At 52.0% G+C, this 57,671-nt stretch carries 42 protein-coding genes, 2 tRNA genes, 3 rRNA genes and 2 pseudogenes (1 of these 49 running past the window's edge); 18 read left to right on the top strand and 31 right to left on the bottom strand.

All coding sequences use genetic code 11. The features are described 5' to 3' along the window. Together ACVBEF_RS00005 and ACVBEF_RS00010 are read right to left on the bottom strand one after the other, a co-directional pair. Positions 1-906, bottom strand: a 906-nt coding sequence (locus ACVBEF_RS00005) for a TAXI family TRAP transporter solute-binding subunit (RefSeq protein WP_447121895.1), incomplete at its 3' end; no start/stop codon positions are given. 7 nt (positions 907-913) lie between these two features. Continuing rightward, positions 914-2,065 (bottom strand): acyltransferase family protein, encoded by a 1,152-nt coding sequence (locus tag ACVBEF_RS00010; RefSeq protein WP_447121896.1) that lies wholly within the window; start codon positions 2,063-2,065, stop codon positions 914-916. 421 nt (positions 2,066-2,486) lie between these two features. Here ACVBEF_RS00010 and ACVBEF_RS00015 point away from each other — a divergent pair, with 421 nt between their 5' ends. The 7 genes from ACVBEF_RS00015 (at position 2,487) to ACVBEF_RS00045 (ending at position 10,436) form a co-directional block, all read left to right on the top strand. Next, positions 2,487-2,870, top strand: a complete 384-nt coding sequence (locus tag ACVBEF_RS00015; protein ID WP_447121897.1) for a hypothetical protein — start codon at positions 2,487-2,489, stop codon at positions 2,868-2,870. A 493-nt stretch (positions 2,871-3,363) separates the two neighbouring features. Further along, positions 3,364-4,437 (top strand): ABC transporter substrate-binding protein, encoded by a 1,074-nt coding sequence (locus ACVBEF_RS00020; RefSeq protein ID WP_447121898.1) that lies wholly within the window; start codon positions 3,364-3,366, stop codon positions 4,435-4,437. A gap of 6 nt (positions 4,438-4,443) precedes the next feature. Next, positions 4,444-5,277, top strand: a complete 834-nt coding sequence (locus ACVBEF_RS00025) for an ATP-binding cassette domain-containing protein (RefSeq protein WP_447121899.1) — start codon at positions 4,444-4,446, stop codon at positions 5,275-5,277. Continuing rightward, on the top strand, positions 5,274-6,533 hold the full coding sequence (locus ACVBEF_RS00030; RefSeq protein ID WP_447121900.1) for a sugar ABC transporter permease: 1,260 nt from the start codon (positions 5,274-5,276) through the stop codon (positions 6,531-6,533). Before ACVBEF_RS00025 ends, ACVBEF_RS00030 begins: the two co-directional genes overlap by 4 nt. A gap of 195 nt (positions 6,534-6,728) precedes the next feature. Continuing rightward, a complete protein-coding gene (locus ACVBEF_RS00035) occupies positions 6,729-7,610 on the top strand; it encodes an AraC family transcriptional regulator (RefSeq protein WP_447121901.1) in 882 nt (293 codons plus the stop codon). 161 nt (positions 7,611-7,771) lie between these two features. After that, positions 7,772-8,860, top strand: coding sequence for a zinc-binding dehydrogenase (locus ACVBEF_RS00040; RefSeq protein WP_447121902.1), 1,089 nt, complete (start codon positions 7,772-7,774; stop codon positions 8,858-8,860). 19 nt (positions 8,861-8,879) lie between these two features. Beyond that, positions 8,880-10,436: an FGGY-family carbohydrate kinase gene (locus tag ACVBEF_RS00045; RefSeq protein WP_447122082.1), complete on the top strand. Its 1,557-nt coding sequence runs from the start codon at positions 8,880-8,882 to the stop codon at positions 10,434-10,436. Here the strand turns inward: ACVBEF_RS00045 and ACVBEF_RS00050 are convergent. Together ACVBEF_RS00050 and ACVBEF_RS00055 are read right to left on the bottom strand one after the other, a co-directional pair. Then, positions 10,433-10,897, bottom strand: a complete 465-nt coding sequence (locus ACVBEF_RS00050; RefSeq protein ID WP_447121903.1) for a type II toxin-antitoxin system YhaV family toxin — start codon at positions 10,895-10,897, stop codon at positions 10,433-10,435. The genes ACVBEF_RS00045 and ACVBEF_RS00050 overlap by 4 nt on opposite strands. 12 nt (positions 10,898-10,909) lie before the next feature. Beyond that, entirely contained in the window at positions 10,910-11,269 is a 360-nt protein-coding gene (locus ACVBEF_RS00055) for a type II toxin-antitoxin system PrlF family antitoxin (RefSeq protein ID WP_447121904.1), read from the bottom strand. Positions 11,270-11,453: 184 nt separating this feature from the next. Between ACVBEF_RS00055 and ACVBEF_RS00060 the strand changes: the two genes are divergently transcribed. Continuing rightward, entirely contained in the window at positions 11,454-11,669 is a 216-nt protein-coding gene (locus ACVBEF_RS00060) for a DUF3820 family protein (protein ID WP_447121905.1), read from the top strand. Here ACVBEF_RS00060 and ACVBEF_RS00065 read toward each other — a convergent pair. The 8 genes from ACVBEF_RS00065 to ACVBEF_RS00100 all read right to left on the bottom strand — a co-directional run bounded on the left by ACVBEF_RS00065 (position 11,666) and on the right by ACVBEF_RS00100 (position 19,290). Next, positions 11,666-12,136 carry an acyl-CoA thioesterase gene (locus ACVBEF_RS00065; protein WP_447121906.1) on the bottom strand — a complete coding sequence of 157 codons (471 nt, stop codon included), beginning with the start codon at positions 12,134-12,136 and terminating at the stop codon, positions 11,666-11,668. The two genes, ACVBEF_RS00060 and ACVBEF_RS00065, sit on opposite strands and share 4 nt — an antisense overlap. A 173-nt stretch (positions 12,137-12,309) precedes the next feature. Next, positions 12,310-13,374 carry a lipocalin-like domain-containing protein gene (locus tag ACVBEF_RS00070; protein WP_447121907.1) on the bottom strand — a complete coding sequence of 355 codons (1,065 nt, stop codon included), beginning with the start codon at positions 13,372-13,374 and terminating at the stop codon, positions 12,310-12,312. After that, entirely contained in the window at positions 13,374-15,935 is a 2,562-nt protein-coding gene (locus ACVBEF_RS00075) for an ABC transporter permease (RefSeq protein WP_447121908.1), read from the bottom strand. The genes ACVBEF_RS00070 and ACVBEF_RS00075 overlap by 1 nt, the downstream gene beginning before the upstream one ends. Beyond that, positions 15,932-16,612: an ABC transporter ATP-binding protein gene (locus ACVBEF_RS00080; RefSeq protein ID WP_447121909.1), complete on the bottom strand. Its 681-nt coding sequence runs from the start codon at positions 16,610-16,612 to the stop codon at positions 15,932-15,934. Before ACVBEF_RS00080 ends, ACVBEF_RS00075 begins: the two co-directional genes overlap by 4 nt. Positions 16,613-16,780: 168 nt before the next feature. Further along, entirely contained in the window at positions 16,781-17,428 is a 648-nt protein-coding gene (alkB, locus tag ACVBEF_RS00085; RefSeq protein WP_447121910.1) for a DNA oxidative demethylase AlkB, read from the bottom strand. Positions 17,429-17,439: 11 nt separating this feature from the next. Then, complete coding sequence (locus tag ACVBEF_RS00090) at positions 17,440-17,868, bottom strand: TOBE domain-containing protein (protein ID WP_447121911.1); 429 nt, start codon at positions 17,866-17,868, stop codon at positions 17,440-17,442. Between the two features lie 41 nt (positions 17,869-17,909). Then, positions 17,910-18,365, bottom strand: coding sequence for a DUF4118 domain-containing protein (locus tag ACVBEF_RS00095; RefSeq protein ID WP_447121912.1), 456 nt, complete (start codon positions 18,363-18,365; stop codon positions 17,910-17,912). A gap of 73 nt (positions 18,366-18,438) precedes the next feature. Next, positions 18,439-19,290 carry an alpha/beta hydrolase gene (locus tag ACVBEF_RS00100; RefSeq protein ID WP_447121913.1) on the bottom strand — a complete coding sequence of 284 codons (852 nt, stop codon included), beginning with the start codon at positions 19,288-19,290 and terminating at the stop codon, positions 18,439-18,441. 391 nt (positions 19,291-19,681) lie between these two features. Here ACVBEF_RS00100 and ACVBEF_RS00105 point away from each other — a divergent pair, with 391 nt between their 5' ends. The 4 genes and pseudogenes from ACVBEF_RS00105 (at position 19,682) to ACVBEF_RS00120 (ending at position 27,274) form a co-directional block, all read left to right on the top strand. Beyond that, positions 19,682-22,627 carry an autotransporter domain-containing protein gene (locus ACVBEF_RS00105; RefSeq protein ID WP_447121914.1) on the top strand — a complete coding sequence of 982 codons (2,946 nt, stop codon included), beginning with the start codon at positions 19,682-19,684 and terminating at the stop codon, positions 22,625-22,627. Between the two features lie 511 nt (positions 22,628-23,138). Further along, the gene (locus ACVBEF_RS00110; RefSeq protein WP_447121915.1) at positions 23,139-25,973 is read left to right on the top strand and encodes an autotransporter domain-containing protein; all 2,835 of its coding nucleotides are present in this window, start codon (positions 23,139-23,141) and stop codon (positions 25,971-25,973) included. Between the two features lie 365 nt (positions 25,974-26,338). Next, positions 26,339-27,139 (top strand): annotated as a pseudogene (locus ACVBEF_RS00115) (IS982 family transposase); the annotation flags it as partial. An 18-nt stretch (positions 27,140-27,157) separates the two neighbouring features. Then, the gene (locus ACVBEF_RS00120; RefSeq protein WP_447122083.1) at positions 27,158-27,274 is read left to right on the top strand and encodes an IS66 family transposase; all 117 of its coding nucleotides are present in this window, start codon (positions 27,158-27,160) and stop codon (positions 27,272-27,274) included. A 319-nt stretch (positions 27,275-27,593) separates the two neighbouring features. On the opposite strand, the gene rrf is transcribed toward ACVBEF_RS00120, so the two are convergent. From rrf to ACVBEF_RS00145, 5 genes are all read right to left on the bottom strand, one after another. Next, positions 27,594-27,706, bottom strand: a 5S ribosomal RNA gene (gene rrf / locus ACVBEF_RS00125). A 175-nt stretch (positions 27,707-27,881) separates the two neighbouring features. After that, positions 27,882-30,757: ribosomal RNA gene (locus ACVBEF_RS00130) — 23S ribosomal RNA — on the bottom strand. A 354-nt stretch (positions 30,758-31,111) separates the two neighbouring features. Then, a tRNA-Ala gene (locus tag ACVBEF_RS00135) sits at positions 31,112-31,187 on the bottom strand. Positions 31,188-31,218: 31 nt separating this feature from the next. Next, positions 31,219-31,295, bottom strand: a tRNA-Ile gene (locus ACVBEF_RS00140). A 90-nt stretch (positions 31,296-31,385) separates the two neighbouring features. Continuing rightward, positions 31,386-32,918 (bottom strand): 16S ribosomal RNA (locus tag ACVBEF_RS00145). Together the 16S, 23S and 5S rRNA genes with 2 tRNA genes alongside form the textbook arrangement of a ribosomal RNA operon. A 748-nt stretch (positions 32,919-33,666) precedes the next feature. Here ACVBEF_RS00145 and ACVBEF_RS00150 point away from each other — a divergent pair. Beyond that, positions 33,667-34,794: an extracellular catalytic domain type 1 short-chain-length polyhydroxyalkanoate depolymerase gene (locus tag ACVBEF_RS00150; protein ID WP_447121916.1), complete on the top strand. Its 1,128-nt coding sequence runs from the start codon at positions 33,667-33,669 to the stop codon at positions 34,792-34,794. A 70-nt stretch (positions 34,795-34,864) separates the two neighbouring features. On the opposite strand, the gene ACVBEF_RS00155 is transcribed toward ACVBEF_RS00150, so the two are convergent. Further along, complete coding sequence (locus ACVBEF_RS00155; RefSeq protein ID WP_447121917.1) at positions 34,865-35,611, bottom strand: hypothetical protein; 747 nt, start codon at positions 35,609-35,611, stop codon at positions 34,865-34,867. 173 nt (positions 35,612-35,784) lie between these two features. On the opposite strand from ACVBEF_RS00155, the gene ACVBEF_RS00160 reads away from it, so the two are divergent. Next, positions 35,785-36,577, top strand: a protein-coding gene (locus ACVBEF_RS00160) for an IS5 family transposase (protein ID WP_447121918.1) whose coding sequence is annotated in 2 segments (ribosomal slippage) — positions 35,785-36,054 and positions 36,056-36,577 — 792 coding nt in all. Because the reading frame shifts where the segments join, the coding sequence is not laid out codon by codon here. Positions 36,578-37,141: 564 nt separating this feature from the next. Beyond that, on the top strand, positions 37,142-41,191 hold the full coding sequence (locus tag ACVBEF_RS00165; protein ID WP_447121919.1) for a Pls/PosA family non-ribosomal peptide synthetase: 4,050 nt from the start codon (positions 37,142-37,144) through the stop codon (positions 41,189-41,191). Positions 41,192-41,193: 2 nt separating this feature from the next. On the opposite strand, the gene arfB is transcribed toward ACVBEF_RS00165, so the two are convergent. After that, positions 41,194-41,628, bottom strand: coding sequence for an alternative ribosome rescue aminoacyl-tRNA hydrolase ArfB (gene arfB / locus ACVBEF_RS00170; RefSeq protein ID WP_447121920.1), 435 nt, complete (start codon positions 41,626-41,628; stop codon positions 41,194-41,196). A gap of 80 nt (positions 41,629-41,708) precedes the next feature. On the opposite strand from arfB, the gene ACVBEF_RS00175 reads away from it, so the two are divergent. Beyond that, a complete protein-coding gene (locus ACVBEF_RS00175) occupies positions 41,709-42,296 on the top strand; it encodes a YceI family protein (RefSeq protein WP_447121921.1) in 588 nt (195 codons plus the stop codon). A gap of 13 nt (positions 42,297-42,309) precedes the next feature. Here ACVBEF_RS00175 and ACVBEF_RS00180 read toward each other — a convergent pair whose 3' ends face one another. Continuing rightward, positions 42,310-43,371 (bottom strand): SLC13 family permease, encoded by a 1,062-nt coding sequence (locus ACVBEF_RS00180; RefSeq protein WP_447122084.1) that lies wholly within the window; start codon positions 43,369-43,371, stop codon positions 42,310-42,312. Between the two features lie 193 nt (positions 43,372-43,564). Then, on the bottom strand, positions 43,565-44,020 hold the full coding sequence (locus tag ACVBEF_RS00185) for a hypothetical protein (protein ID WP_447121922.1): 456 nt from the start codon (positions 44,018-44,020) through the stop codon (positions 43,565-43,567). Between the two features lie 237 nt (positions 44,021-44,257). Here ACVBEF_RS00185 and ACVBEF_RS00190 point away from each other — a divergent pair, with 237 nt between their 5' ends. Then, a complete protein-coding gene (locus ACVBEF_RS00190) occupies positions 44,258-45,013 on the top strand; it encodes a helix-turn-helix domain-containing protein (RefSeq protein WP_447121923.1) in 756 nt (251 codons plus the stop codon). Positions 45,014-45,439: 426 nt separating this feature from the next. On the opposite strand, the gene ACVBEF_RS00195 is transcribed toward ACVBEF_RS00190, so the two are convergent. Beyond that, a complete protein-coding gene (locus tag ACVBEF_RS00195; protein WP_447122085.1) occupies positions 45,440-46,387 on the bottom strand; it encodes a CHAD domain-containing protein in 948 nt (315 codons plus the stop codon). A gap of 27 nt (positions 46,388-46,414) precedes the next feature. After that, positions 46,415-46,970, bottom strand: a pseudogene (locus ACVBEF_RS00200) (CYTH domain-containing protein); the annotation flags it as partial. A gap of 312 nt (positions 46,971-47,282) precedes the next feature. Between ACVBEF_RS00200 and ACVBEF_RS00205 the strand changes: the two are divergent. Continuing rightward, positions 47,283-48,308: a hypothetical protein gene (locus ACVBEF_RS00205; RefSeq protein WP_447121924.1), complete on the top strand. Its 1,026-nt coding sequence runs from the start codon at positions 47,283-47,285 to the stop codon at positions 48,306-48,308. A gap of 64 nt (positions 48,309-48,372) precedes the next feature. Here ACVBEF_RS00205 and ACVBEF_RS00210 read toward each other — a convergent pair whose 3' ends face one another. From ACVBEF_RS00210 to ACVBEF_RS00245, 8 genes are all read right to left on the bottom strand, one after another. Beyond that, positions 48,373-48,657 (bottom strand): hypothetical protein, encoded by a 285-nt coding sequence (locus ACVBEF_RS00210; RefSeq protein ID WP_447121925.1) that lies wholly within the window; start codon positions 48,655-48,657, stop codon positions 48,373-48,375. Positions 48,658-48,987: 330 nt separating this feature from the next. Continuing rightward, complete coding sequence (locus ACVBEF_RS00215; protein WP_447122086.1) at positions 48,988-49,194, bottom strand: type II toxin-antitoxin system PemK/MazF family toxin; 207 nt, start codon at positions 49,192-49,194, stop codon at positions 48,988-48,990. 115 nt (positions 49,195-49,309) lie between these two features. Beyond that, the gene (locus tag ACVBEF_RS00220; RefSeq protein ID WP_447121926.1) at positions 49,310-49,567 is read right to left on the bottom strand and encodes an AbrB/MazE/SpoVT family DNA-binding domain-containing protein; all 258 of its coding nucleotides are present in this window, start codon (positions 49,565-49,567) and stop codon (positions 49,310-49,312) included. A gap of 128 nt (positions 49,568-49,695) precedes the next feature. Then, complete coding sequence (locus tag ACVBEF_RS00225) at positions 49,696-55,026, bottom strand: DUF4011 domain-containing protein (protein WP_447121927.1); 5,331 nt, start codon at positions 55,024-55,026, stop codon at positions 49,696-49,698. 205 nt (positions 55,027-55,231) lie between these two features. Further along, positions 55,232-55,693, bottom strand: a complete 462-nt coding sequence (locus tag ACVBEF_RS00230; protein ID WP_447121928.1) for a hypothetical protein — start codon at positions 55,691-55,693, stop codon at positions 55,232-55,234. Positions 55,694-55,696: 3 nt separating this feature from the next. Beyond that, complete coding sequence (locus ACVBEF_RS00235) at positions 55,697-55,912, bottom strand: hypothetical protein (RefSeq protein ID WP_447121929.1); 216 nt, start codon at positions 55,910-55,912, stop codon at positions 55,697-55,699. Between the two features lie 16 nt (positions 55,913-55,928). After that, positions 55,929-57,050: a methyltransferase gene (locus ACVBEF_RS00240; RefSeq protein ID WP_447121930.1), complete on the bottom strand. Its 1,122-nt coding sequence runs from the start codon at positions 57,048-57,050 to the stop codon at positions 55,929-55,931. A gap of 180 nt (positions 57,051-57,230) precedes the next feature. Then, a protein-coding gene (locus ACVBEF_RS00245) for an rRNA pseudouridine synthase (RefSeq protein ID WP_447121931.1) crosses the window boundary here: on the bottom strand, positions 57,231-57,671 show its 3' portion. It continues 297 nt past the right edge of the window; only the last 441 of its 738 coding nucleotides appear in the window; its start codon lies off the right edge, out of view — the gene reads right to left on this strand; its stop codon occupies positions 57,231-57,233.

Raw genomic sequence — 57,671 nt, forward strand, 5'->3', positions numbered from 1 at the left:
GCAGTCGGTGATAGCTTCTCTAAGCGCCCGGTTCATCGAGCACGAATCGATGGCGATCAGCTCGGCGGTGGGCGCAATTAAACGGATATCGTGATCGGGAATATTTCTGCCGAAATCGAATACCCCTTTCGGAATCTTCAATTCATTGAGATAGCTAAACCGCCGCGCATAACCGCTGGCCTGTGCAAAGTCGAGCAGACGGATACCGGGCGCACGCAACAGCTTGCCCATCGTCGGCGGCGCAGCCGAGTCGCCCATCAGAAATGCGGCATCGATCTTGCCGTCGGTGAGCGCACTAGCCGCCTCGTCGCCGCCCAGGTCGAGCAGCTCGGTCTTGCCGCCGGGTTCAATCCCATTGGCTTTCAAGAGCGTCAGCGCCAGCACCCGCGAGCCGCTGCCCTGCGGTCCGATGGCAACCCGTTTGCCACGTAACTCAGACAAGCGATCGAGGATTTTTTTACTCCGATAAAACACCGAAACCGGCACGTAGGCAATGCTGCCCAGCGACATCAAATGATCGCTCGAAAGATCCGCTGAAAGACCGGATGCCACGCCGCCTTGCACAAACCCGAGATCAACCCCGGAGGTCGGATCATTGAGTTTTTTCAGATTATCGAGCGATCCTTCAGAGCGCACGATGATGAGCTTGACGCCGTTACGGGCTAATATTTTTTGGTATTTTTCGGCGACGTTCCAGAAGTTGCTATGTTCAGGCCCGGTCGCAATCGTGATCGTTTTTGGCGGTGCCGGATTGATCAGCCAAATCGCCAGCCAGACCGCGACCCCCGCCAGTAAGACAATCGGACCAAAACTGATCGCCAGATCGCGCCACGAAATGGCGACAAATTTTGCCTTGATATGTTGAGCCGACTGCTGTGGTTTTAGGACGATATCTTGAATAGCCATGCGCTTCCTAGGCCCGATCAGCGGCAGACAATGATCGGCTAAATGTGCTCCACGAAAAACGACTCAGCGGCAATTGCACCCAGTGATAAAACGCCGCCCCGGCCAGCATACTTGCGCCCCACGCCAGCACCATCCCGATGGCTTGCAGCAACGGCGTATGCGCGACAAAGCGGGTAAACACCGCGTTGACAATCAAACATACAGGGAAATGAATCAAAAATATTCCGTAAGAAATATTGCCTAAATAACGGCACCATAACCATTCGCGCCCCACGCCGCGCCGACTCACCCACACCAAAACACAGGCAACCGCTAACGCCACCGCGATCCGGCTACGGAAATCCAGTATTAATGCACCCAGTGTCGGTACCAATATCGCCGCCAGCAACAACAGAGCAACACCCCGATGACGTCTGGCATCGCTGGCCCACCACGCGATAATGCCCAGCCCGTAACTGCCAAAGAAATATAAGCCCCAGGCGTCCCACGTCGCATCGCGATTAAAGTACAACAGCGATACACAAACGCCACAGATCACCAGCACAGGTACCAGCCCGGCAACAATCAACGGCGCGCCGCCAAAGCGCCCGGCAATCAGTTTGCCCGACAGCCATAACAACAACGTCAACAAGGCATACAACTGAAAATCAATCGCCACATACCAGGCCCCGGCTGAGATCGATTCATACCCCAGCACGGTATGCAGCAATAACGCATGCGCTGCCATTTGCATGAAGCCCGGCATGGCAGAGATGGAGTAATGCGTCATCCAGGACGCCGCCAACGCCGAAGCCCCGACGGCCAAACCGGTCGCCACCATAAACGGCGGCACCAGCCGGACATAGCGCCGCCAGACTAAGCCGAGCGGATCGACGACACCGGGCATGGCGCGTGGCGACAACGACTTGGCCGCCAAAAAGCCGCTGATGACTAAAAATACCTGTACGGCGATGCGCGCGTAGGTATCAAGCCAGCCGATGAATGTGGGAGCAAATAGTCGGACGTGATCCGACATCGGGCCGTAGAAAGCCAAGTGATGCAGGACGATGCATTGCGCAGCGACAATTCTTAAGAAATCGATAAATCCGCTTTGAAAATGGCGGTTGCGACCATCCACAGAGGGAGTGGACGACCCGTGCAGCGGCGGTGAAACGTTCATGATTACTTCATTATTCATACGGATAGGGCGCTCATGATACTGGTTCGGCTGGCCCTGTCCAACGGAAAAGAGTAACTGTTACTGTTGTGTTGTATGCAAGGGTATGTCGCAAGTTGCATAGCTGAAACTTCGGTCACATCGCTGTCCTCAAAAAGAGCAATTTAGCGGTTGACCGTCGCACTTCTGCGGAGGTATTGTGTCGGCTGTTCTCACCATGGGAACGCAAGCTTGAACGCTTGGTTGTACGCTGTAAACCTGGGCCGTGTCATACGGCCTGGGCCCTAAGTTCGTCCTTTCTCAGGGCGGCATTGGCGAGGAAGCCTAGCGCTTGCTGGTTTATGGTTTGCAGCACCAGTCGTTCAACCTTGTCATTTGCCGCCCACCCCCGTCACCCGACGGGACCAGACTAAAGGATCGAACCGTGCCAAACACCAACGCCTCCCAAACCTCTCCCCACGCAGCACAGCAAACCCTCAGCGACGCTATCGACTGCGAACAGCAATTGTTCATCATGGAGCACGACGCCCGCAGCGCCAATCTCTCCAAAGCCATCGCCATCATTTTCAACCTGATCGAGGCCAATGACGCCTATCGCTCCCCGTCCCATCCCTCATTCGGCGATGCCAGCAAGCTCCCCATGAACATCGATGACGATACGGCATTGAAAGCCTTCATGCTCGATGCGATCAAACTTTCCGGCGAATATGCATTGCAACAAATCGAATGGCTGGAAGAACATCAGCGCACGCTACGCAAGGCCAGAAAAGCCGCCGTGGAAGATGCAGCCCGCGCTTGTTCTAAATAATCAATCGCGCTTACTGCAATGCTTTTTCCTGATGCGCTACGTCAAATTTGACTAGTTTTTTCGCCCTCATGACGAAAAAGACAAAAAAGTATCAGTCATTCATCATTTTAAAGGTAGTACTGCGGGGTGCGAGCGCCTAGACTCCATGCATAAACAATAACGCGACAACGCGATATGACGCCGGTTTAAAGGAGTTGATCTCCGCATAACCTGGCAACAATCAGCGATGCGCATAAGCAGGAGACAAAGGTATGACTTTCAATGCATCGCAGGGTGACACTCTGCTGGCCGCCTGTATCTGTAGCAACGCGCTGAGCGCTATGGATGCGGCGTGCCCCGTACCTCTTTTATTCCCATCTTGAGGAGATAGCCATCTCCTTAATTCTTTACCTCTTTTTGTAGTACCGGCCCTCCGTGCTTAGGATGGCCGCGCTTGTTTGTACTTGCTCAACCTTGTTTCACCAAACTAACTATAACTATATTGGAGATCACCATGCATCTACGCACCTGGAAGTTCACCTGCGCCGCCGCCGTCACCGTCTTACTGAGCACCAGCGCCGTCGCTCAGAGCATCGCCCCCGCCAAGATCGCCTTCCTGATGCCGGATCAATCGTCAACCCGCTATGAGCAGCACGACCATCCCGGCTTTGTGGCTGAGATGAAGAAGCTCTGCGCCGCTTGCGAAGTGCTGTATCAGAATGCGGACGGCGACGCTTCACGTCAGCAACAACAATTTAACTCGGTCATTTCTCAGGGTGCCAAGGTCATCGTGCTGGACCCGGTGGACTCGACCGCTGCCGTATCGTTGGTGAAAGCGGCGCAAGCCAAGGGCATCAAGGTGATTGCCTATGACCGCCCTATTCCGCAAGCCAAGCCAGACTTCTATGTCTCGTTTAACAACGAAGGCATCGGCAAAGCGATTGCTGATTCGTTAGTTGCGCACCTGAAAGCCGAGGGCGTCTCTCCTAAGGATGTGGGCCTGCTGCAAATCAATGGCTCGCCTACCGACGCGGCTGCCGGACTGATCAAGAAAGGTATCCATGCCAGCCTCGACAATAGCGGCTACAAAATTTTGGCTGAGTACGATACGCCTGAATGGGTGCCGGCCAAGGCACAGCAATGGGCCAGCGGTCAGGTTTCGCGCTTCGGCAAGAAGATCGTCGGCGTGGTCGCCGCCAATGACGGTACTGGTGGCGGTGCGATTGCCGCCTTCAAGGCTGCGGGTGTCAATCCTGTGCCTGCTGTATCGGGTAACGACGCGACTATCGCGGCCTTGCAATTGATCATTGCCGGTGACCAGTACAACACTATCTCCAAGCCTAGCGAAATCGTGGCAGCTGCCGCGGCCCAGACGGCGGTAAAACTGTTGGCTGGTGAAACGCCAAAAGCCGAACTCATGCTCTACGGCACGCCATCGCAATTGTTTGTCCCGGCTGTGGTCACTGCGCAAAACCTGAAAGCCGAAATCATTGACAAGATGGTCAGCGGCAAGCCGATCCAGACTGCTGCTGAGCTGTGCGTAGACCGCTATGCGGCAGGTTGCAAGAAACTAGGCATCATTCAGTAATCAACCATGACAGCCCAATCATTGCAACAACAGACATCCCCACGCGAATTAGTTCTGAGTCTGCGCGGGGTGTCCAAACGCTTTGGCGCAGTCTCAGCGCTGACCGATATCGATCTTGACGTCTATGCGGGAGAGGTGGTTGCCTTGGTTGGCGACAATGGCGCTGGCAAGTCCACGCTGGTCAAAATCCTGTCCGGCGTACATCAGCCGACCACAGGCACGATGACCTTTTGCGGCAAGCCGGTGGTCATGGCAGATCCGAGCGCCTCGCTGGCGCTTGGTATTGCCACCGTGTTTCAGGATCTCGCGCTGTGCGAGAACCTTGACGTGGTGGGCAATATTTTTCTGGGCAAGGAGCTCAACCCCTTCCAGTTGGACGAAGTCGCGATGGAGGTCAAGGCCTGGAAGCTGCTCAAGGAGCTTTCGGCGCGGATACCGAGCGTACGGATTCCGGTGGCGTCCCTCTCTGGCGGTCAACGCCAGACGGTGGCGATTGCACGCTCGTTGCTGCTGGAGCCGAAACTGATTCTGCTCGACGAACCGACTGCCGCGCTCGGCGTGGCGCAAACGGCTGAAGTGCTGGATTTGATTGAACGGGTACGCGCCAAAGGGCTGGCGGTCGTGATGATTAGTCACAACATGGAGGATGTGCGGGCCGTGGCCGATAAAATTGTCGTGCTACGCCTGGGCAAGAACAACGGCGTCTTCGCACCCGATGCGACTAATGGGGAACTGGTGAGTGCGATTACCGGGGCGTCGGACAACTCGGTATCACGGCGCTCGCATCGGCGCGAGTCTGAACGCAACATTCAGTCGGATCAACCACAGGATCAACCATGACCAGCCCTACCAACAACGCGGCACCAGCCGCAGCGCTACTAGACCGCAGCGATGAGCGCTATCAGGTCGCCAGCGGCTTCGGTGGCGCGATCCGTAGTTTCATCGACCGTATCCGCTCGGGCGATCTGGGGTTTCTGCCCGTCATCCTGGGTACGGCGATCATCTGGACCATTTTCCAGTGCATCAACCCGATTTTTCTATCGAGCAATAACCTCATCAACATGCTGTTTGATGCATCCACGGTCGGCGTCATTTCGCTGGGCATCGTCTGTATTCTGATGGTGGGCGAAATCGACCTGTCAGTTGGCTCGGTCAGCGGTTTCGCCTCCTCCATCGTGGGCGTGCTGTGGGTCAATCATGGCTGGCCGGTGGCGGTGGCGATTGCTGCTGCTGTGGCGACCGGGGCGCTGATCGGCTTGCTGTATGCGCAGATGTTTAATCGCTTCGGCATGCCCAGCTTTGTCTCCACACTGGCGGGCTTGCTGGCGATCCTGGGCGCGCAACTATACATCTTGGGCGGTACTGGCTCCATCAATCTGCCCTATGGATCGCCGCTGGTGGACCTGGGACAGTCGCTGTTTATGCCAGCCGCCTTTGCCTATTTGGTGGTGGCATTCGCTGGGGTGGTGATGTTTGTGACCGGTTGGAGAACAGCAGAGCGTCGCCGTCAGGCCGGTCTGTCGGGTGAGTCGATGACGCATCTGCTGGTGCGTACCGTCACGCCGGTGGTGGCGCTGGAGTTGGTGGCACTGTACTTCTATCAGGATCGCGGCATCCCGTGGCTGTTCGGCATCTTGATCTTTCTGGTGCTTGGTCTGAACTACTTGCTCACGCGCACACAATGGGGTCGCATGATGAACGCCGTGGGCGGCAACCGTGAAGCGGCACGCCGCGCCGGGATCAATGTGCGGGCGGTGTATTCCAGTGCTTTCGTCCTGTGCGCGGTGCTGGCAGCTTTCGGCGGGGTACTGGCCGCGGCGCGACTGGCTTCGGCTAGCCAGCAAGCCGGGACTGGCGACGTCAATCTGAATGCGATTGCGGCGGCGGTCATTGGTGGAACGAGCCTGTTTGGTGGTCGTGGCAGTGCCTGGTCTGCGCTATTGGGCGTGATCGTGATTCAGTCGATCTCCAGTGGATTGACGCTGCTGGACCTGTCGTCGTCGTTGCGTTACATGATCACCGGCGCGGTGCTGGCGATTGCAGTGATCGTCGATTCGCTGGCACGCCAGTCGCGTATTTCGCACGGTCGGGCCTGACTGACAACGCTAATGCTGTTCAGAAGCCACATATCCGTTCGGGCTAAGTAGCCCATCGGGCGTATCGAAGTCAGCGCTGATGCATATGCGCCTTCGATACGCTGCGCTACTCAGTCCGAACGGTTTCTTAACTAAACAACGTTAGTATGCAACGCGATATGTTGAGTAGCGGTTTGACTAATAAGGAGTATTGCCATGGAACCTGATCTCGAATTAGTCAGCGTACGCCGGGATGAGTCCTTTGCCGCATGGACGCATGGTTATCCCTACCGGACCGTGCGCTGGCACTTTCATCCTGAGTACGAAATCCATCTGATCACGGCCACCACGGGCAAATTTTTTGTCGGCGATTATATCGGCACGTTTGTGCCGGGAAACCTCGTCATGGTAGGGCCGAATCTGCCGCATAACTGGGTCAGTGAAGTGCCAGACAGTGCACCGGTTGCGCAACGTTGCGTGGTGCTGCAATTTCCCAGTGCGTTGATCGCGAATGGAATTGCGGTTTTTCCAGAGTTACAACATATGGAGACCTTGTTGCAAGAGGCGCGTAGCGGTTTGCTGTTTGCGCCCGAGACGGGCCTGGCGGCTCAACCGCTGATGCAGGAGTTAATCGGTGCACGCGGTTTTCGGCGACTACAGCTATTTTTGTCCTTGCTCGATCTGCTCACGCATGACACCGGACGCAAGCAATTAATGCATTCTGAGTACGCACCCGATCCGCTGAACTATATGTCGTCAAAGATCAATCTGGCGTTAAGACATATCAGTAAAAACTTATCGACTGAACTGCGTGAGACCGATCTTGCCGAATTAACCGGCCAAAGTGCGAGTACATTTTCACGCGCTTTTCGCAAACATACCGGCATGCCTTTTGTCGGCTACGTGAATCAACTACGCATCAACATTGCTTGCGAGCTGCTGACAAATGCCAAGCTGAGTATTACGGATATCTGCTTCAAGGTTGGCTTCAATAATTTGTCTAATTTTAATCGTCAGTTTCTGGCGCAAAAGGGTATGTCACCGTCTAAATTTCGTGAGTATGACGAAATGAAGGTGTTGCAATGCAATGCGGCTTAATCAGGCTAGGACATGTTTATTTACACATAAAAACTCCGTTCGTACTGAGTAGCCCAAAGGGCGTATCGAAGTAAATGCATGCGGTGGTGCATCTTCGATACGGCACTTTGTGCCTACTCAGTCCGAACGGCTAAGTGATACTTAATCTCCAGGAAAAAATAATGAAATACGCACAAGTCGACATGCAGGCCGTTGTCTGCCACGGACCAAAAGATTACCGGCTGCAAACCATTAAGCGCCCGAGCGCAGGTCGCAATGAACTGGTAATCAAGATAGCCGCCTGCGGGATTTGCGCCAGCGATTGCAAATGCCATTCCGGTGCGGCGATGTTCTGGGGCGGGGACGGCCAGCCGTCCTGGGTCAAGCCGCCGGTTGTGCCGGGGCATGAATTTTTTGGTTACGTGGTCGAAGCAGGCGAAGATGCCGAAGCCCATTTCGGCGTCAAGATTGGCGACCGGATTATTGCCGAGCAAATTGTGCCTTGCGAGAAATGCCGCTTTTGTAAATCCGGCAAATACTGGATGTGCGAAGTTCACAATATTTTTGGCTTTCAGCGCGATGTCGCCGACGGCGGCATGGCGGAATACATGCGCATTCCACCGAGCGCACTGGTGCATAAAATTCCGGCGGCGATCACGCTCGAAGATGCGGCGATTATCGAGCCGATGGCCTGCGCGATCCATACCGTCAACCGTGCCGAAGTCCAGCTCGACGACGTGGTGGTGATCGCCGGAGCCGGACCGTTAGGCTTGATGATGGTGCAGATTGCGCATTTAAAAACGCCGAAGAAATTGGTGGTCATCGATCTGGTACCAGAACGGCTGGCGCTGGCGAAAGAGTACGGCGCTGATGTCGTCATTGACCCGACCAAAGAAGACGCGCTGGCAATTATCCACGCGTTGACCGAGGGTTACGGTTGCGACGTCTACATTGAAACCACGGGCGTGCCAGCCGGTGTCACGCAAGGTCTGAACCTGATTCGCAAGCTGGGACGGTTTGTTGAGTTCAGCGTCTTCGGCAAGGAAACCAGCGCCGACTGGTCGATCATTGGTGACCGCAAAGAACTGGATGTGCGCGGTGCGCATTTGGGGCCGTATTGTTATCCGGTGGCGATTGATTTGTTTGAGCGCGGCTTGATTACCTCTAAAGGCATTGTCACGCATACGTTCGGGCTGGGCGATTGGAGCGCAGCATTTGCGCTGGCAAATTCGACTGACTCGATCAAAGTATTGCTCAAACCTGCTGATTGAGGATCTCATGGACAACCTTATGGATTACGTCATTGGCGTTGATATCGGCACCCAAAGTACCAAGGCGCTACTGGTCGATACCAGCGGCGTAATCGTGGCGCAACATGCCAGCAGCTATCAGGTCGATACGCCTAAGCATTTGTGGGCCGAACAATGGCCTGCGGTTTGGGTGGCGGCCGTCACCGAATGCATCCGTGAAGTCGTACAAAAAAGCGGCTTAGCGCCTCAAGAGATTAAGGCCGTGTGCGTGAGCAGTTTGTACGGCGGGGCCGGAATTCCGGTCGATGCCGCCATGCAGCCGCTGCATCCTTGCCTGATCTGGATGGACCGACGCGCCAATGACGAGGTCGATTGGGTCAAGAGCCATCTCGATCTGGAGCGCCTGTATGACATCACCGGCAACGGCGTCGATAGCTATTACGGCTACACCAAAATACTCTGGATTAAGCACCATTTGCCAGAAGTCTGGCAGCGCACCCAGCAGTTTTTGCCGCCGAATGCGTATGTCAATTATTTGCTGTGCGGTGAAGTCGCCGTTGATCATAGTTCGGCGGGCAACATCGGCGGCGTCTACGACGTGCGCGAGCGCTGCTGGTCGGCAGAAATGTTGGACAAACTCGGTATTCCATTGAGCATGATGCCAGCGCGTTTGGTGGCGTCGAGCGATGTGGTGGGCGGACTGCTGCCCGAGCAAGCAGCGCTGTTGGGCTTGCTGCCCGGCACGCCGATTGTGGCTGGCGGGGTTGACGCGGCGGTGGCGACCTTTGCCGCCGGTGTCACGCAAGCGGGCAACCACGTGGCGATGATCGGCACCAGTATGTGCTGGGGTTACATCAACCAACATGTCGATGCACGGCACGGTTTGATCAGCATGCCGCATGTATTCAATAGCCAGAAAGACCTGTACGTGTTTGGCGGTGCGATTACGGCGGGTGCGTCGGTGAGTTGGTTTCGGGACGAATTCTGTCAGGCCGAAATGGCGGCAGCCAAGCTCGTTGAGCATGGCGACGCGCACAAAATTTTGGAAGACAACACGACCAAAATTCCGGCCGGGTCGGATGGCGTGATGTTTTTGCCGTATCTGATGGGCGAACGCAGCCCGATCTGGGACGCCAAAGCGAGCGGCGCTTTTATCGGCCTGAGCTTGATTCATACCCGTGCGCATTTGTATCGGGCGGTCCTCGAAGGCGTCAGTTTTGCGCTCAGACACAACATGGAAGCCGGGGCTAAAGGCGCACAGTCACTGGACGCCAAGTTAATTGTGGTGGGCGGTGCGGCGCATTCGGATTTATGGATGCAAATCATTGCCGATGTGACCGGCTATCCGGTCTACACCATTGAAGAAAACGTGGAAGCGGCCTTGGGTGCGGCGCTGCTGGCTGCTGTTGGGATTGGATTGGTGGATGATAAAACGGCAGAGCAAGGCTGGGTGACGTTGGTTGCTCGGACTATGCCTGACCCGACTGCGAGTGCGCTCTATAATCATGCATTTGCGCTGTATCGCGATCTTTATCCGGCACTGAAACCGATCATGCATCGGCTTCAGGGTGGGTATGCTGCAGTTGCCCTCGGTTAAGCGTTTTCGCTCGCGTCCAAAAGTGCATGGATCGAAGACGGCACTTCTCCGCGCATAAGCATGCGCTTGAATACTTCGTAGACATCCGTCCTGGAATCCGCTTTGCGCAACGTGTCTTCGTCGTTGAACCAGACATACGCAATTATTTGCACCGGAGTTGAGGCAAAACGGAAGAAGAGGCGATACCGGTCTGGCATCCCCTTCTTGACGCGACGCCAGTTGGCATATTGCTTACCAAGCGTCTTGCCTAATCGAAAATCGGGATGATCCGGATTGACCGGTACCAGTTGTGTGATGCACTTGTATACCGATGCCAATAGCCGTGTTTTGGGATGCGATTTATATTGAATCGGATCTTGTTGAGCGAGCTTGGTGACGGCTTGCTCAAGATCGTCGAGCGCTGCTTTGAACAGTTTGAAGTAAAAAAGCTGCCAGGTAGTTTGGGATGTATTCGATGGCACAGTACGTTTGCCTCAGTGCGTCAAGTCATCAGTACCATCAATATTGACACCCTCGACCAGCTTACCGATACGCGCAAGCTGATTTTGATCTACCGGCTCGATCAAGTCGGGGTGCTCCGCCATTTGCTTTTCGAGGAATTGCAGGAACCCAAGCATGACCGGGTCGGCATCTTCGTCCACACGTGGACGCTGCGCGGTATTTTTTGCCGACAACAGGACTTGGCCGTCCGCCAGCACCGTAGCGCGCACATCGCCGTTAAATTCGGGATGCGCCTTAAAGAAAGCAGCGTCGAGTCGAATACCTTTGGAGTTACCAACCGGCGTTACCTTACCGTTGTATTGCTCCGAATTTGATCGTGTGGTGGATGCCATGATAATTCCATAATGTAATTACGTAAGTGCTTACATTGTACTAAGCACCTCGACGTCCGTCCATAGTTACCTGTTGCGGCGTTATTGCAGATGGAAAGGACGAATTGGATCGCCCTTTAGGGCATACTCGCGGTCGTCAGTGCAGCGCACAATGTCATACAAATCCATATATCAACAACCTACCATGACCCCCGACCATTTAGCCCTGTTAGTGAGCTGGAAAATGCCTTACGGAAAATACAAAGACCGTTTGCTCGCCGATCTGCCGGGACATTACCTTGGCTGGTTTGCGCGTGAGGGTTTTCCGGCTGGCGAGCTGGGCGCATTGCTCGCGCTGATGTATGAGCTTGATCACAATGCGCTGCGGCATTTGCTCGACCCTCTGCGTAAAACAATCTAAATCTGTCTGTTCGCTGCGATTTGTTTGCGCACATCGCGCCGCACTATCGCATTGCTGAAGCGCTCACGCTGCTCATCCGTCACAGGAACAAGTGCAGGAACGGGAACAGGTTTGCGATCCTCGTCCACCGCCACCATAGTGAAGTAACAACTGTTGGCATGGCGCACTAAGCGCTTCTGGATGTTTTCGGTCACGACTTTAATACCGATTTCCATGGATGTTGTACCTGTAAAGTTGACTGACGCCAGAAAAGTCACCAGTTCGCCAACGTGTATCGGCTCACGAAAGACCACCTGATCGACCGACAGCGTAACTACATACTTACCCGAGTAACGGCTGGCGCAAGCGTAGGCCACGCTATCGAGATATTTGAGTACGGTGCCGCCGTGCACGTTACCGGAAAAATTAGCCATGTCAGGCGTCATTAAGACGGTCATTGTCAATTCGTGCGAGGGTGAAGCGATCATGATTTCTTGCCTTTGGATGGAGTCGTGTAACGAATATAAAGGCTTTAATTGCCGAGCCGCAGTAGTAGCACAAGGATGGCCCGGATTGATTGACACATTATGGCGCAGGCGGCTTGTCGGGCGCGGCCAAAATAGTGTTTTATTTTTAATATCAGATATCAATCAAACCCGCATCAAAATGTCAACGGCTTCACATAACCAGTCAGTTCGAAATAACCCCGCCCCACTGGTTTTCCCTCACGACTTACCTTCACTGCCCCCTCCCAATACACCGATCCGGTCGACTGCCGCGAATCGAGCTCCTGATCATCTTGCAGCGGACTCAGCAACCATTCGACCGCCCCCGTGCGCAGGAGCGATTGCACCGGATAGCTGGCGTCGGTGCGGGGCGAGCGCCACTGACGTTGCGGTATAAAACTCACCGCATCCGGGCCGAACTGGGTGGTGTTACCGGTGGCGTCACGCAACGCGGCATGCGCCCATACTTTGGCCCCGTTTTTGCTGCGAATCTGAAACGCCATCAAGGCCGATCCATCGTCCAGATTCGCGCCCAACCAATCCCAGCCGGAGGCGTCGGCGTCGAGTACGCTGGTTGACCATTCGTGATCGAGCCACGCGGAGCCGGTAATTTTTTCTTCTCGTCCCACGCGCATGACTGTACCGCTGACCTGCAATTGCGGTTCGCTATAGTAATAACTGGCCTGCGCCGGTCGTGGCCCCTTGCGCGAATAACCGCCCTCGCCTTGCAGCAACGGCGCTTGGGTCGGCGTCAACGCCAGTTTGAGCGTGAAGTCGCGCGCGACGATATTGGCCGTATAACTCCCGTCAGGGTTGCGCACGAAGCGCCAGTCATCGACCGCTACGTCGGTATTGCCTTGTTTGGCGTAGGCCAGACCGAAACCGGCACGGGCGCTTTTTTGATCGTGCAGTAACTTCCCCCACGCCGGATCGGATAAGGCGGCGTGGGCAATGATTAACTGCGTTGGTGCAAAGGCGCTGGGATTGGCGCGGTCATGCTCGGTGGCAGAGCGGAAAAAGGTGACCTGGAACCCCAGCGGTTTGCCGTCAGGCAGGGTCAGCCAACCGGTTGCGTACCACCATTCGGTGCGAAAGTCGGGATGCGCGCCAGTATCTTGCGGTAGCGTGAGCGGATGATCTGGCGTCACTTGGGCAAATTGGGGCGGCGTAGCGTGTGCCACGTTGAACATTAACAACCACACCAAAAGTAAAATGCGCATCACCAATCCTCCCGCACAGCACGTACAGCATCCATCGCAACAGAGCGCAAACCGGCCACCACAGCCGTCACCGTGGCAGAAATCAGCAGCAACAACGCCACCAGCCCTAAACCGCGCCACGGCAAATGTAGTTGCATGGTCCAGTGAAACGATTGCGGATTGACGATAAACACCAGGATCAGGCTAATCGTCCAGCCCAGCAGAAAACCGACTGCTATCCCGAGTGCGGTGAGCAAACATCCTTCCACGGCCAGCATCGCCAAAATCTGCCTTCGGGTGACGCCAACGTGGCGCAGCATCCCAAACTCCTGCGTGCGCGCCAGCGTTTGCGCCGAAAATGTCGCCGCCACGCCGAACAGACCGATCACAATGGCGACCATCTCGAGTAAATAGGTGACCGCAAAGCTGCGATCGAAAATCTTCAGACTGATGGCACGTATATCGCCCGGCGTAGAAAATGTCAGCGCGTTGCCAAACGGCAGTGCACGCATGGCGGCAATGACGGTTTCTGGCTTGGCACCATGCTGCAGAATCAGCGCCGCGTCAGTCGCGTCGGTGTCGCCAGTCAGACGGCGATAGTCGCCCAGCCGCATCTGGATCGCACCGGTTTGCCGCGCATAATCGCGCCAGACTCCCGCCACGACAAAAGTGTGTAATTGTGCACCGACTGGCAATTGCACCCGCTGTCCTGGTTGGTAGCCGTAGAGATCGCGCATGGCCTCAGAGACCCAGATCGGCAACGCATCGGCCCCTATTGCCGCTGGCAACATCATCTTGCCGGTGATAGGCAAACTACGCGCCGGATCGGACGCATCAATTTCTCGCGCAATGAGTGCCACCGGTGGACGTGCGGGAGCCAGCGTCAGGGTCGAAATATGCGAAAAGTTCGCCCGTGCAATGCCCGGCACGGCGGCCAGCAAGGTCTGCTCTGCACTGTGCATGGCCCCGGTATCGCCACTGCCAGCGGAGCGTACGTAGACATCGGCGGAGAGTAATTGCGTGAGCCAGTCATCGACCGACACCCGAAAACTCGCCACCATAATCGCCATCGCTACTATCAGGCTAAAACTCGACAGCACTCCGCCCAACGCGATGGACGCGTGTCCCGGCACGTTGGCAAGCCGGGCCAGTGCCAGCGTTTTGATGACGCCGCTGCGACTACTGATGATGGATTTTTGCAGCATAGGAAACACCAACGCTGCCAAACGCGGCATTAGCGCAATCCCGCCGATGAGCAACAACGCCACCGCAATATAGCCAAAAATCGGCAGATCAAATAATGGCGGCATTTGCGTCAGCAAGCCGCCTGCCAACAAGCACAGTAGCGCAGGCCACGCGCTCGCCAGCCGGGCCAGGGCCATTTCTGCGCTACCGGATTTCAGTGCTGCCGCCGGACGCGCACGGGCGGCTTCCAGCGCCGGAGCCAGACTTCCCAGTAACGCGATGCCCGTGCCGAGTGCGAGAAAAATCAGCGCAGCGGGCGCATCGAATTGCACACTCGGTTGCACGCCGCGAAAAAATCCGCCGCCCAAATCGCCGCCAAAAAAATGTAAAGCTGTCGCCGCCATCGCGTAACCCAACGCCAATCCGAGCATAGACCCCAGCGCGCCCAGCAAGCCGCCTTCAAGCAGAATTTGGCGCAATAGCTGGCCCCTTCTCAGACCCAACACGCGCAACAAAGCAAACTGTGCACGCCGCCGGATCACCGATAAAGCCTGCGTTGAAAACACCAGAAATGCGCCAGTGAACAAGGCCACCAACGCCAGTACATTCAGATTGATGCGATACGCGCGGGACATATTATTGGTGCGATCTTCCTGATCCTGACTTTCCAATACCTGCAACTGGCCGTGCGTTTGCGCCAACAACGTGCGGCGAAACGTCTCACGATTGACGCCCGGCGCAAGCCTCAGATCGATTCCTGATAATTTTCCGAGTCGATTAAAGCGCCATTGCATAGCGCCTATGTCCATGACGGCAATGCGCTGCCCTGCTCTTGCGCGGACCAAGCCGCCGGCTACACGCAGCTTGACGATGCCGGTACCACTGCGCAGCGCGAGCTGATCGCCGGGAACAACTTTTAACCATATTTGGGCAGCTGGGGATAAAAATATTGCGTCATCGGCGAGCGTGTCGAACGGATGCTTTTCATCCGGCACGCCGATCAAGTCCGGCGCAATCTGTGCCGCACGAAAGACATCGATACCTAATACTTTCAAGGCAGTTTGCTGACCCGGTACCGTGACGTCTAGTTCTAACACCGGACTGGCTAAGGCGACGCCTTTTTGCCGGGCGATTTCTGGATAGAGCGCCTCATCAAAGAGCGGCTGCACACCGCGTACTTGCAGGTCTGACTGACCGGACAGACTACGCGCTGCTGCTGAGAATTCGTTAAAAGCCGCGCCGTTGATCAGGTCAACCGCGTAACCCAACGACACGCCAAGCGCGATGGCGATCACGGCGACTAAGGAGCGGATCGGATAGGCGCGCCATTCTGCAAAGAGGAGCCAGCGTGGGAGTAAAGAAATGGCGCTAAAGCCGGGTTTCGGCGCTAAATTCATGCGCTGACCAGCAGCGGATGCAGACCGCTAGCCGTCAACTCCAGTATCCGATCGGCGGTGGCAGCGGCTGTCATTGAATGCGTGACCATGATGGCGGAGGCACCATTGGCTTTAATTTCCTGCCGCAGTAACGTGAGTACTTCGTGCGCGGTTTCGGGGTCGAGATTACCGGTTGGTTCATCGGCCAGAATCAGTTTGGGGCGATGCACCAGCGCCCTGGCAATGGCGACCCGCTGCATTTCGCCGCCCGATAATTGACGCGGAAAATCGTCGCCTCTGCCAGCGAGACCCACCGCTGCCAGCATCTCAGTGGCCCGGGCAAATCCTTGTCCATTGAGCAGCAACGGCAAGGCGACATTCTGTTGCAGCGTTAAATGCGGCAAGATATGGAAAGCCTGAAATATGAAGCCGAGCTTTTGACGGCGTAAGCGCGTCGCAGCATCATCATCCAGACTGGACATGGCGACGCCATCGATCAAGACCATGCCAGCGTCGGCGGTATCAAGCCCTGCCACCAGATTGAGTAGCGTCGATTTACCGACGCCGGAGTCGCCCATGATGGCCACATATTCACCGGGCCGTAGCACAAAATCGAGATGCGCCAAGACACTGCGAGCGTGACCGTAAGATTTTTGCAGACCGCGACATTCAAGCGCGGGGGCTGTTGTAGCGAGCATCAGGGTGATCCATCTGGAGGGAGAAAAACAATCGGAGAGTTGGTTTTGCGGGAAAGCTGTACGTCGAATACAAATCTGATAAAGACCGGGCTTAAGCGTTTAGGAGCATTGCTGAGTGTAGTGGATTTTGCAGAATGTCACAGGCCGTACATGTGGCGCATTCGTGCGTCAGGTTACTTTTCGAAAAGTGAGATTAATCCGTACCTCGCCCGTTTGTGGATGATGCGCTCGCTTCAATGGCAACACGCCGTGAAAATGCAATCTGACAGGACCGCCCCAGACCACAACATCGCCGTGCGTAAGCGCAATCCGTTGCGGCTTGTCTTCACGCCGTGCTCCGCCAAATAGAAAAACGGCGGGAATGCCGAGCGAAACCGAGACGATAGGCGCAGCAAAGTCACGCTCATCCTTATCCTGATGCAACGCCATCCGTGCGCCAACTACATAGCGATTCATCAGGCAGGCTTCGGGGTCAAAATCGGGGAAACCGGCGCTCGCAGCCGCATCCTGGGCCAGCGTCCTGAGTACATCGGGAAGATCCGGCCACGGCTTACCGCTATCGGGGTCGACTGTGTCGTAACGATAACCACGACGATCCGTTACCCAGCCATAGGCTCCGCAACTGGTCATCGCCACCGACATTTGAAATCCGCCCGGTGTGGTCATATGTCGGCATGGGGCTTGCGTCATCACGCTGTCGATCGCTTGGAAAATGGCGGTTTCATAGGGCAACGCAAAATGACGCAACACCACCGCACCCGGGCAAATTTCCTCATGCCAGATACGGCCCTGCTCTGCTTCGTCGAATAAATTCACTGTCCGGCTTACTAGGCTGGTACGCCGACGATCACGCTGGAGGCCTTGAATATTGCGGTCGCTGGGGCACCTTCGGCTAAACCGAGTTCAGTTACGCTATCGAGCGTGATGATGGCGCAGACGGTGTTTCCTCCGGAGAGTGGGATGAATACTTCTGCATTGACCGCGCCGAGCGTCAATTTGGTCACTGTACCGGCAAGTTGATTACGGGCTGAGAGCCTGATGTCATCCATTCCGGTGGCGACCAGAACCCACGGTGCTTTAATCAAGGCAATTGCATCGACGCCGGGTTGCAGACCCAAACTTTTCGTACTCTCGCTGGTAATAGTGGCGACAAGTTTGTCGCCACCGGGCAATGTAATTTCAACTTCATCGTTGACGGCACCGGTTTTGACGTAGCTGACTTTGCCGGAAAATTGATTGCGGGCGCTGGTTTTCATGTTGTATTTTCTTTATTCGGTAATGAGAACATTAGCGCGATTTACTCAGCGGCATTTCTCGCATGTTCAACTCTTCTGGCCTGATCAGACTCTATCAATAATTGATAACGCGTCTCAGAGACCCTTTGCGATAAAACAGCGGTATAGCGCTCGCGTTGGAGCCATTCTATGATCCAGGATGTCAAGACTATTATTGTCACATAAACAATAATAGTGTACAGATCGGTTATCGCTATTAGCTGAAACGAATAAAACGGTTTTTTAAAAAAGAAAAATGCTGTTGGCAGGCTAATTAAAAGTAGGCCTGTTGAATGCCAGAAACCAAAAAAATAGGCCATCACAATACAATTTATCGTAAAAAACAGCATGGTCATTGATTCATCCAGTGCCGAATTCAAAATATAGCGCAGACAAAATGCGATGGAAAATCCAAGCATACAGATTGCAATTGAGTCAATCCCACCTTGCTTCCAGGTTCTAGCGTTTTTTAATTTCATTACAGTTTTCAGATAATCAATAAGAGGTAATAAAAAAATCCGTCATTTCAGCCTGACTAATCAGGCGCGAACCTTAGCCACGACGATCTTTTAAGGCGGCCTTATTTTGTAAATCTCGATAAGACACATCGTTGAGATGCATCTCAATGTTTTTCTTCAGGAATTGAACGGTTTCGTTGGTCACGATTTCACGCTCATTATCGACTGTAATAATGTGATAACAATCACCCAGCCAAATCACCTTTCGCATTTCAGAGCTGACATGCTCCAAAATTAACTCTGGATTCTTGGGTGAGGCGGTTTCGTCATCGATCGCATGAATCACTAAAAGATTTGTTTTAACTTGCTTGAGCGACTTGCGCACATATCCCATCATTTTTTGCGCGGCATGAAGTTGCCTTGCCGGTATGGCTGCCGCGCCTACTGCGGCAATGCCATCTTTTTTAAGCGCATTGGCAACGCGTCTGCGCATGTCAAAATTCTTTATCCCAAATGGATCAGTCTCTTTATGCATCCAATTTTTATAGCCCAGCGTATAGGGAATTTTCATCAAGTGCTGGTACCAAGGGATCGCCCAGCCGTCATATTTCAGTATGGGCGATAGCGCAACGATGGCAATGACTTCGTTACTACGCGAGGCAACGGCCAGCGCCAATGTGGCACCCATGCTTAATCCACAAATAGAGACCGTTTTGAAATTCAATTTCAGGCGAGAAACCTCACTTTCAACGCATGCGCACCAATCTTCCCAATTGGGGGTAATGCCGGCAGTAACATGCCCCGCCGAATACTCAGGTATTAACAACTCAATGACTGCACAGCCACTTTTTCTGAGCGTTTTGGGTATGGATCCCATTTCTAACCCGGAGCCACATAAGCCGTGCAATAAGATCACAGCATGCGCAATAGGTTGTTCATTTTGCATTATTTTTCCGTAGAGTAGCTTGCCATAAGCGCCGATAAACAAGATTGTAGTCGATGCACGTCAGACCTAAGCAAATACCCCTCTGCTTTTTTGGGAATAATCCCATTCTTAAATTTTTACCATTTAGCGATACTTCTTCCACCGCATCACTACCAACCTGTTGATGCACCGGCAGCTTGACGACACGCGCTGCTTAAGTGGCCGATGAATCAAAAATAGGTGTTCAAGCCGCCAGGATCGCAGATCCGGTTTTGGTTGAAGTACTACTTTAAAGCGTGGGAAACAATTTACCGCGCACCGACTAACTCTGACAGTGAAAATTTCAGCCGCTTTCCCATCGGCCGGGAACGCTTGCATCGTTATTTTTAAGCTGTATTTTGGAAAGTGAATAATGTCTGTAACCAAAACCACAAAAGACGCATCATGCATCGCCATTTCTCTTCTGCTCATCGGTTGCGGTGGCGGTGGTGGTGGTGGTGTGCAAAATCCTAGTAATCCAACACCTATTCCAACCACAACAAAACCGGTTATATCAACACCGGTAGTCACTACTCCCGAACCAACAAAACCAACTAATCCAACGGTAGATACTCCTGAGCCGAAAAAACCAATTACGACGCCTGAGAAAGAAAAACCAGTTATTCCGGTGATTGATACGTCTAAACCGACAACACCAGAAAAGCCAATCAAACCGGTCATTAATCCGAGCGACTTCGTGCGCCCCACATTTGATAGCCAAGATCCAATTGGGATGAAAAAAACGCACGAAAGCGGCATCACCGGTAAAGGCGTAAGGGTCGGCATCATCGACACCGATTTTCTTGCCGGCAATAGCGAATTCGACGATCGTCTTCAATTGATCGGTTCAGGTAATGGCAATCACCACGGCACGCATGTAGCCGAAGTATTGGGGGGCAAGACCAGCGGCGTTGCTCCAGATGTCAGCATGGTGGGTTTGGCGAACGGCCGAGGTGAGGGTATGAAAGTCGAGCTCAGGTCCCATGATTTCATGTTACCAAATTTCCCGAAAATTGTTAATTTATCAATTGGCGATGGAGAAATTGTTAAAGGTGGGCCCGCACGTGCTGGTACTCGCACTTACCAAAGTTTGGTAGATTTTGGCGCGTTACTTGTTTGGGCGACTGGTAATGAAGACCGACTTAATCCTACTGAAGAGGCTGGTATGCCTTTGAATAGTCCCGGACTAGAAAAGGGTTGGCTTGCAGTCACTTCTGCAGACGTGCATGGTGCAGGATTTCAGCATGCGGTAAAACCCGGTTATGCCAATCGCTGTGGCGATGCGGCAAACTGGTGTCTGGCGGCACCAGGGCAATTTACCTCCGCAGTGACTGGGAAATTTGGAAATGGTACTTCATTTGCGGCGCCAGCCGTAACAGCAGCAGCGGCGCTGGTGAAACAAGCCCATCCCTGGATGACTGGCGATATGTTGAGGCAGACCATTTTATCTACGGCCACCAATATGGGCGAACCCGAGACCTATGGTTGGGGGTTATTAAACGTGAGCGAGGCCGTCAAAGGGCCAGCTTTATTTGCTAAACGCCTCGCGCTCGACGAGAACGTGACAGCCTTTGTTAACAAAGGTCAAGACTCTACTTTCAGTAACAATATTAAGGGTAATGCTGGCCTGATCAAAATGGGAGAGGGAACACTTACTTTATCCGGGAAAAATACCTACGAAGGTCGCACTCAGGTTGACTATGGTGTTTTAAATATCACAGGAACGATCAGTTCCAACGTCAACGTGACTAAAAAAGGTACATTGCGCGGCGCTAACGGACGCGTTGGTAGTGTCATCAATAACGGTAACGTGCAGGTAGCTGATCGGGGTTTGATTATCGCTGGAGATTACAGCTCAGAAAAATCCACACTGGTAAAGCAAATAAATTCCCCACTGGATATTCATGGTGCAGCGACCCTCGGTCCGGAATCCCAATTGATAGTGACGCGGCACAAAGATAATACGTCATTCGACTATATTTCAACGGAAGGAAATACTAATTTAATGTTAAGTGCGAGGGGCGGGGTAATCGGAGAGTTTAGTGACCTGGCTTTTAAGAAGGATGGCAGTGATGTTTTGGAGAAAGCGCCAAATCTTCTTAGTAACAGCGAACTACTACACAATTCTCATGATGTGAAATTGAAGACCTATCGCAATAACATAGAAGTCGTGGCGGCAGAAGCTTTCGCTGACGATGCTACACGGCTCAACTCAGCAGAGAATCTTGAGAAGGTATTGAAGGTAGCAGACGATCTGGTCGCTACAGGACAAACCAGCGGTGAGAATGCCGTATTTTTGATGAATGCAGCAGCGCTTCAGCAAACTGAAAATCTTGCCGCCGCAGCGGACGTATTTGATAGTTTGTCGGGACAAATTCACAGCTCGGCACAAGCACTGACCTTTCAACAATCACAATCCGTGAATCGCGATTTATCGAACCGTCTGGCCCAATTGGGCAGCAATGCTACAGCCAAAACCGGTCTGTGGAGCAGCGTCATTGCAAGTTCAGGAAAATTAAAACAGCACGGTTATGCGAGTGCAAACACAACTTTGTCAGGCGGACAGTTCGGTATCGATACGCGTTTGAATGACAAAACGATAGTTGGTGCGGCTTTGGCGTATTCGGACAGCACAGCGAGTTTTAATCGCTTTGGCGGGCAATCGAAAAGTCAGAATATTGGCGTCTCGCTATATGGTCGTCATGCTTTTGAGGTGGGCGGCGTCAATGCCTACGTGAGTGGTCGCGGTGGTATTGCAACGGTGGATAGTAATGTTAGCCGTACTGCGATTGTCGGATCGAAAGCCGTCAATTTAAATGCGAAACACACTGATCAAGTGTTGTCGGCGTATCTGGAGACGGGCTATGACCATCCCCTCACGAGCAATACCAGCATGACGCCATTTGCGGGTTTGTCGTATGACCGAGTCAAGCGCGGTGACTTTAATGAATCGGGCAATACATTTGGCTTGAGTGCAAATAGCCAATCGTATCAACAGAGTGCTGGCTTGCTAGGTGTGCGCGCCAATTCACAGTTCAACTGGTCAGGCGGAAAAAGTAATGTCCAAATGTATGCTGCCTGGCAGCATACATTTGACGGCGGAAATCTGGACTTTTCAGCTAACTACAATGGCGTAGCGGGAACGCAATTATCGGTAAAAGGCATAGGCTTGCCGCGTAATACGGGTTGGGTTGGTATTGGTGTGGCCACTGATGTCAGCAAGCGTTGGGGCTGGTTTGCCAACTACGATGCACAATTCGGCCAGGCAGGAAAGTTGAATAATGTTGTATCGGCAGGGATACGCATTCATTTGGATTGATATCGCTGTTTTGATTCATAGCAATCAATAGCAACCGGATCTGATGGCCGCCAAAGTAAATATTGGCACTGTCAGGTCTGGTTGTTTTACATCACAGAGGGGTTATTCGTCCCGCTATATGCGAGTTTTTTTGTGCTCTGAATAAGTAAATAAGTGGGTCAATAATTTTTAAAATCGACATTTGACAGGTCTGAAAAAGGGTCCTTACCGCGCAGGCACCCCACACTTTTGGGAATAATCCCATTCTTAAATTATCCCCCTTTAGCGATACTTCTTCCACCGCATCACACCCAACATTTTGATGCGCCGGTAACTTGACGGCATCCTGCTTGAGTCACCGGTGAGAAAAAATGTACTCCATGCCGATAGGTTTTGGTTGATGTGCTTCTTTTAAGGCGAGGGAACATTTCCCGCGCACCGACTAACTCTGACAGTAAAAATTTCAGCCGTTTTCCCATCGGTCGGGAACGCTTGCATCGTTATTTTTAAGCTGTTTATTGGAAAATAAATAATGTCTGTAACCAAAACCACAAAAGACGCATCATGTATCGCCATTTCTCTTCTTCTTATCGGTTGCGGTGGCGGTGGCGGCGGCGCACAAAATCCTGGCAATCCGGCGACGATCCCGACGACTACAAGACCTGTTGTTACACCAACGCCAGAAGTTCCTGTTGAGCGCATCAATCACTTATTCGATAGCACCGATCCAAGTCGGGCCAATCAGGCACAGGCCCAAGGCCTCACAGGAAGAGGCGTTACCGTCGGCATCGTTGACGGTGATTTCCAAACATCGCATCCGGAATTCAATCAACGTTTAACAAAAAAAGCGTATAAAAATGGGGGTATCGGTAACGGCAGCCCGCACGGCACTTGGGTAGCCGAAGCAATCGGCGGTCGTACCAACGGTATTGCTCGTGGCGTATCAATGGTGGGTGCAGCTGGCGGCAGCATTGGTAATACTAAAACATCTAGTATCAGTGGGGATATGTTCTACGACTTACAAGATAGAGGTGTCAACATCGTCAATTTATCTTTGGGAGGTGGCGACATTACCAAGGAGCGACCAACCCCAGGTTTAGTATCCGCGTATCAAAGTTTAGTAAAACAAGGCATGTTATTTATCTGGGCTACTGGCAATGAAAGTCAGCTCAACCCCTCTCCTGATGCCGGAATGCCGGACGCGTCTAAGGCGCTGCAAGAGGGCTGGCTTGCTGTGACCGCAGTCAATGCTGTTGGCGGCGACCAGGGATACGATCCAAGAAAAGACAAGGTCGCTGGCGATATTGCCAGTTATGCCAACCGTTGCGGCGTCGCAGCCAATTGGTGTCTGGCTGCACCGGGCGATTTCTTCTCAGCAACGACTAACGAAAGAGTGCACGGCACATCATTTGCAACGCCAGCCGTCACAGGTGCGGCAGCGCTGGTGCAAGAGGCATATCCGTGGATGAGCAATAGTTTGCTACGTCAGACCATTTTGTCGACCGCTACTGATATGAACGATCGGAAAACATATGGTTGGGGCTTGTTGAATACTAGTAAGGCGGTCAAAGGATTAGGTGCATTTGACACGCGTCTGGCGCTTGGCGAAAACGTGGTGATCGATTTCAATGATGTTAGCGCTGAATTCAGCAACGATATTAGCGGCGATGCAGGCTTGATCAAACAAGGCACCGGAACACTCACGTTATCTGGCAACAACACTTATACGGGCAACAATCGGGTTAACAATGGCGTTCTCAATCTTACTGGATCGGTACGCTCTGACGTCGCTGTCAATATAGGTAAGTTCCGGGCAGATAACGGTAGGGTTGGTGGCAGCGTTATCAACGACTACAAGGTGAGCGTGGCTGGGAAAGGCTTAGATATCGGTGGCGATTTTATTTCCAAAAATTACTCCACGCTAGAAAAGGAATGGCAATCGTCGTTGACCGTCGGCGGCGAAGTGAAGCTAGAACAACAGGTAGAGTTAATCATGACGTCGCCGACACGCGAAAAAACTGGCTATGTCACCGCACAAGGAAAGACTGAGAATGTTTTGAGGGCACAAAATGGCGTAAAAGGAAGGTTTGACCGGGTCTCATTTATGACTCCTGGTAGCGATAAATCATTCTCAGGAAAGTCACTTTTTCTAGATGCCACTTTAGACCATACTGACAAGAGCATTGATTTAACCGTCAAGCGCAACGATGTAGCAACGTTGGCTGCACAAGCTTTCGCCAGCGATGCAACACGCACCAACTCAGCTGAAAATCTTGAAAAAGTATTGCGCGTAGCAGACGATCTGGTCGCTACAGGACAAACCAGCGGTGAGAATGCCGTATTTTTGATGAATGCAGCAGCGCTTCAGCAAACTGAAAATCTTGCCGCCGCAGCGGACGTATTTGATAGTTTGTCGGGACAAATTCACAGCTCGGCACAAGCACTGACCTTTCAACAATCACAATCCGTGAATCGCGATTTATCGAACCGTCTGGCCCAATTGGGCAGCAATGCTACAGCCAAAACCGGTCTGTGGAGCAGCGTCATTGCAAGTTCAGGAAAATTAAAACAGCACGGTTATGCGAGTGCAAACACAACTTTGTCAGGCGGACAGTTCGGTATCGATACGCGTTTGAATGACAAAACGATAGTTGGTGCGGCTTTGGCGTATTCGGACAGCACAGCGAGTTTTAATCGCTTTGGCGGGCAATCGAAAAGTCAGAATATTGGCGTCTCGCTATATGGTCGTCATGCTTTTGAGGTGGGCGGCGTCAATGCCTACGTGAGTGGTCGCGGTGGTATTGCAACGGTGGATAGTAATGTTAGCCGTACTGCGATTGTCGGATCGAAAGCCGTCAATTTAAATGCGAAACACACTGATCAAGTGTTGTCGGCGTATCTGGAGACGGGCTATGACCATCCCCTCACGAGCAATACCAGCATGACGCCATTTGCGGGTTTGTCGTATGACCGAGTCAAGCGCGGTGACTTTAATGAATCGGGCAATACATTTGGCTTGAGTGCAAATAGCCAATCGTATCAACAGAGTGCTGGCTTGCTAGGTGTGCGCGCCAATTCACAGTTCAACTGGTCAGGCGGAAAAAGTAATGTCCAAATGTATGCTGCCTGGCAGCATACATTTGACGGCGGAAATCTGGACTTTTCAGCTAACTACAATGGCGTAGCGGGAACGCAATTATCGGTAAAAGGCATAGGCTTGCCGCGTAATACGGGTTGGGTTGGTATTGGTGTGGCCACTGATGTCAGCAAGCGTTGGGGCTGGTTTGCCAACTACGATGCACAATTCGGCCAGGCAGGAAAGTTGAATAATGTTGTATCGGCGGGGATACGCATTCATTTGGACTGATATCGCTGTTTTGATTCATAGCAATCAATAGCAACCGGATCTGATTGTCAGATCCGGTTGCTTTTTAGGGTTTACCCAGGCGAAAAACATCCCGCGAAGTTCAGTCCTATATGGCAAACCAACGATGTCACTTGTTGCAGTACCGCATAGCCTGACCATGATTAAATCGACACTTGAAATCATTGGTAGAACAACACCGGCTTTACCAGCATTGAACACCACTTTCTTGTTACTGCCTAATCTCAGTTCGGGATAAGCCAATCCGAAGTTAAGTAAAAACCGTCTATAAAAAAGGAAGAGTTCCAAGCAAATTATCAGTGATTTTGTTTCGCGACAAATAACCGATAAAAAAACAAGGAACTCTCATGGATAATCTTACCGAGCTTTACTGTCAGGTGGACGATTTTAGCCAACAATTTGAGCCACAGCTGAATGCCCGACTGATCAGCGATGGCAAACGTCGTCGTATTCGCGCTAGCGGTTTGTCGCTGGCAGAACTGATGACATTGGTGGTGCTGTTTCATCAATTGCGTTACCGCCAGTTCAAGTCATTTTATTTGCATCATGTATGTCAGCATTTGCGGCGTGAATTTCCAGGGCTACCCTCATACCAACGCTGTATTGAATTACTGCCCCGTTGTGCAGCAGCTTTCCCGGCCTTGTTTGAGACGCTCAAGGGGCAATGTACCGGTATTTCGATTGTCGATTCCACGCCTATTCGTGTCTGCGACAATTTGCGCATAGGTCGTCACCGTGTCTTTCGCGGGATTGCGCAACGCGGTAAAAGTTCGACTGGTTGGTTCTTCGGATTCAAATTGCACGCCGTCATTAATCATGTCGGTGAACTGATCGCCAAACGCGTTACTGCTGGTAATGTCGATGATCGCAAACCAGTATTAGATTTAATGGAAGAAGCCTTTGGCAAGCTCTTTGGTGACAAAGGATACATTTCAAAGATATTGCTGTGGTGCGCGACCTTGAAGGCCATGACCGTGGAACGTGACGTCGTCCTTGCTTGGCAGGGGGAAACGCTGGCGCAGTTGCGTGAAGAACTTTCCACGCGCGGTATCGAAATCGAACACCTCAAACTCCTCATCGCCAAACTCAAGCGCATGCAGTTCGGTCGCAAATCTGAGAAGCTCGATCACCAGATCGAACAACTCGACTGATTGCTGCGCAAAACATTGCTATATCTGACAGAACAATGGCATAAACTAATGAGGTATATTGAGAACGGCACTTGGCCCATCGATAATAATATGGTGAATCTCATGGCGGTTACCCGTGAAGCACCAGAATAGTTTCGACACAGCTGGCTCGATTGCCCAGCAGCATTGAGTTCAAGCTCCAACTACGCGGTCACTGTCTTATTGTCGCTGGTTCAAACAGCATGCCAACTTCCATGCTGCATTTGGATCAAACACTGAAAGAAGTTAGAGCGGCAAGCGGTCGATGGCTGCAAGGTCATTCGTGAGCTGATCACTAAGTCGACTACAAGCATAGGGGCTGGCCGGTCTAGGAGATGGAGACTTGAAAGAGGATGGTCGCTCTCTACGTGCAAAGCGCTGGTCGCCAAGCAAAAACCCTCCCAGATATCTCTGGGAGGGTTTTCTAATAAGAGCCTGACGATGACCTACTTTCACACTGGTTGCAGCACTATCATCGGCGCAAAGTCGTTTCACGGTCCTGTTCGGGATGGGAAGGGGTGGTACCAACTCGCTATGGTCATCAGGCATAAACTGTCGTGTCGAGTGTTCCCAATGGGGCAACACCAAACGCAATCTAGAAGAAGTAAAGTTTTGTATTACTGCAGTGCCTCCCAAGGGTGTGGAAGGCACTGCTGGGTATGATTGCACTTTTCAGGCAAACACATATCTCATTAGCTTACCTATAACCTGCTAAGGTTATAGGGACAAGCCGCACGGGCAATTAGTACTGGTTAGCTTAACGTATTACTACGCTTCCACACCCAGCCTATCAACGTCCTGGTCTCGAACGACCCTTTAGGGGAATCTAGTTCCCGGGAAATATCATCTCAAGGCAAGTTTCCCGCTTAGATGCTTTCAGCGGTTATCTCTTCCGAACTTAGCTACCCGGCAATGCCACTGGCGTGACAACCGGTACACCAGAGGTTCGTCCACTCCGGTCCTCTCGTACTAGGAGCAGCCCCCTTCAAATTTCCAACGCCCACGGCAGATAGGGACCAAACTGTCTCACGACGTTTTAAACCCAGCTCACGTACCACTTTAAATGGCGAACAGCCATACCCTTGGGACCGGCTACAGCCCCAGGATGTGATGAGCCGACATCGAGGTGCCAAACTCCCCCGTCGATATGAACTCTTGGGAGGAATCAGCCTGTTATCCCCAGAGTACCTTTTATCCGTTGAGCGATGGCCCTTCCATACAGAACCACCGGATCACTATGTCCTACTTTCGTACCTGCTCGACTTGTCAGTCTCGCAGTTAAGCACGCTTATGCCATTGCACTATTAGCACGATGTCCGACCGTACCTAGCGTACCTTCGAACTCCTCCGTTACACTTTAGGAGGAGACCGCCCCAGTCAAACTGCCTACCATGCACTGTCCCCGATCCGGATAACGGACCAAGGTTAGAATCTCAAACAAACCAGGGTGGTATTTCAAGGTTGGCTCCACGCAAACTAGCGTTCACGCTTCAAAGCCTCCCACCTATCCTACACAGATTGGTTCAAAATTCAATGCAAAGCTACAGTAAAGGTTCATGGGGTCTTTCCGTCTAGCCGCGGGTAGATTGCATCATCACAAACATTTCAACTTCGCTGAGTCTCGGGAGGAGACAGTGTGGCCATCGTTACTCCATTCGTGCAGGTCGGAACTTACCCGACAAGGAATTTCGCTACCTTAGGACCGTTATAGTTACGGCCGCCGTTTACTGGGACTTCAATCAAGAGCTTGCACCCCATCATTTAATCTTCCAGCACCGGGCAGGAGTCACACCATATACGTCCACTTTCGTGTTTGCATAGTGCTGTGTTTTTATTAAACAGTCGCAGCCACCTTTTTATTGCAGCCCTTTCACCCTTCTGGCGCAAGCCAGTCAAGCTACCGGGGCGTACCTTATCCCGAAGTTACGGTACAAATTTGCCGAGTTCCTTCTCCCGAGTTCTCTCAAGCGCCTTAGAATACTCATCTCGCCCACCTGTGTCGGTTTGCGGTACGGTCTCGTGTGACTGAAGCTTAGAGGCTTTTCTTGGAACCACTTCCAATTGCTTCGTGAATAAATTCACTCGTCTCAACCCCTTGAATTACGCTGCCGGATTTGCCTAACAGCCTTCTCTGAGCCAAAAACCGACTATTCCAACAGTCGGACAACCTTCCGCGATCCGTCCCCCCATCGCATCACACGACGGTGCAGGAATATTAACCTGCTTCCCATCAGCTACGCATCTCTGCCTCGCCTTAGGGGCCGACTCACCCTGCTCCGATGAACGTTGAACAGGAAACCTTGGGCTTACGGCGTGGAGGCTTTTCACCCCCATTATCGCTACTCATGTCAGCATTCGCACTTCTGATACCTCCAGCATCCTTTACAAGACACCTTCGCAGGCTTACAGAACGCTCTCCTACCATATCAATAAATTGATATCCGCAGCTTCGGTGACTGGCTTAGCCCCGTTACATCTTCCGCGCAGGACGACTCGATCAGTGAGCTATTACGCTTTCTTTAAAGGATGGCTGCTTCTAAGCCAACCTCCTGACTGTTTTAGCCTTCCCACTTCGTTTGCCACTTAGCCAATCTTTGGGACCTTAGCTGGCGGTCTGGGTTGTTTCCCTCTTGACGTCGGACGTTAGCACCCGGCGTCTGTCTCCCAAGCTCGCACTCATCGGTATTCGGAGTTTGCAATGGGTTGGTAAGTCGCAATGACCCCCTAGCCATAACAGTGCTCTACCCCCGATGGTGATACTTGAGGCACTACCTAAATAGTTTTCGGAGAGAACCAGCTATTTCCAAGTTTGTTTAGCCTTTCACCCCTACCCACAGCTCATCCCCTAATTTTTCAACATTAGTGGGTTCGGACCTCCAGTGCGTGTTACCGCACCTTCATCCTGGCCATGAGTAGATCACTTGGTTTCGGGTCTACACCCAGCGACTGAACGCCCTATTCGGACTCGATTTCTCTACGCCTTCCCTATACGGTTAAGCTTGCCACTGAATGTAAGTCGCTGACCCATTATACAAAAGGTACGCAGTCACGGAACAAGTCCGCTCCTACTGTTTGTATGCACACGGTTTCAGGATCTATTTCACTCCCCTTCCGGGGTTCTTTTCGCCTTTCCCTCACGGTACTGGTTCACTATCGGTCGATTACGAGTATTTAGCCTTGGAGGATGGTCCCCCCATGTTCAGACAGGATTACACGTGTCCCGCCCTACTTGTCGCACACTTAGTTCCACACCACCGATTTCATGTAAGGGGCTATCACCCTCTATGGCCACACTTTCCAGAGTGTTCCATTATCGCTGATGCTAAATCGTGCAGGCTGTTCCCATTTCGCTCGCCACTACTCTGGGAATCTCGGTTGATTTCTTTTCCTGTAGCTACTTAGATGTTTCAGTTCGCCACGTTCGCCTTGCACACCTATGTATTCAGTGTGCAATACCCATAAAGGGTGGGTTTCCCCATTCGGAAATCTGCGGATCAAAGCCTGTTTGCTGGCTCCCCGCAGCTTATCGCAAGCTACTACGTCCTTCATCGCCTGTAATCGCCAAGGCATCCACCATGTGCACTTATTCACTTGTCCCTATAACGTTAGCCTCTAATCGCGTTCACGATTAAAAACCGGTTATAGAATATTACTAATGAGTATTACTTTAGCGTTTGCCGTATCCAAAGCGTTTTCGCATTTGCCTACTTTCGTAGACTCTTTTGAGAACTCTTTAATACTTTTTGATTTGATACAATCATACCCATCCACAATGCTGTCGCATTGCGGACGAATCTTTACTTCTTCTAAATTGTTAAAGAACAAACAGCCAATGATCTTAAAAAGATCAAACCTAAATCGCTTCTCTATTTCACGCTACAACTCCGCGGAAATACTGACTTAGGTTTGATTTTTTACCTATCTACCCAGCGTTGCGCCAAGTAAAGTAAATGGTGGAGGCTAACGGGATCGAACCGATGACCCCCTGCTTGCAAAGCAGGTGCTCTCCCAGCTGAGCTAAGCCCCCCTATAAATCGTATCGTTATCAAGTAGGATTCTGGTGGGTCTGGTTGGGCTCGAACCAACGACCCCCGCGTTATCAACACGGTGCTCTAACCAACTGAGCTACAGACCCGTCCTGATTAGCAACTACCTAATGATGACTGTTCTTCTTATAACTAACATACCGATAAGTGTGGACGCTTAATGTCCGTACTAACTCTAGAAAGGAGGTGATCCAGCCGCACCTTCCGATACGGCTACCTTGTTACGACTTCACCCCAGTCACGAATCCCACCGTGGTAAGCGCCCTCCTTACGGTTAGGCTACCTACTTCTGGTGAAACCCGCTCCCATGGTGTGACGGGCGGTGTGTACAAGACCCGGGAACGTATTCACCGCGACATGCTGATCCGCGATTACTAGCGATTCCAACTTCATGTAGTCGAGTTGCAGACTACAATCCGGACTACGATACACTTTCTGGGATTAGCTCCCCCTCGCGGGTTGGCGGCCCTCTGTATGTACCATTGTATGACGTGTGAAGCCCTACCCATAAGGGCCATGAGGACTTGACGTCATCCCCACCTTCCTCCGGTTTGTCACCGGCAGTCTCATTAGAGTGCCCTTTCGTAGCAACTAATGACAAGGGTTGCGCTCGTTGCGGGACTTAACCCAACATCTCACGACACGAGCTGACGACAGCCATGCAGCACCTGTGTACTGGTTCTCTTTCGAGCACTCCCTCATCTCTGAAGGATTCCAGCCATGTCAAGGGTAGGTAAGGTTTTTCGCGTTGCATCGAATTAATCCACATCATCCACCGCTTGTGCGGGTCCCCGTCAATTCCTTTGAGTTTTAATCTTGCGACCGTACTCCCCAGGCGGTCTACTTCACGCGTTAGCTGCGTTACCAAGTCAATTAAGACCCGACAACTAGTAGACATCGTTTAGGGCGTGGACTACCAGGGTATCTAATCCTGTTTGCTCCCCACGCTTTCGTGCATGAGCGTCAGTGTTATCCCAGGGGGCTGCCTTCGCCATCGGTATTCCTCCACATCTCTACGCATTTCACTGCTACACGTGGAATTCTACCCCCCTCTGACACACTCTAGCCATGCAGTCACAAATGCCATTCCCAGGTTAAGCCCGGGGATTTCACACCTGTCTTACATAACCGCCTGCGCACGCTTTACGCCCAGTAATTCCGATTAACGCTTGCACCCTACGTATTACCGCGGCTGCTGGCACGTAGTTAGCCGGTGCTTATTCTTCAGGTACCGTCATTAGCCCAGGGTATTAGCCCAAACCGTTTCTTCCCTGACAAAAGAGCTTTACAACCCGAAGGCCTTCTTCACTCACGCGGCATTGCTGGATCAGGCTTGCGCCCATTGTCCAAAATTCCCCACTGCTGCCTCCCGTAGGAGTCTGGGCCGTGTCTCAGTCCCAGTGTGGCTGGTCGTCCTCTCAGACCAGCTACTGATCGATGCCTTGGTGAGCCTTTACCCCACCAACTAGCTAATCAGATATCGGCCGCTCTGATAACAAGAGGTTCTTGCGAATCCCCCTCTTTCCCCCGTAGGGCGTATGCGGTATTAGCTAATCTTTCGACTAGTTGTCCCCCATTACCAGGCACGTTCCGATATATTACTCACCCGTTCGCCACTCGTCAGCGGAGCAAGCTCCCTGTTACCGTTCGACTTGCATGTGTAAGGCATGCCGCCAGCGTTCAATCTGAGCCAGGATCAAACTCTTCAGTTTAATCTCTGTTTTGTGGCATTGCTGCCTAGCTGAACTTTTAACAGTCCTGCTATCGCTCACTCAAAATACTGACAGTCTGTTATCCATTGCTGAACAACATCCTATTTTTCTTCTTTTGTGAACATTTAATGTTTTAAGCTATACGCACATGACCGAAGTCATCTGCGCTGCACTTTCATTAAACGCCCACACTTATCGGCTGTTAATTGTTAAAGAACTGACCCTACTTTGCGTTACACCGAAGTGTTCGCAGCACTGACAAAGCGTTTTGTTCGTCAGCAGCAGAGAGATGAGATTATGTGGCGTTTCAAGCTTTGCGTCAACCTCTTTTTAAATCATTTTAATCAACTTTCTGATTAACAATCTAAAACTAAATCAACCTAACTTTCCCACTTAAAACACCCACTTTTACAATCTCGTTCCGCCTCCAATTTCGCACCAAAACCGCTTGCGCCGTTTCGTTTATTTCGCGTCCTTTTCAACAGAGGCCGAACTATAGCAAGACATTTCCGCACTAGCAAGGAATTTTCTTATTATCTTTTAAAATTTTAATAACCGAATCAATGCCATTCATTCACGCGTCTTTATTTGGGGCATAACCATCGAAACCTAATCCAAAAGAAGATACACCACCCATATTAGTAATCAACAATTAGTACGCCAGAAAACATCACCGAAATCCAGCACCCCTAAAATTAGACAATTCCCATTACACTAAAAGTTCTTTCCTGTTGATAAAGCGTCCATCATGCTAAAAGCTCTCAGTCGATTGTGGTTGCGTAGCGTCAAAAGCCTCAGCAAGGCGCAACAAAGCCAAAATAAAAAAATAATTAAAACCTTCCTTGCCAAACCCGCATCAAAAAAATCAACCCCCACGAAATCAGCGCCCGGAAAAATTACTTTAATTACCAGTAAAGCAACGAAATCCGCATCCACCACCCCGTTAGCCGGACAATGGCTATCGTTTTATTACGCAGCAACAGAACGCGCCCCGGTTACCCGACGCCGCATACAGTACTGGCTCTACCTACCCAGCAGCGCATCCACATCCGCATTAGCAATCCCCCTGGTCGTTATGCTGCACGGCTGCAATCAAAACGTCGATGATTTCGCACGTGGTACGCGCATGAACGCGCTTGCAGAAAAACAAGGCTTCGCCGTGCTCTACCCACAGCAATCCTATATAGGCCATATAAAACGCTGCTGGAACTGGTACAACCGAGAAACCCAGGCTGGTGGTGGTGATGCCAGGCGTATTGCAGCCATCATTCGCATCGCTTGCGACAAATACCCAATCGATAAGACCCGCGTATATATTGCAGGCCTATCCTCCGGCGCATCAATGGCCTCTATCGTAGCGCTCAACTATCCGCACTTGATTAGCGCTGTTGGCATTCACTCGGGAACCACGTTCGGCGCTGGCCATTCGCTTATCAGCGCGTATGGCGTCATGCAACGGGGTGCTATCGAAACGCTCGCGGCAACAATTGGCAGCATCGTCCAAAAGCACCTCGAATTTCCAACAATGCCCGTCATGTTAATACACGGCCTGGAAGACAAAGTCGTGCGCCCCGTTAACGCGCTTCAATTAACTCAACAATTCAAAGCTCTCAATCACCTCACTACCGACACCGAAGCCACCATCACCACAAAAGCCGCCAGCACTGCCAACAGCCGTCACCCGCGCCACGCGTACACAATCCACGACTACTACCAGGCCGATAAGTTATTAGTCAAAGTCTGTGAAATATCCCAACTCGGTCACGCCTGGAGCGGCGGCGACTGTGCAATCCGCTACAACGCCTGCGCCGGCCCTGACGCCACCAAAATGCTATGGGATTTTTTCAGACGTCACCGGCGCGTTACGGCTATTTGAGCGGTGCAGAGGCAAAAATACTGCAGAGATGAACAGTAATTATTTTTTGCGAAAAATCCTATTCCATGCCCTAACCGGTAGTGGTTGTTTTGCTTTTTCTCGGTTGAGGGATAGGATAAATTTTCTTTGGAACAATTTTCCCTGAGGTTTCAGCTACGAACTTGCGCTTTACGCAACTAGCCCTCTGAAGAGAGCCATAGTCCAATGGTTCACTGTCTTTCTCCAGCACTCTTGCTCGATGAAAATCATTCGTCGTGGTATTGACGCCTAAGCCAGGATAACCAATAGCATCTACATGATTGAGTTCAGCTAAATCCAATGCATTGGCTACATGCTGTGCAAAGGGTTTTAATCCGCCGTAAGAACGTGCGTTTTCCGCAATGGCCAATGGCTCGAAAGAGTTAATGCTTTCTCTATCTGCACTGTGACAGCTTGTTAAGCGAAGCTCGATTTTTTGCTTATGTTTAAGTAAAAAATCATTCAAATCTGCAACAAGTTGATCAGCGGTTTTTTCTACGGTTATTCCAGTACTACTTACTGACAAAATTGCTGAATATCCATCTAACCCGTGTCCCGAAACATATATATTTTCCAGCTTCGTCCCATCCAAATCAGCTAACGATATTGCACGTAATTGAACTATTGCCTGGTTTCTTGCAACTACTTTTTCAAAACTCTCACCCGAGAGTTCTGAATTCATCTCACAAGATCTATATTCAGAAAAAGTTTTTGAAAACTCTTGATATGTCCCTGGAAAAACTATGGGTAAAACTACCTTACCCTGTGCTGTGCGAGGCATATTTTCGTTAATTGCCATATCTAATGTGGAGGCGTCACAAAAAGGCATATAAATCACAGAAACTATATCCTCAACATTACCGAGGATTTTCCGTGGGCTTACTATCGGTTGGGCTTTAAGCTCACCTCCCAATCTAAGAACCTATTCAAAATCTTTTTGCCAATGAGGCTGAAATTATGTATTTTGTTTAAATGCGAAAAAAATACCCAAGCGATATAAGCCGCGAGATGTTTGAACAGATAGCGCCGCTCTTGATGAGTGCTCGGAAGCGAACGAAGCCACGGAAAATTGATGTGTACGACGTATTTTGCGCGATTCTGTATCTACTTAAAAGCGGGTGTCAGTGGGATATGATTCCAAGCGACTTTCCGAAGAAGACCACGGTGTATTACTACTTTCAACTATGGAAAGAGAAGCCGTCGGAAGATGGACTAAGCCTGCTTGAGCAGGCTTTAAAAAAATGTAGTTGGCGTGGTCCGCATCAGCAATGGACGGAGCGCGTTGACCACGTTCGTCATCGTTGATGCGCAAAGTGTTAAAAATACGGATACGGCAAAGTACAAGGGATATGACGCCGGTAAGAAAGTATCGGGTATCAAGCGCCATATTGCGGTTGATACCCAAGGCTTACCGCATGCGATTTCAGTGACAACGGCCGATGTGACGGATAGAAAAGGCGCTTTGGAAGCGCTGAGACGACACAAAAAATCATTATCCAAAGTCGTTAATATGCTAGCCGATGGAGGGTATACCGGAGAGCCTTTTGCCGATGGCGTACGCGAAATATTGGGAGCATCCGTGAGCATCGCCAAACGCAATGAGCTTCATACCTTTGCTGTGATGCCTCAGCGTTGGGTCGTGGAACGCTCTTTTGCATGGCTTGAGAAATGCAGAAGGCTGTGGAAGAACTGTGAACGTCAACTTAACACCAGCCTTCAGTTCGTCAATTTGGCATTTCTCGTTTTGCTCTTGAAAAGATGTTGAAAAGATTTTGAATAGGTTCTAAGATGAAGTGGCTTATATGGCAAGATAGGTTTTGAGCTAATAAATCGAGACTTCACCATCAACTCTTTCGAGCGCGGCACTGGCTTTGGCCCCATCAGACCTGTAGATGAGGAACGAACACAATCAGGCAAATTGGCAGCATTAGTTAATTTTTTTAGTACAACAGAATCATTATTTGATGTTTCTTTATAAAAAGAATTTGATCCTGAAGGTCTTAATAAAGTTAATGACAGATTTTCTACATTAGATGGCATTTTCTTACTTTCTTTTACTTAGCGAAATTTATCTCGCTCCTTGGAGTCAATATATTAAACAGCGAGTTAATACAGGAATATTAAGAGGCAAAGGGCTACTTTTTAGTTCAAGGTACACGCATAATAAAATTCATACGTGGACAGATAACGTCAATTCTTATCTGACAATAATTCCCCGATTGTTGTGGAATTGACGAAAACCTGACGATATTACTGATATTGCATTTCTAACGACAATGCAGCTTTACCACCGTGTTAACATCCTCGTTTCGCCCAGCCTCGCCCCTTCATGCCCCTATCCCCGCTTGCCCATATCGACGCACTAGTCGCTGAAGTTACTCCACACATTCATCCAGACATTCTGCTAGGCCTTCAGCAACCAGAACTCATCCGCAATGAAATTCTCGCCGATCTGTTCGAAGCCACTGCTGCACGCACGCCGGACCAGATCGCCTTGATGTTTGGCGAGCGCAGCGTGACGTATCGAGAGCTTAATCAAGCCGCCGACCGCGCCGCTTCCAGACTGATTGCCGCCGGAGTACTGCCAGGCCACATCGTTGGGCTATGGCTGCCACGCGGGATTACGTTAATGATTATGCAAGTGGCCATCGCGAAAGCTGGCGCGGCGTGGTTGCCGCTCGATGCAGATACGCCGGTCGAACGGATTCTGGTTTGTCTGGAAGATGCAAACGCACCGGGCATCGTCACCTGTGAGGCTTTTTCAGAGCGGCTGGAAACCCCCAACTGCGCTATCTGGACTTCAGAAGATCTCCTCACGCCTTCGTCAGCTCTGCTGCAAAAGCGCTCCGGCGTGCTCAGTACGCATCCCGCCTACGTCATCTACACCTCCGGCTCAACTGGCAAACCCAAGGGTATCGAAATCACCCAAGGCAGTATTTGCCACTTTCTTCGTAGCGAGAATGCGGTTCTCGGTGTACGTGGAACAGATCGTGTGTATCAAGGATTTTCAGTCGCCTTCGATATGTCATTCGAGGAAATCTGGATCAGCTATCTAGTTGGTGCAACACTCTGGATCGCCCCCAAAGAACTCGCCTCCGACCCGGAAGCCTTGCCGCCTGCGCTGGCCGCAAACAGCGTGACCGTATTACACGCCGTGCCAACGTTGCTGGCGTTGTTCAATCAAGACATTCCCAGCTTGCGCCTGATCAATCTGGGCGGCGAAATGTGTCCGGAGGCGCTAGTCAATCGCTGGGCCAAACCCGGCCTGCAAATTTTTAATACTTACGGCCCGACCGAGATTACCGTCTCCGCCAGTCTGGCCGCATTGCGCGCCAACGAACCGGTCACCATCGGCGTGCCATTGCCAAACTACGGCATGCTCATCATCCATCCGGCAATTGAAAACGGTTTAAAACTGCTACCGCGTGGAGAAGTTGGCGAACTCTGCATCACCGGCCCGGGCGTTGCCGCTGGTTATCTGGGTCGCCCCGATCTGACGGCAGAAAAATTTCTGACCAATCCATGGACCTGCGGCGAGCATGATGGCCGACTGTACCGCACCGGCGATCTGGCACGCATCGATGCCGATGGCCGGGTCCAATGTCTGGGCCGTACCGATGATCAAGTCAAAATTCGTGGCTTTCGGGTCGAGCTGGGCGAAATCGAAGAAGTCTTAGCCCGGCAACCCGGTGTCGGCACGGCTGCCGTCGTACTGCGCAACGAAGATGGCATCGATCAATTAATCGCCTTTATCGTCGCCGAAAATGGCACAACGCTCATCACAGCAACGCTGCGCAACAGCTTGAGCAAACTCCTTCAGCCCTACATGGTCCCCGGTTTTTTTGAATACATGACCGAAATGCCGCGCCTGACTTCCGGCAAAATTGACCGCAAAGCGCTCAAGGTGCGACCGCTGACGGTGGCTAGTGGCGACGCCAAGAATGCCGGTTCAGACACCCCGGAAACCCCAGCCGAAGAAGCCTTATTCGCCGCGCTGGCCAAACTCTTCCCCGGCCAGGCCATCCATCGTCAAGCCGATTTTTTTAGCGACCTTGGCGGCCATTCATTACTTGCCGCTCGATTAGCGTCTGCATTACGCACCGACCCGCGCTTTGCCCACGTTACCGTGCGCGACATCTATATGAACCGTGTCATCGGTCGGATCGCAGAAGTATTATCCGAAGAGCACGAAACCGCTGCAGTAGTGGACACCAGTTGGGTTGCCCCCTCCCCCATCAAGCGTTGGGTCTGCGGCGCAGCCCAGGCCGCCGCCGTACCGTGGCTGGTCGCGATGCGGATGTTGCAATGGCTCGCACCCTTTTTTACTTACCACTTTTTTACCGGCGACCCCGGCGACTCCATCCTGCGCGCCATCACCATGTCGGTAGTCGTCTTTCTGATCGCCACATTTTTTGAGTTCGGCATTGCCATCGCTGCGAAATGGCTGATCCTCGGTCGCGTCAAAGCCGGCCGCTATCCGCTCTGGGGCCTCACTTACTACCGTTGGTGGCTAACCGATCGTTTAATTGAGGCCGCCCCTAGCTATTTACTGAGCGGCTCATCCCTCTATAGTTGGTGGCTGCGCGCCTTAGGCGCACGCATCGGCTCTGAAGTCCTCATTGGCTCCATCACCTTACGCGCCCACGATTTGCTAGTCATTGAAGACGGCGCAACAATCGGCAACGCTGTCAATTTTGAGAATGCCCGAGTTGAACATGGTCAATTGCGACTAGGGCGCATTGAAATTGGACGCGAAGCCTGCATAGGCTCCTACGCAGTATTGGAAGGCAACACCCGCATCGGTGAATACGGCCATCTCGACGGTCAGTCAGCCCTCAGTGACGGCCAATCCCTTCCTGCCGATCGGGTCTGGAGCGGCTCGCCTGCACGGGACACCGGCGCTTTTGACCGAAGCTCAAACCAACCACGCCCGGCTGTGACACGCGCCCGCAAAATGGGCGAATCGGTATTCTTCATCCTTGGTGCCCTGCTCATTACCACGCTGTTCTTCATGCCGGTATTCCCCAGCTTTATCCTGATCGACTGGCTTGACAACTATGACCGCTGGCCTTGGTTACAAAGTAATCAATTGTGGTTTCAGCTATCGAAGTATTTCGTGATGGCCTTCCCCGCCACAGCGGTATTAATCATTTGCACCGCCCTGCTCTCAGCAGGCATACGCTGGAGTATTTTGCCGCGCCTCAAAGCCGGTAGCTGGCCGGTACGCAGCAATAAATATTGCAGCAAATGGCTAGTCAATCAAATCCAGGAATCCAGCCTTAGTGTGCTGCACGGCGTCTACGCCACCATTTATGCGCCATTCTGGTATCGCTTGCTGGGCGCAAAAGTCGGTCGCGGCGCGGAGATTTCGACCGCACTCGGCGTGGTTCCCGACATGCTCACACTCGGCGAAGAAACCTTCATTGCCGATGCCGTCCTGCTCGGCGACGAGCAAATCGATGGTGGCTGGATACGGATGCAACCCACCGTCATCTCGCGCCGTAGTTTTGTCGGTAACGGCTCGTATATTCCAGACGGCACCATCCTGCCCGAAAACGTCCTGATCGGCGTCCACACACGCGCCCCGGCCAACGACCAAATGCGTAGCGGCGACACCTGGTTAGGCTCACCGCCCATCAATCTTCCGGCCCGCGAAGAAGTCAGCGGCTTTCCTGAACATTTAACCTTCCGCCCCTCCAAACGTCGTCGTATCGGGCGCGGCCTGGTCGAAGCCTTCCGTATCGTCTCGCCACACGCCATCGTCATTGCTGTCGGCTACACCCTGGTTTTAAATTTAATGCCATTAGCTGGCGCTGGATTATGGGGCGCTGTGATCTGGTCGCTGACCTTGGCAGGCTTGACCTATGGCGTGGGCACCTTCGTCTGGATCGTCTGCATGAAATGGCTGCTGCTAAGACGTTATCGCAAATGCAGCGTACCGATGTGGACGCCCTTTGTCTGGCTCTCTGAAGGCGTCACCAATCTCTACGAAGGCATCGCCGTACCTAACTTACTGACCTATTTACGCGGCACGCCGTGGCTGCCGCTCGCGTTCAAGATGTTGGGTGCCAACATTGGCCGAGGTGTCTATCTCAATACCACTGATATCACCGAGTTCGATTGCGTGAGCATCGGCGACTACAGCGAACTCAACGCTTTAGCCTGTCCACAGACACATTTATTTGAAGACCGGGTGATGAAAGTCGATCACGTCAACATCGGCAGCCGCGTCTATATGGGGCCGCGCAGTGCTGTGCTCTACAGCGCGAATGTCGGTGACAACTCCAAGTTAGGCGCACTCACGCTGGTCATGAAGGGGGAAAATATTCCTGCCGGTACTAGCTGGCGCGGTTGTCCGGCGGCACCGGAACGGCGTTAAAGCTATACAACTACTTTGCCCCGCATCGCCTTATCCTGACCCCGCCGAGTTTTTCTTTCCACGCGTTTGAGCTGCGAAGAATAACTCGGCTTAGTCGGACGCCGTCGTTTCGGCACCACCGTCACCGCCAGCAATAAAGCCTGCAACCGTTGCAGCGCATCGAACTTATTCTGCTCCTGACTGCGTGATTGTTGCGCCTTCAAAATCACCACCCCATCCTTGGTAATGCGCTGATCCTGCAACGCCAACAGCTTTTCTTTATAAATATCCGGTAGCGACGACGCATGAATATCAAAGCGCAAATGAATCGCGGACGAAACCTTATTCACATTCTGCCCGCCCGGCCCCTGCGCCCGCACACCAGTCATCTCGATCTCGGACAACGGCACGGTCAGATTCTCGGTAATATGCAGTAAATTTTGATCGTTAGTAGTCAACTTTGCGCCTATTATTAAAATTCATTACTTTTCATACCGATCGATACGACTTAACGCCCCTCCCCGAAAGAGATTCCCCGATGCGCCTCAGACCGATCAACCATCATTACTGGCTATATCTATTATTAGCGCTCTGTTGCAGCACAGCCACCGCAGCAACAGAGCATTACCAGATCGATCCCGAACATACATTTTCTTCTTTTGAATACAGCCATTGGGGTTTATCAGTCCAGCGCAACCGCTTCGATACGACCAGCGGTTTTATCGATCTTGATCAAGCCGCAGGAACGGGCGAGGTCATGATCGAGATTGATGCCGGATCAGTCAATACCGGCATCGAACTATTTAACAAAACGTTACGCGGAAGCGAATTTTTCGATGCCGAAAAATACCCGACCATCCGCTTTACCTCAACCCACTTAGTTTTCGATGGCGAAAACCTCAAGCAAATCGAAGGCGAATTAACCATTAAAGACGTCACACGCACGGTGACATTAGAGATTACGCATTTCAACTGCCGCTTCATGTTGATCTACGGAAAACGTGCCTGCGGTGCAAATGGCTCTGTTGAAATTTTACGTAGCGATTACAAGTTAGGACGCTTTGCCCCATTTGTCAGCGATGCCGTCACTCTGCATATAGTCGTTGAAGCGATTAAAGAATATTAATCACCTCTCTTACTTACAGCACGAATAACCAGCCATAGACCAACCCGGCCACAATCAACAAAAATGGAATTGAATAAACGTGGAAGGTCCTCCAGGCTTTTTTATCCGGCGTCATCCGCAAGGCAATAATATTCGCCAGTGAACCCAGCAGAAAACCAAAACCGCCGACATTCACCCCAAAGGCAATCAAGCGCCAATCCCGACTATATTCTGCCAACAAGATAGCCGCTGGCACATTACTAATCAATTGCGACGCCAGAATGCCGGCAAAATACAGGCGTTGCGGCTGCCCCAAATCCATACTGGCAATTCCCGCATGGACCAGCGGCAGTTGCGCCACCAGCCGCAAATCGATAAACATCAGCACGAATACCAGCAGCAAGGCCCAATCGATCCGGGCTACGACATTTTTCTGTACGCATAAAAAAATAACTAATACCGCCAACAACGCCGCTTGCGCATAATGCAAATCGGTCAGGATCAGAAACGGCACATACATCGCCAGCGACAAAAATAATAACTTCTGATTAACCGGAGTCGTCGCAACATCCTCCTGCACCGCCAGTTTCGTCCCCGAAAAAACAATCATCGTCATCAGAATCAATAGAATCATGAATATGCACACCATCGGCAACATCGCGACGACGTAATCCTGAAACGATACATGGGAGAGCTGCCAGAGGAAAAGATTTTGCGGATTACCAATCGGCGTCAGCGCTGAGCCAGCATTGGCGGCCAATGCCTCAAAAATAATCAAACGGCTCACCGGCAATTTAATCGTGGTCCGCAAACCCAGCGTCAATGGCACCATCACAAACAGCCCGACATCATTGGTCAATAACATCGCCAGCAGCGCAGTACTGAGAACGAGAAAAACCGCCAATGCGCGCTCGGTCGGCATCAGTGCAATTAAATGCCCACCCAGACGCGACAAATAACCACTTAATTCCACCCCTTTTGTGAGCGCCAGCAAACCAGCCAACGTCGCAATCGTTGGCCAGTCAACCAGATCGGGATAGTGCGCAATATTGGCAGGGGCGATGACCGTTAATAGCAGCAGCAGGATCAACAACATCCAGAAAAAATAATCTGTGCGTAATGTGGCGACTATTCCGATCAATAAAGTACTAAAAAAGGAAGGGGCTATCGTTACTTCAGCTATCTCAACATTACTTGTCATTAATTTTTTCACACAATAAGAATGAATTTAATTAGCGACAATAGCGCACATCCATTACCAACACTGCACCCATGACGTATTTCCCCCACTATGGGTTAGACGCCCCCTCAATCTCCGCACGCAATTTTTTGATGGATGTATCCAAATCGGTTTTCAACTCATCCCATTTACTAGCACTACTATTTTTTAAATCCGCCCATGTCTTCTCAAGACGACGCAAGTCACGTTGAAAATCCTCAACAGATGCCTCCAGACGTGCTTTTGTCGCCGCGCCGGATTTCTTAGCCTTCATCTTCAGAGCATCTATTTTATTTTTTAATTCGTTCATTTCATCGCGTGCATCATTTAAATAAGCATCACGTTGTGCTTCAAATCCCAATACTTTTTGGTGTGCATCGGAAGGGGCCTGGGTTTTCACCTTGACACCACTCGACGGCACCTGCGCGAGCACATTTTCGCAAATCAATAATGGTAAGAGTCCGCATAGCAACAAAACACCGACTTTCGGCTTGATTAAACGGAGTAACTTCATCTCGCTTTTCATTTTTATGTCCCCTATTGACCATGAGAAGGCTGTGGATTGCCTGTAAACATCTCTCAACAACACACAGAAAATCGACTTGCAGAACCACCAATTGCGATTACAATAATATTATAAAGACAACATTTTTTGCTGATCTACATCAACATCCAAGAGCATTAGACCGTATCGATTCTGCACTCTCATCGCACAATATCAACCGCTGCCCTTGTCTGTTTTACCTTAACAGGACTAGCCAAGATGATTACAACAATAACAACAACTGCGCTATTCTCCTCGCCCCCTTTCGTCATGCCGCATGTCAAGACGCATTGCGGCACATGCAACCTGCGCGAACTCTGCTTACCGATGGGTCTCACTGATATCGAAATGGATCAGCTAGACCAAATTGTGAAACATCGTCGGCGCATTCCACGCGATACCGCCCTGTATCGGATGAACGACCCGTTCATCAATCTGTATGCGATCCGGGTAGGCCACATCAAGACCTACCAAGTCAGCGCCAGCGGCGCGCATCACATCTCAGGCTTTCGCATGACCGGCGAATTACTCGGCATGGAAGCCATTAGCGCTGGCCGACATCAATGCGACGCGGTGGCGCTAGAAGATAGTGAAGTCTGTGAAATTCCCTTTGCGGAACTAGAAGAACTACTACGCGAAGTGCCGATGATGTTGCATCATTTTCATCGCTTGATGAGCCGTGAAATCGCCCAGGATCACACCGCCATGCTGCAATTGGGCAATCTGCGTGCAGAGCAACGGTTTGCGGCATTTTTGCTCAATCTATCGACCCGCTACAAAGCCCGTGGCTACTCTGCCACCCATTTCCAATTACGCATGTCGCGCGAAGAAATTGCCAACTTTCTCGCCCTCACCAATGAGACGATCAGCCGCTTGTTGTCGCAGTTTAAAAAAATGGGCTGGGTAAAAGCCAATAACCGCGATATCGAATTATTGAATCTGCCAGCCTTGCTTGCGTTGGCGGAGGGGAAATAAGAAGGGTCGTATTTACAGACTTAGCGCAGCCCCAGCACCAAAGTCAGCATGTCAACGGTGGCGACGCTCACGCCAACATGGAGCGCGACGACTTTGAGGAGACATTGATGCGTCATGCAGATTCCGTTTCGGTATATTTTTGAGGGGTTTTTGACGGATTTTCTGATGAAAAATAAGGGTCCGTGTGCCTATACTAATCATAAATAGGACTTACGCAGAATCGTTCCAGCAAGGCAGACTGACGAAGACAGTACGAACGTACAGCTAGGCGGGCGTAACGCCGCTGAGGCGGTTTTCCGTAAGTCCTAATACAGTTTTTAATCATAGGCACACACAGCATGATCACCACAGAAGTCATCGCAACACCACAGCCAGATCCATTCCGGGTATCCAAACAAGCCTGCCATCTCAAGGGGTGCACGGGTACTAAAAATCAGCGTTAAGTTGACCGAATGTCTTCCACAACTTAACGAGTTTTTTAAGATTTTTTTCGTTCCGGGCGACCGAATAACCGCGTATGTAGGCACAAACTTCAACCAGTTCAGCGTGCCCTTCTGCGCAGGTTCGCAATAACCGATCAGCGACGCTGGCATCATTGATCTCCCCCAATGCATCCTGCAAACCACTCAAACCAGCAACATAAGCATTGAACTTTTTGGCGGAATAAAGCGACGCAAAAAATGCCAGCGTATAGCGCAGCTTTTTAGCCGCGATCCGCAACCGGTGGCGCTCAGCCGCGTTACTGTGCGCCACCCCCTTCCCGTGCTGAACCATCTTTTTCTGATAGTGGGCTAACTGCACCGAAGCAAAATCACCCAATGACGCATCCTCTGACAAACCCACATCGGCCCCATGCACACAAGCACCCAAGGTCAACAACAACCGCGCATAACGGGGAGAGTTAATCGCCTCAACCATCGTGACTCTGTTCTCCTGCGCAACATCCAGCGCTTGCTGCCGCAACGTTTGAAACGCTGGCATCTCCTTGCAAACAGAGGCCACAGCATCCAGCGTTGTCCCGGCAAAAACGTCCCAGTCCCGCACCGCGCCCAAGTGTTGCGCCAGCCACTCACAGTCCACCATCAGCGTATCGGGCAACGGCAAATGATCGCCAAACATCGCCAGCGCCGAGCGTAAGCGGCGCACGCCAACCCGCATTTGATGCACGCTTTCAACATCCGTCCCCAACACCACCCCGGCTTCATTACCCTGAATCTGCGCCACGCAATTGGCCACAATGCCCTGAAAACCCTGTCCGATGGTCTGCCTTTCAGACAACGCTGGCGTGCTTGCATGGACGATCTCAATTGTTTTTTCTGTGGTTGTGGGTAGCGCCAAACGATAACCGCGCTCAGCCTTGCTGACATCACTCACCCGCAGCGGTATCGATTTTTGCAGCTCAACTGCAAAGGCAAACAAATGCGCCGCCTTGCCTGTTTTAAGTTCCAGCTCAATCTCGCAAATCGGCGTGCTCACCGCTTTAGCGCCCGCACCATATTCAATGGTCCCCTGATCGAGCACCAACTCCACTTCATCCCCTGACGCCAGGCGCAACAACCAGACACTGCGTTGAAATTTGGTCGTAAATAATGGCGCAAGCTGCGCCGTCATTTCCGGCTGGGCTAACAACTTCGCCCAAGGCGACTTTGGCTTCAACAGGCCACGCAATGCCGCTATATCGGGCGCGCACGCCTTTACTTCGGACTCCCACTCATTGCGCTGATGCAAACCACTATCAACCTGACCGCCCGCTTTCAGCGTCTGGATAAACTTGCCCTCAACTTGCCTCACGCAAACCCGCCTGATGCTGCATCAACACAGCATCAGGCGTATCGAAATAAGTGCTGATGAGTTGCTGTTTATACGGCTTAGCGATTGCCAGCTTTTTGAGTAAGGGATGACGCCGAAACGCATTCACCGCGTCTGGTGCTATCAGTAGTTTTAATTCAATTTCCATCACAACCTCAGTTTTTAACTTTGTGGCAATCTCGCCCGTACAGTATTTAATTCCGCCTCCAAAGTTCAATCTCTGCCAACGCCGAGGGCACTGTAATCATCTTTGAATTTAATATGCGCGCCCAGAATAAATGTTCATTTATTAATGAGTTTAATCTTACCAGGGCGTGTTGACACACTAAAAAACTGTGTTTGGAGTTTGCGACGTCATTGCAAACATATTCCTATGCTGAGTGTTCATACTAGACGAGCAAAGGAAAATAAGTTCGTCCATCGGTACTCAATAATTTCTATTATTTTTTTAAGTTACCTTATGGGAATTCAGCTTTTTTCAAATTATCAAATTATCGGGCACCGCCCTGGCGAGGTAACGAATTACCCCTCCAGCGGCTTTGAAAATTGCTCGAAGGCAAGAAATGTTTTCGACAAAATGGCTGACATATTGCCCTTCAAGATTTGCAAAGCAGGCAAACAAGCAACAGCAGAACGACTTCGCAGTCAGTTCATTGGTATATCCAATAAATCGATATCCAGTGTACTTTCTGGTAAACCGCCAGTGCTAAAAGGGATGATCGGCGCTGTTGGAGACCCTACCTGGGCTAAGAAAAATAAAAGTGTTGCCGAAGATGCCCTCAAAAAAGTGAGGCTGGCACTTTATGACAAAGATTGCGGATCATATAAATCAGACAACAAACGCAAAACAACTGATCTGGAAGCTGAAATGACGCGAATAGAAAATAAAAATGGTGAGTTTGGCACATTTGGGGAGTTGGAAAAATTCGGGGATATTACTGATGGCCGTCATGTTTCTGCAATTAGGACTGGCAATATCTGGAAATCCACCAGAATAAATTGTGCTGGGTTGGCACTTGCGGTAAAAGATTACGTTGCCTGCAAGCACCGTGGTGTGCAAGTTTCATCCTTGATATTTCCGACTCATGCGCTTGCCGCAGTCGGAACCATCGCGCCGGAGTATGCCGATCTTCCATTAGAAGAATGGCCAGAACATATTTATGTATGTGATCCGTGGGCCAATATCACTTGTTCTGCACCAGACTACCCCGCGAAGTTTGCAGAAAAAATGGAAAAATGGAGCAACGACAACAAAGAAATTTACACTGACGATCATGCGTGGATTAATCCAACTGATGAAAAATGGGTATCTTCCGTAAAAGAAATACCGAAGATTGGGACACGCTACCAATATAAAGGTGGGCAATATGCAGGAGTGGCCGTTTTAGCGCCCTCTGTTGCGCTTCCGGCATTTCAGTGGCGGGCTCCGGATAATGACGATTCTGCCCCAGCCCCATCAGCCCCGAATTTTAATGACATAGTCTAGATGGATAGAGAAACCAAACGGGCCTCCAAATAAGAGGCCCGTTTTTATTCCTTCAATCTACATTTCATGCAACCTCATGAAGCGCTACTATTTTTTTCTTAGCATGCTCACTCAACAACCAGGTTGACGCCATCGCCAGCGCCCGCAAGGCATCGGTATCTTCGGTCGGATTGGTGCGACGCTCGATGATCTTGAGGACGCGATGAACGCCGCGACACACATCGGAGGTGACGAGGGCGAAATCGGCGAGGGGGCTATTGCGTGCTGCACGCATGGGCGCTTTAGCTGCGGGGCGATTGTTTTTGGGAGATTTAAGCGGTTTCGGTGACTTACTTTTGCTATGACGCATCGGGCTATCCTTTGATCCGGTTATACCGCGCTCGTTTAACGAATGTATACGAGGGTGGGCGGCGAATGACAGGGTTGAACGACTGGTGAAGCGAAGCTAAGCCAGCAAGCCCGAAGGCTTCCCCGCCATTGCCGCCCAGAGAGGACGTACAACGGTACAGACCGCATTAAGCAGTCTGCACTTCGCTTCAATCAGGCGTTCAAACCTGCGTCCATTTTTTTGGAACGGCTGTCACAATACCGCGACTAAAAACCATGGTCAAGGGGGACGAAACATTTTGCCCTTGTGGTGCACAAAGCGTAACCGTCATAGAGTTGCGCTCATAGTTTTTTACTCGAAAATTGGGGCAAGTTTCGCCAGCACTTCTTCCATGATTGATGCTGGCAAGGTCTCCACCTTGCGCGCATTGCACGCGCTAAGATCGAGCACACGGGGCTGATCGCAGCGAACAACGCCGGTTGTTTTAATGCCAGTCACTGGAACAGCGAACCCAATGCGGCGGGCGAAGTCGCCGCCGCTCGTGATTGGGCAGATCACCGGCAATTTGGTTGCTTCGTTGAACTCGGTCGGAGATACAACCAGAACAGACCGCTTCCGCGCTGTTCACGTTCTTCAATTGGATCAAGCGAGACCAGATAAATGTCGCCTCGCCTCATATCAACTCACCACCCACGGCAGGCGCATCGACCCATTCTCGCTCTTTTGCCGGTTGTGGTTGTGAATAGTCCGAGGCAGCCAGCAATTCCGTGAGTGTGTAACGCGGCCTTGGCTTGGGATCAATTACCAGGTGGCCGCCGGAGACGGTCATACCAACGGTCGCTCCGGCTTGCAAGTGCAGTTGATCGAGGAACGCTGGTGGAACGGCCAACATGATCGAGCCGCCGACCTTGCGCAAATTGGTTGTATGCATGATGCATCTCCTCTGAAAAATCATACTTTGATGTAACTCAATGCAATCTGAATGACTAGCTCTTTACTTAGCTCTTTGCTCTCGGAAAACAGGTGTTTATCGGCATAGTGCAAGATCATCCAATTTCGTCAACTTTCTGCCACGATTTCCTCAGCCTCCACACGCGACTCTGCCAGTTTTATCTGCAATACTTTTTCCAGCTTCTCCATCTCTCGCTCAGGGTCCGTCCACCAATCGGTGGACCAGATCCGATGCAGCGTCCAGCCCAATCCCTCCAGCACCAATTGCCGCAAACGATCACGATCTCTGGCGGTGGGCAGTGAATGATAGGTCGCCCCGTCACACTCAACGCCGAGCAAAAAGGTCCCCGGCTGTTGCGGATGGACCACGCCGATATCGAGCCGATAGCCGGAACATCCGACTTGCGGATGCACGATCCAGCCGCGGTTGCGCAAGGCGCTGATGACTTCCACCTCAAACGGGCTGTCCGGTTCACGCCCCGTTGGCAGCGATTGTTCTGCGAGTGCCCGTGCGCCTTTTTGTGCAAACTCCAGATAATTTTTCAGATCCGTCACGCCGGTCGAGCGGGTGCGGGACAGATCGATCTCTTCCGGTCGGATTGAACTGACGATCGTCACGCCGACCCGCGCCCGGGTGATGGCTACGTTTAAGCGACGCTGTCCGCCCTCCCGATTCAACGGTCCAAAATTCATCGGCATCCGGCCCGCTGCATCTTTGCCGTAGGTAATCGAAAACAGAATCAAATCGCGCTCATCGCCTTGGACGTTTTCCAAATTTTTGATGAACAATTTTTCCGGGCCATGCTCGGCGATGCGCTGCTCTAGTTCTGGTGCTTTACGCAACTCAGCATCGAGTAAGGTTTCGATCAGGCGTTGCTGGGTCTGGTTAAAGGTCACCACGCCCATCGTTAAATGGCGGCGATCATCATCCGCAAAATGGGCGACGATGGCCGCTACAATCGCATCCGCCTCGGCCCGGTTAGTCCGACTGCCGCCGCGATCATAGACACCGGTGACCAACTGCAAACGCACGGCCTGATCTTGGGTGACCGGCGAGGGAAAGGTAATTAAGCGGGCGTCGTAATAGCGATGATTGGAGAACGTAATCAAACTTTCGTGACGGCTGCGATAGTGCCATTCCAGCCGCAACGTCGGCAGACCCGCGCCCAGACATTCATCGAGGATGCTTTCCAGATCGTGGACATTGCCCTCCTCGCTATCCTGATCATCGTCACCGTCGGCATCGGCGCGGGTAAAAAAGCTGGTCGGCGGCAATTGTTTGGGGTCGCCCACCACCACCAATTGCTTGCCACGTGCAATCGCACCGACCGCATCCCAGACCAAAATTTGCGAGGCTTCATCAAACACCACCAGATCAAAGCTGGAATGCGCCGCGTCCAGATACTGCGCAACAGACAGCGGCGACATCAGCAAGCAAGGCTTGAGCTTGGGCAGCAACGTCGGAATCCCGCGCACCAGTTTGCGTACCGGCAAATGGGCTTTTTGCTTGGCGAGCTCGCGCAGCACCAAACCCATCTCGGCGTCCGGCTTTTGATTGGCCTCCACCTGCGGGACGTTGCCTGCCAGTACCGCGTGCAGGTATTGCTCGGTGAGCGTTTGAAAGCGTGCATCGCTGCTACGAAACTCGCGGATTTTTCGATCATGGTCGGCGCTGGAAAAGTTGCGTAGCACCGGCTCCTGATCGGTGACGAGTTTGAGCCACCAGACTTGATATGAATAATCGACGTATGCGGCTAAATCATTGAGCGCGATACGATTCTGTTCAATCGCCTGCACCACCCCAGACAGGCCAGCATCCACCGCCTGCTTGCGCAATCCGCGCCATTTGCACCAATTGCGCAGCCTGCGATGCTGCCCTTGCCATCCAAGCAATACCGCACGGATACGGGTGGGCAGACCGGCGGTATGCACGGCTCCGGCGAACTCGCCACTGGCATACTCGGTCACTTGCGCACGCTTGAGGGTAAATTCACGGTAAGTATTTTTAAAGTCAACCAGTTGTAACGCCAACGCACCGTGCGGACCCAGGCTTGCGCGTTGCTGGCGCACCAATTGGCGCAAGCGTGGCGCTAATGCCGGATCGGCGTCGGTCGCCGCAAAACGTGTCATCGCTAATTCAAATTGCGGCCCCCATTGTGCGTAACGGACGACGGCAAGCCAATCGGTTTGCGGACCTTGATATTCACTTCCTAACCATGTTGTAGCTTGTGCATCGACAAGACGCAGCGCCTGATCGGCTTTATTCAAGCCGCACAATGCGTCAAGCGCCGCCGGTATCGATGCTGCTGATGGCCGTTGCTGGCTATTCGTATACAACGTTAATTGTGCCGTCACGCTGCGTGACAAAAACCGGCTCTTGGGCCACCACGCTTGCTGAGCGCGACGCCAGGCTGCTGTCAATTGCGTACCATCTGCAGCAGAAATGTCAGACGTAAAACCTAACGCCGTCAGTTTTTGCGCACACAATTGCCGCAACTCGCCATGTTCGCGGAGTTGATGGAGTTCGCTGCGGCAAGTCGCATCATCGCCATTGGCGACGATACCGACGGGTATATGCGGCACTTGCAACAAGACATCGATCAGCCCATCCAAGGCCTCCAACAATGCTTGCGACGGCGCGCCCAAACTGAGTCCGAAGACGGGCTCGAGCGCTTCGCAAGCAAGCTGTAATTGTTCAGATGCGCGATCAAGCTCGGTGCATGTTGTGAGCAATTTTTCTTCCCACGCATTTGACCATTCAGTATGACAAACCAAGTGCAGCGGATGTGCTTGCAGCGGCCCCAGCTCCTCCACGACGACTTGCATTGCCCGCACCAATTCGCGCAGCGCATCCAGCCCGGCGCGGTCGTGGGTGTCGGGATCGGTCCACGGCATGGTCGCCGGCACCCAACGCTTAGTGTGCAAAATCGCGCTATCGGTCGCACCGCGCACCGTCAAGCCATGCGGATAAGGGCGATGCAAGGCTTGCACCAAGGCGTTCAGATCGGACCGCAATACAGCCAGACGTGCTGCCTCGCGCTGCCAGTCATCGGCGGTGGAATGGTGCGCGACGTTCATCGCCGTGCGCAGCTGCTCTAATACTTCGGATTTTTTCGCCTTGGCGGAATGCAATTGCAAACAAAACGGACCAAGCCCAATCGCATTCAAGCGCCGTTGCACGACATCGAGCGCGGCCATTTTTTCGGAGACGAACAGAACGGTTTTTCCCTGCCCCAAAAAATGCGCAATCAAATTAGTGATGGTCTGCGATTTACCGGTTCCCGGCGGCCCTTCGAGCGCAAAATCATGCCCCGCCCCTGCCCGGCTAATCGCATTGAGTTGGGACGAATCGGCCAGCAATGGCGTGAGCAAACTCTCCGGCGCGTGACGCACATCCATGTCATCGCGCCGCACGATATCGATGCCGTGCCCCATGGAGACGCTTGAGCGCTCAATGAGGTGATTGACGACGCGATTTTGTTTAAGCTGCGCGCTGCGGTCCTGTAAATCCTTCCACATCAAATATTTGGTGAACGAAAATATTCCCAGATAGACGTCTTCCAGCACTTCCCAACGCGGTATGGCATTGATCGCTAGCCGGATGATTTGCCAGATTTTGGTGACATCGACGCCATTCCCATCCAATGGCAAGACGTCTAATCCCTTGATCGATATCTGAAATCGTTCACGCAGCAACTGCAGCAAGGTCGGGTTAATGATAGTTTCATCGTCATGGCGCTTGATCGAATAACCGGTCCGTACTGATTGCCGCGTCAATGTCACCGGCACGAGCAGAATCGGCGCAAGCAAGGTTTTCTCTGCACGTTCATCCTCGGTCCAGCGTAAGAAGCCACACGCCAGATACAAAGTATTGGCACCGCCTTCCTCCAGGCCTAGCCTTGCTGCGCTGTAAATTTCATACAAATGCGCATCGAGTTTTTTAGCGTCAGCATTGGCTAACAGTTCGCACATCTGCATCGCTTGCAACGCCGCCGCACCGAGCGGGTCTTCGCCATTGCGACGCATCGCGAGCGCTGCCACGCGGGGATCGTCAGGATTGACCGCATCCATGACCGGTGGCAATGGACGGAATTTCCATTCTTTGCCGTCCGATAATGCATCTTCTAATTGACTCGGGTTCGGTACGCGCAATGACAACATGACCTTGGTCGGCTTGAAATTAATCAAGCGGTTGCGTAGCGTCAAATCGAGCAATTTGGATTTCCAGCGCGCCAGACGGCCATCGGCGGTATCAACGGGCGCATCGTCATCGATCACGATTGCCGCCGTATCGAGCGGCGGCAGCACTGGCGGTGGTTCGATACCAGGGGCGACATCGACTAAGGGCACTTGGTCGGATTCTGCTCCTGCTGGCAAGCGCGACGGCAAAGGCCGGATCTGCTCCATGCGCGCACGCTTGATATCGATGGCGAACAAAAAGGCATCGTCGTCTTGCAATTGCTCCTGCCCGTTTTCGCACGCCAGACGCAACGACGGCAATGGTCTATGGGTGAGCAGCGTGGTTTCAAACACTAGCAGCTCGCCACTGGCAACACGCTTGCGCACCGCCTGACCGTCATCGAACACCGCGCTTGGCAGGGTGGTATTGATGAGCCAGCAACCGACTAAAGCATGGCCTTTTTTAATGATCACCAGCGGATTAAGCCCGGCCTGCTCCATGCAGGACACCAGCAACATCGAGGAATCCAGACAGGTCACCATGCGGCTGCTGAGTATGCGATCCGGGGTGCGAATTTTTTGACCATCATTGCCAAACGACGCCGCTGGCGTGATGTAGCTGAGTTTGAGTGCGCCGATGGCGTTATAGATCGCCGAAATCTGCGCCCAGGCATCATCCCGATTTTTCGATTGATAACCGTTGAGGCTCTGACCGGCCCCGGCTTGGTGCAACTGCTCGCCGCACTGGGCCATCAAACCATCAATGGCCGGATTGTTCGGCAGCGAAAACGCCGCCAGCAACTCCGGCAACGCCCGCGTGCCAGCCCATTGGTCGTAGGCCAGCACGTCTACCGGGTGCTCGGCCTGCGCTACTGCGATGTTGTTGGCGCGTACCGCAATGATGACGCGACCGCGTTCGGCTTCGTTTAATTCGGCCAGATAACGGTGGACGATTTTCAGGTCGATGGTATCGATGCGGCGTGTTGCGTGCGCGTCGAGTTGGGCGAATCGCAGCCGCAAGGGATCGGCAAATGGTGGATCGCAATGGATGACGATCTCGATATCGAGCAGCGGCTCGGCGCTATGGTTCTGGATCGACAGGCTGCGAATTAAGGGAACGTTGTTTTGATAGGAGGCGTAGTTGACTGTGGCGTCAACTTGCGCTGTGATCGTAATATTGGGTGGGGATAGTGGTGCTTGATCAGTTAGTTGATCGACCTTTAGGCAGGCCCGCTCTGATTGTTCTGACTTCTGCGACACTGCATCACCTGCTTTTGTGGTCCGGCGCTTGGCTACAGCGCAAGGGCAACATCATACCAATCCGGATACAAATATGCAGGGGCAATTAGTGTGTGATCTTGAGAATTTTTAACTTGAGGGTATGTGATGCCTGGAGGGTGGACAACGCAATGTTGCCATCGAGACTTAATTGATTATCAGCGCCGGAGGACGGCGCGATCTACTTCTAAAAAAATGATTTTAAGATCAGTGTGGCGGTACCGGCAACAATGAGTCCTAACATCCATTTAAGCAGTGTCATTTCACCCTTGACTTCCTTGATATCGGCACTTAACTCAAGCTTTACTTCCTTTATATCAGCACCTAACTCAAGCTTCACTTGCTTTAAATCAGCAGCAAACCTCAACTCCATTTCCCTTAAATCATTCTTGCTGGCAACTTCGCTACCATCATACGCGTCACGCACGGCCGATGAGATTGCCTCTGCCTGCACTTCCGGCAGGCCGGTTGTAGTTAAGGTCTTAATAAATTTATAGGTATCAAAAGTAAGAGTCGACATGCTGAAAATCTCCTTGACGGCAATTATAACGAAACCTTTTTCGCTCTCGCGCAAACGCGAGAGAAAGTTAAGCGTTTGGCTAATAATTGATTTTTCATCTTGAGAATATCGCTCGGAGACACCGATCATCCATTAATGATGATGCGACCAATCACCAGTCGGTGACGCCAGATATCCTTCAACAGCATCCTTTTGTCCGGTTGCGTGACGTTTTAATTCGCCGCATTTACAGATCCCTTGATACGGCTGGATATGCGAGCAAGCGGAGACTTTTTGTAAAAATACCTGTACCGGCTTGGTACATTTTGCGCATTTAAAAGTGAGCGTACGGGATGGTTTGTTGGACATGTTTTTTTCCTTGATTTTATTGAACGGTAAGACGCCACAGCGAGGTCACTTCTGCCGCACGGGCGGCGTGTAGCGGGTCGGTTTCATCGGCGGCTTTCGGATGATGCGGCTTGACATCCATACGCCCGATGACGCTCAGACCGGCCTCTGCGATCCATGCCAATAATGTTGCGCGTGGGCGCAGCGTCAGGTGTTCGGCCAGGTCGGAGAGGATCAGCCATGCTTCGCCGCCGGGTGCAAGATGTTCTGCCACGCCGCTCAGAAAGCCACGCAGCATCCGGCTGTCAGGGTCATAGACGGCGTATTCGATGGGTGAGTTTGGGCGGGCTGGCAGCCACGGCGGATTGCAGATGATCAGGGCGGCGCGGCCCGGTGGAAACAGATCGGCCTGCACGACGTCAACTTGTTGATCCAAGCCAAGCCGGGTCAAATTTTCTCGGGCGCAGGCTAAGGCACGCGGGTCTTGATCGGTTGCGATGATGCGGGCAATTCCCCGGCGTGCCAGCAGCGCGGCCAGCACGCCGGTGCCGGTACCGATATCGAAGGCTAAAGTTGTCGTTGGCAGCGGGGCTTCTGCTACTAAGCCGATGTATTCGCCACGGACCGGTGAATAGACACCGTAATGAGGATGAATGCGCGCCCCTAGCGCGGGAATGTCGACGCCTTTTTTGCGCCATTCGTGCGCACCGATCAGACCGAGTAACTCGCGCAGTGTGGCAACGAATGGACCAGCGGCGGGGCCGTAGGCTTCGAAGCAGGCTTGCTGCACGTCGGGCGCACGGCGTAGCGGGATGCTGTAATGTTCATCAAACGGCAGCAACACCATCGCCAGCGTGCGTGCGCGTTGTGATTGGGCCTGACGGTGAAAATTAAAAACATCGCCCGGTGTCGTCGCTTGCTTAGGCGGTTTGCGGTCGGTGCGACGAGCTAGCGCCTGCAACAGTTGCCGGGCGTTTTGAAAGTCACCGCGCCAGAGCATTGCCGTACCTTCAGAGGCCAGACGAAAAGCGACGTCCGCAGTCATGCGGTCGTCGGCAATTACTACGCGTTTTGGTGCTGGTGCGCCGCTTTCTGAATGCCAGCGGCAGGAACGCGGTTGGTCGTCCTCGACCCAATTAATTAGTGGAGGTTGGCTCATGATTGCGCCTTAAAAATGATATTGGTATTAATGTTGATTTTTTTCTTGAATGTTCACATCCCGTTCGCCCTGAGTAGCGCAGCGTATCGAAGGGTTTTTGCGTCAGCGATAACTTCGATACGCCCTTGCGGGCTACTCAGTCCGAACGGTTGGCGGGATTACGGCAAATCAGCAACAACATCAAAACCGTTCATAGCCCAACAAATACCGCCATTGCCCAACTGGCAAGCCAGCCATCGGCACGCGCCCCATACGGATACGCTTCATGGCAACAACTTCCAGTCCGACTTTTTCGCACATATGTGCGATCAGGCCACGCGGCGGTGCTTTGAGAGGAAAGCGCAAACGGGTTTCATTTTGCCAACTGACTTTGATCGGCGGCAACGGTTTGCCACTGAATTTCAGGCCATGACTGAGCAGTTGCAAGCCGTCTGGAATGATGTCGCCGCACACTTCGACGATGTATTCCTGCTCGATTTTGGCGGCGTCATCGACCAGTTTTCGGGTAACTTTCCAGTCTTGCGTCAGTACCACTAAACCGCTGGCCTGAGAGTCCAGCGGGCTGACCAAACTTAAGCCAGCCAGATGCTGCTTGAGAAAACGCAAACCTGAGCGATCTTC

It is taken from the genome of Glaciimonas sp. GG7 (assembly GCF_052976905.1).

What these genes read in the sequence shown, in the direction of transcription:
- ACVBEF_RS00010 (WP_447121896.1), bottom strand. Translation starts at nt 2,065, where the DNA reads ATGAACGTTTCACCGCCGCTGCACGGGTCGTCCACTCCCTCTGTGGAT.
- ACVBEF_RS00020 (WP_447121898.1), top strand. Translation starts at nt 3,364, where the DNA reads ATGCATCTACGCACCTGGAAGTTCACCTGCGCCGCCGCCGTCACCGTC.
- ACVBEF_RS00025 (WP_447121899.1), top strand. Translation starts at nt 4,444, where the DNA reads ATGACAGCCCAATCATTGCAACAACAGACATCCCCACGCGAATTAGTT.
- ACVBEF_RS00030 (WP_447121900.1), top strand. Translation starts at nt 5,274, where the DNA reads ATGACCAGCCCTACCAACAACGCGGCACCAGCCGCAGCGCTACTAGAC.
- ACVBEF_RS00035 (WP_447121901.1), top strand. Translation starts at nt 6,729, where the DNA reads ATGGAACCTGATCTCGAATTAGTCAGCGTACGCCGGGATGAGTCCTTT.
- ACVBEF_RS00040 (WP_447121902.1), top strand. Translation starts at nt 7,772, where the DNA reads ATGAAATACGCACAAGTCGACATGCAGGCCGTTGTCTGCCACGGACCA.
- ACVBEF_RS00045 (WP_447122082.1), top strand. Translation starts at nt 8,880, where the DNA reads ATGGATTACGTCATTGGCGTTGATATCGGCACCCAAAGTACCAAGGCG.
- ACVBEF_RS00055 (WP_447121904.1), bottom strand. Translation starts at nt 11,269, where the DNA reads ATGGCATCCACCACACGATCAAATTCGGAGCAATACAACGGTAAGGTA.
- ACVBEF_RS00060 (WP_447121905.1), top strand. Translation starts at nt 11,454, where the DNA reads ATGACCCCCGACCATTTAGCCCTGTTAGTGAGCTGGAAAATGCCTTAC.
- ACVBEF_RS00065 (WP_447121906.1), bottom strand. Translation starts at nt 12,136, where the DNA reads ATGATCGCTTCACCCTCGCACGAATTGACAATGACCGTCTTAATGACG.
- ACVBEF_RS00070 (WP_447121907.1), bottom strand. Translation starts at nt 13,374, where the DNA reads ATGCGCATTTTACTTTTGGTGTGGTTGTTAATGTTCAACGTGGCACAC.
- ACVBEF_RS00075 (WP_447121908.1), bottom strand. Translation starts at nt 15,935, where the DNA reads ATGAATTTAGCGCCGAAACCCGGCTTTAGCGCCATTTCTTTACTCCCA.
- ACVBEF_RS00080 (WP_447121909.1), bottom strand. Translation starts at nt 16,612, where the DNA reads ATGCTCGCTACAACAGCCCCCGCGCTTGAATGTCGCGGTCTGCAAAAA.
- ACVBEF_RS00090 (WP_447121911.1), bottom strand. Translation starts at nt 17,868, where the DNA reads ATGAAAACCAGCGCCCGCAATCAATTTTCCGGCAAAGTCAGCTACGTC.
- ACVBEF_RS00095 (WP_447121912.1), bottom strand. Translation starts at nt 18,365, where the DNA reads ATGAAATTAAAAAACGCTAGAACCTGGAAGCAAGGTGGGATTGACTCA.
- ACVBEF_RS00100 (WP_447121913.1), bottom strand. Translation starts at nt 19,290, where the DNA reads ATGCAAAATGAACAACCTATTGCGCATGCTGTGATCTTATTGCACGGC.
- ACVBEF_RS00105 (WP_447121914.1), top strand. Translation starts at nt 19,682, where the DNA reads ATGTCTGTAACCAAAACCACAAAAGACGCATCATGCATCGCCATTTCT.
- ACVBEF_RS00110 (WP_447121915.1), top strand. Translation starts at nt 23,139, where the DNA reads ATGTCTGTAACCAAAACCACAAAAGACGCATCATGTATCGCCATTTCT.
- ACVBEF_RS00150 (WP_447121916.1), top strand. Translation starts at nt 33,667, where the DNA reads ATGCTAAAAGCTCTCAGTCGATTGTGGTTGCGTAGCGTCAAAAGCCTC.
- ACVBEF_RS00155 (WP_447121917.1), bottom strand. Translation starts at nt 35,611, where the DNA reads ATGGCAATTAACGAAAATATGCCTCGCACAGCACAGGGTAAGGTAGTT.
- ACVBEF_RS00165 (WP_447121919.1), top strand. Translation starts at nt 37,142, where the DNA reads ATGCCCCTATCCCCGCTTGCCCATATCGACGCACTAGTCGCTGAAGTT.
- ACVBEF_RS00175 (WP_447121921.1), top strand. Translation starts at nt 41,709, where the DNA reads ATGCGCCTCAGACCGATCAACCATCATTACTGGCTATATCTATTATTA.
- ACVBEF_RS00180 (WP_447122084.1), bottom strand. Translation starts at nt 43,371, where the DNA reads ATGTTGTTGATCCTGCTGCTGCTATTAACGGTCATCGCCCCTGCCAAT.
- ACVBEF_RS00185 (WP_447121922.1), bottom strand. Translation starts at nt 44,020, where the DNA reads ATGAAAAGCGAGATGAAGTTACTCCGTTTAATCAAGCCGAAAGTCGGT.
- ACVBEF_RS00190 (WP_447121923.1), top strand. Translation starts at nt 44,258, where the DNA reads ATGATTACAACAATAACAACAACTGCGCTATTCTCCTCGCCCCCTTTC.
- ACVBEF_RS00205 (WP_447121924.1), top strand. Translation starts at nt 47,283, where the DNA reads ATGGGAATTCAGCTTTTTTCAAATTATCAAATTATCGGGCACCGCCCT.
- ACVBEF_RS00210 (WP_447121925.1), bottom strand. Translation starts at nt 48,657, where the DNA reads ATGCGTCATAGCAAAAGTAAGTCACCGAAACCGCTTAAATCTCCCAAA.
- ACVBEF_RS00220 (WP_447121926.1), bottom strand. Translation starts at nt 49,567, where the DNA reads ATGCATACAACCAATTTGCGCAAGGTCGGCGGCTCGATCATGTTGGCC.
- ACVBEF_RS00230 (WP_447121928.1), bottom strand. Translation starts at nt 55,693, where the DNA reads ATGATCGGTGTCTCCGAGCGATATTCTCAAGATGAAAAATCAATTATT.
- ACVBEF_RS00235 (WP_447121929.1), bottom strand. Translation starts at nt 55,912, where the DNA reads ATGTCCAACAAACCATCCCGTACGCTCACTTTTAAATGCGCAAAATGT.
- ACVBEF_RS00240 (WP_447121930.1), bottom strand. Translation starts at nt 57,050, where the DNA reads ATGAGCCAACCTCCACTAATTAATTGGGTCGAGGACGACCAACCGCGT.